Genomic DNA, 57671 nt, shown 5'->3' with positions numbered 1-57671 from the left:
GCTGATGACAGGAAATGGCACGCCGGTCTTTTGTCCCATGTAACCGGAGAGGTTCATGAAGCTGTACACCAACGCTGCGCCGATCCCCAGGGACAGCAGGATTTGCCAGCCGCCCAGTCCGAGGGCATACAGCCCGATTGCGAATGAATAATTGGCGATGTTGTGAACGTCGTTAGTCCACAGGGCGAAGATGCTGTAGCGGCCCCAGCGTCGACCTTCGGCTTTGGTCGGCGCCAGGTCCTTGTTGTGCAGGCGGGGGCTGAGTACGACGGCTTCTTGAAACGTTTGGTCGTGAGGGGTTGAAGTGGGTGGGAAGGAGGGCAGATCCAGCGCGATGTTGTTGTTGGAGAGGCTAGTACGCATTCCGGCAGGCTCCGAGCTTGGCGTCGCGATGACTGTGCATGAGCGTTGGCTCGACAAATCTTCGTCGCGGGCAGTCAGCATCATTGGTTACGGGGCATCTGCAGCCTGTACGGGATAGGGCGCTTCAGGCTTGCGGATCTAAAGTGTGTGTATGTTTTGATATGATTGTATACAAAACATGTATGCACTTAAGCCAGATCCATGCCAGTCAGCGATCTATGAAATTCGTCGCTAATTTCGTTTTGTTATCTGTTTTCGATAAGTATCTGAAATAAAGGCGATATAAATTGACTGTTTGAACAGGTATTTATTTTTAAGCGGGATGTGTGCGAAAGCTCGACTGGGGAAGTCTGGAGAGGGGCGTGTAACTTTTTGGGGCGCTGAAATGAAAAGTGCACACACAAATGGCACCTATGGTGACATTCGTGTGTACACATTTTGGAGGTCGGTCACAGAACTTGTGGGAGCGGGCTTGCTCGCGAAAGCGGTGTGTCAGTCGACATCGATGTTGGATGTCAGTCCGTCTTCGCGAGCAAGCCCGCTCCCACATTGGATAGCGCCAGGCTCAAGATTACGCCTTGGATTTGCTGATGATGTTGCCCGCATGCAGTCCGCATTCTTTCTGCGTCGCTTCTTCCCACCACCAGCGACCTTCGCGCTCGTGCTGGTTCGGCAACACTGGACGGGTGCAGGGCTCGCAGCCGATGCTGATGAACCCGCGTTCATGCAGGCTGTTGTACGGCAGCTCCAGCATGCGGATGTAACCCCAGATCTCTTCACTGGTCATTTGCGCGAGCGGGTTGAATTTGTACAGGGTGCGTTCCGGGGTGGAGAACGCGGTGTCGATTTCCAGCACCGCGACGGCGCTACGAGTGCCAGGGCTCTGATCTCGACGCTGACCGGTGGCCCAGGCCGTCACACCCGAGAGCTTGCGACGTAGCGGCTCGATCTTGCGGATGCCGCAGCATTCGCCATGGCCGTCCTTGTAGAAACTGAACAGGCCCTTTTCCTTCACGAAAGGTTCGAGCTTGGTGTAGTCCGGCGACACCAGTTCGATGTCGATCTTGTAGTGCTCGCGCACCTGATCGATGAAGCGGTAGGTCTCGGGGTGCAAGCGGCCGGTGTCGAGGCTGAACACTTTGACGTTCTTGTTCAGCTTCCAGGCCATGTCCACCAGCACCACGTCTTCGGCACCGCTGAAAGATATCCACAGGTCATCGCCAAACTCGGCGAACGCGAGTTTCAGGATGTCCTGGGCGGATTTGTTGGCATAGGTCGTGGCGAGTTCCACGACATCGAACGATGGGCTCATCAGGGCGGCTTCCTACAGGTCGGTGGCGCTGGGCGCTCTATATGGGTCTGATGGTAACAAAATCCTGCAGCGACTGGCGCGCCCTATGCGTTGCACCGGTCAGCCTGAGTCGCTAGAGTTCGGCAGTCTTTTGGCTCGCTCGACTCAATAATCAATACAAATGGGAGTGTCTTGTGGAAATTGCCTGTCTGGATCTTGAAGGTGTACTGGTTCCGGAAATCTGGATCGCCTTCGCCGAAAAAACCGGGATCGAATCCCTCAGGGCTACCACCCGGGACATCCCCGACTACGACGTGCTGATGAAGCAGCGCCTGCGGATTCTCGACGAGCACGGCTTGAAACTCACCGACATTCAAGAAGTGATCGCCACGCTCAAGCCGCTGGATGGCGCCATCGAGTTCGTCAACTGGCTGCGTGAGCGCTTTCAGGTGGTGATTCTGTCAGACACGTTCTATGAGTTCTCCCAGCCGTTGATGCGTCAACTGGGTTTCCCGACCTTGCTTTGCCATCGTCTGATTACTGACGATTCCGGTCGGGTGACGAGCTATCAGTTGCGTCAGAAAGATCCCAAGCGACAGTCGGTTTTGGCCTTCAAGAGCCTTTACTACCGGGTGATCGCGGCGGGGGATTCCTACAACGACACCACGATGCTGGGCGAGGCGGATGCGGGGATTCTGTTCCATGCGCCGGACAATGTGATTCGCGAGTTTCCGCAGTTCCCGGCGGTGCACAGCTTTGAAGAGCTGAAGCAGGAATTCATCAAGGCTTCGAATCGGGCGTTGAGCCTGTAATTGCGCTAACTGATCGTTCCCACGCTCCGCGTGGGAATGCCTCAATGGACGCTCTGCGTCCGCTTTGGGACGCGGAGCGTCCCGGGCTGCATTCCCACGCAGAGCGTGGGAACGATCAGTGTGTCGGTTACAGGTTTTGAAGGGTATCGAGCAGTACTTTTACCTTGGTAATCGATTCCTGATACTCAGACTGCCACTCTGAATCCGCGACGATCCCACCACCGCCCCAGCAACACACCTGCCCATCCTTGACCAGCAAACTGCGAATGGCGATGGAGCTGTCCATCTCGCCGCGCACATCCAGATACAACAAAGACCCGCAGTACAACCCGCGACGCGTCGGCTCCAGCTCATCGATGATCTGCATCGCGCGAATTTTCGGCGCACCGGTAATCGAGCCGCCAGGGAAGCTGCCAGCGATCAGGTCCAGTGCGTCCCGATCATCCGCCAGTTCTCCGGTCACGCTGCTCACCAGGTGATGCACGTTCGGGTAGCTTTCCAGGCTGAACAACTCCGGCACCCGCACCGAACCGATACGGCAAGTGCGGCCGAGGTCATTGCGCAACAAGTCGACGATCATCAGGTTTTCTGCGCGATCCTTGGGGCTAGCCAGCAGTTCGGCGGCGTTTGCCGCATCTTCGGCAGCGGTCAGTCCGCGAGGGCGGGTGCCTTTGATCGGGCGGGTTTCCACATGGCGTTCGCTGACTTTGACGAAACGTTCCGGCGACAGGCTCAGCACCGCGCCGCCGTCGGGCAGGCTCTGGAAACCGGAAAACGGCGTCGGGCACGCCGCCCGCAAGGCGCAATACGCGGCCCATGGATCGCCCTGGCACTGAGCGCGGAAGCGTTGGGCGAAGTTGACCTGGTAACAGTCGCCGGCCTGGATGTACTGCTGAATGCGTTCGAGAGCGTGGCGATATTCGTCAGCGCTCAGGTCGGCCTTCATCGGGGCTTTCAACGTGAAAGACTCGACTGCTTCAGCCGTAGGCTTACTGAATAGCGTGATCAGACGCTGACGTTCGCTGTCGATCAGCGACGGGTGGAAGACCAGCTGACTTGTACTCAGTTGGTGATCGCTGATCAGCGCCCAGTCATACAGTCCGAAACGTGCGTCGGGCAATTGCAGATCGTCCTGCGCCTGACTCGGCAGGTTTTCCAGATGCCGACCGAAGTCGTAGCTCAGGTAACCGATGAGGCCGCCAGCGAAGGGCAAGTCGTAAGGAACAGCTGCTTCACCGAGTCGTGTCAGATTGTCGCGAAGACGTTGCAGGAAATCGCTGCCACTTTCGTCAGGCAATACCGCTATTTGCTCCAGCGGCCAGGCACTGAACAGGTCATAACGTCCACGCTCGGCACTCGGCCGGCCACTGTCGAGCAGCACGGCACCGGGGGCATGACGAATCGCCGCGAAGTACTCGGCGGGGTTGGCGCAATAGGGGAGCGGGTGTACGGAACAGGTCAACATGGGCGGGGCAGATCAGCCAACGAGGCGGGGGTGGCGATTGTAGTCTCCTCGGGGAATTGCTCCTAGAGGGGATGTCGGGGATTGGTAGATTGGAGACAGGGTTGAGGGTTGTGGTGATTGGGAGTCAGTCTTCGCGAGCAAGCCCGCTCCCACATTGGATTATGTAGCGTCGAAGATCCAATGTGGGAGCGGGCTTGCTCGCGAAGGGGGCGACTCGGTTTTGGATCAGCCCTCGACGGCAGGAATATGCCCAAACATTTCCTGAACAAACTCAACCCGTTCCTGCACCGTCTCAACAACCCCGCGAGCCTTCAACTCTTCAATTCGCGCTTCAACCGCATGGGTGCGCAACGTCAGTCCGCAATCATTGGCAATCTGAATGTTCAACCCAGGCCGGGCATTGAGCTCAAGAATCAGCGGCCCTTTCTCCTGGTCCAGCACCATGTCGACACCGATATAACCCAGCCCGCACAGCTCATAGCAGCCCGAGGCAAGTTTCATGAAACCGTCCCAGTAGGGCAGTTGCACGCCATCCACTGCGTTGGTGGTGTCCGGGTGTTTGGTGATGATGTTGTTCAGCCAGGTGCCGCGCAGGGTCAGGCCGGTGGCCAAGTCCACGCCGACGCCGATGGCGCCCTGGTGCAGGTTGGCCTTGCCGCCGGACTGGCGCGTTGGCAGTCGCAGCATGGCCATCACCGGATAGCCCATCAGCACGATGATCCGAATGTCCGGCACGCCTTCATAGCTGATGCTCTTGAAGATCTGGTCCGGGGTCACGCGGTACTCGATCAGCGCCCGATCCCGGTGACCGCCCAGGGAGTAGAGGCCGGTCAGGATGCTGGAGATATGGTGCTCGATTTCCTCATGGCTGATGATCTTGCCGGACACCGTGCGATAGCGGCCCTCAAAACGGTCGGCCACTACAATGATGCCGTCACCGCCCGCGCCCTGGGCCGGTTTGATCACGAAATCGTTGCGCCCACCGATGATGTCGTGGAGGTTGTCGATTTCTTTCTCGGTGGAAATCACGCCATACAGTTCCGGCACATGAATGCCGGCGGCGATGGCGCGTTCCTTGGTGATGATCTTGTCATCGACAATCGGGTACAGACTGCGCTTGTTGTACTTGAGCACGTAGTCCGCGTTACGCCGATTGATCCCCATGATGCCCCGGGCTTCCAGGGCCTTCCAGGTCTTCCAGAAGCCGAACATCAGGCGTCAGCCTTCTTCAGGAAGGCCTTGAAACGCACCAGTTCGGTCAGGCGGTAGCCGCGATAACGACCCATCGCCAGCATGAAACCCACCAGGATCAGCAGGATCGCCGGGAAGGTGAACACGAAGTAAACCAGTTCCGGAACGCTCATGATCAGGTGCGCCAGCGACGCGGCGAACAGCGTACCGATCGCCACTTTCATAGCGTGGCCGGAGCCGCGTTCTTCCCAGGTAATCGACAGGCGTTCGATGGTCATGGTCAGAATCACCATCGGGAACAGCGCCACCGACAACCCGCGTTCCAGGCCGAGTTTATGGCTGAGCAGGCTGATCGCCGCGATCAGCACCACCACGAAGGTCAGCACCACCGACAGCCTCGGCAGCATTTGCAGCTTCAAGTGTTCAAGGTAGGAGCGCAGCGACAGGCCCAGCGCCGTGATGATCGTAAACAGCACGATACCAAAGCCGAGCTGGGTTTCCCGGAACGCCAGCGCGATCAGTACCGGAGTAAACGTGCCGAGGGTCTGAATGCCGATCAGGTTGCGCAGGATCAGGATCACCAGCACACCGATCGGAATCATCACCATGATCATGAAGGTCTGCTGGGTTTGCAGCGGCAGGCCGTACAGCGAGTATTCGAGGAAGTTGGCGTCGGTGTTTTCGTCGGTCAGCTTGGCCAGGCGAATCGCGTTCATTTCGCTGTTGTTCAGGCTGAAGGTCACGTTGGCTTTCTTGCCGCCATCGACGGTGATCAGGTTTTCGTCGCCGGTCCACCACAGCAGGCGGTCGGTCGGCAGGCCCTGTTCACCGGTTTCCGGGTTGAAGTACAGCCAATCGGTGCCATTGAAGCTGCGCAGCCACAGTTCCGGCATTTGCGGCTGGTCGGCTACCAGACGAATGGTGTGGACCTTTTCTACTGGCACGTGCGCGATGGACAGCACCAATTCGACGATTTTCGCCTTGTGCCCGGGGGACGGATCGCCGCCCAGCAACAGCTTCACATTGTCGTCGTTGAGATTGTTGACACGCTTGATGGCTTCGCCGATGAAGGTTTCAACGTCGGCCGAGTGCTGGCGGATCGGTGCGAGCAGGGCTTCGGCGGCGACTTTTTCCGCGCCTTCGACGGCGATGCTGTCGCGGAAGGTCGGGCCTTTGATCTTGGATTTTTCACCGGTGTAGCGCTTGGTCAGCACCAGGCGGTAATAAAGGGTCTGATTGCCCTTGGCCCGACGTGCCGACCAGGTGACTTTGCGGTTGCCGTCGGCACGGTTCACGGCCACGCCGTAGTTATTGGAAATGAAACTCTCATTGAGGCTGACGTAATCGCGGCTCAGCGGCGGCACGAACATCTGGATCTTGACCGGGTCCTTGGTACTGGCGACGAACTCGACTTTGGCGTCGATGTTCCATAAGTCGTCGGTGGCGTCTTCGGTCACGGGGATGCCGAGCACGAAGATCTGATAGGCCGTGACTGAAATACCCAGCACCACCAGGATGGCGATCAGGAATTTCAGGTGAAGGGTAAGAGAGCGCATTGGAATTACTCTGCGGTATGAGCGTCGGTGGCGCAGGCGGGTTTGCCAGCAGCGTATTTAAGACTGGGGTCGACCAGCGCATCGAAACGTTTCAGCGCTTCGGAGCCGATCAGGAGCGGGTATTGGAAGGCGCTACGGTCGGTCAAGTTCACTTCGATACTGCGTAAAGCCGAACCCATGCAGATATTCAGCTCGATCACCGGACGGGCGGTGTACTTCTTGCCCTCTTCCGGGTCGTAGTCGCCGGCCCGGCGCTTGATCTTGCTGACGCGGGCCAGTGGTCGTTCGATTGGATGCGAGTGCGCAGCGTCGATCGCCAGATAGAAACGTACCCAGGATTCGCCATTGCGTTTGAAGCGTTTGATGTCACGGGCACTCAGTGACGCGGTTTTCGCCCCGGTGTCGAGTTTTGCGGCGACTTCCAGGTCGATGCCGTCCAGGGCGGCGTACTCGTTGAGGCCGTAAACAGTCTTTTCCCCCGCCGCGGCGAAACCGGGCAGGCAAAGAAGATAAAGGAAGGTGGGGAAGGGCTTGAGTCTCATAAATCCTGGTGCGCAGCGGTCCGTACTTCGATTCAAGGCCCTGGCATCGCTGCGCAAGCTCCCTCGTATGCCTATCAACTGTTTATGACAAGCAGTGCAGATGTCACAAACAAATGCGGCCGGCATTCTAGCACGGTGGTTTTATGGCGCCAGCGCCGGGAGGCGGCTATAAACAGAAGGGCTGCGTCGTTCTGGTGCAGTCGGTTATTAGACGATTGTCGACAATACCTATTTATCCTTTGACTAAAAGGTCTGTATTCGCTAGTTTTTGCGGCATCAGCTTTCAAGGTGTCGACAATATGCTGGATCAACTCGATCCCCCGGTAATAGCCCAAGACGATTCAGAGACACTTTCCGAGAACGTCTTCCGGCGCATTCAGGCGGCCATCGTCAAGGGCGAGATCGCCCCGGGCAGCAAGATCTCCGAGCCGGAACTGGCGCGTACCTATGGCATCAGCCGCGGGCCGCTGCGTGAGGCGATCCACCGTCTGGAAGGCCAGCGCCTGCTGGTTCGCGTGCCGCACGTCGGGGCGCGGGTGGTTTCGTTGAGCCATGCCGAGTTGCTGGAACTCTACGAAATCCGCGAATCCCTCGAAGGCATGGCCTGCCGTCTGGCGGCCGAGCGCATGACCCTCGAAGAAATCGACGAACTGCGCCGGGTCCTTGAAACCCACGAGCGCGATGCGGCGTTTCAGGCCGGTGTCGGCTACTACCAGCAGGAAGGCGATTTCGACTTCCATTACCGAATCATCCAGGGCAGCGGCAACCGCACCCTGACGCAGATGCTCTGCGGCGAGCTCTATCAACTGGTGCGCATGTACCGCATCCAGTTTTCCACCACGCCCAATCGCCCGCGTCAGGCCTTTGCCGAGCACCACCGAATTCTCGACGCCATCGCCGACCGTGACGGTGAGCTAGCCGAGTTGTTGATGCGCCGCCATATCGGCGCCTCCAAACGCAATATCGCCCGTCACTACCAGGACGGCACACACCAGACAGCCACTGAACGAGGTGAGTCATGAGTTCCAACAAGAGCACTCCAGGCCAGCGTTTCCGCGATGCGGTCGCCAGCGAACATCCGCTGCAAGTGGTCGGCGCGATCAACGCCAATCACGCGCTGCTGGCCAAGCGCGCCGGTTTCAAAGCTATTTATCTGTCGGGTGGCGGGGTGGCTGCCGGCTCCCTCGGCGTGCCGGACCTGGGCATCACTGGCCTGGACGACGTGCTGACCGACGTACGTCGCATCACTGACGTCTGCGACCTGCCGCTGCTGGTGGACGTGGACACCGGTTTCGGTTCCTCGGCGTTCAACGTTGCGCGTACCGTCAAGTCGATGATCAAGTTCGGCGCGGCGGCGATTCACATCGAAGACCAGGTCGGCGCCAAGCGCTGCGGTCACCGTCCTAATAAAGAGATCGTGTCCCTGCAGGAAATGGTCGATCGCATCAAGGCAGCCGTCGATGCGCGCACCGATGACAGCTTCGTGATCATGGCCCGCACCGACGCCCTGGCGGTGGAAGGTCTGGAGTCCGCGCTGGATCGCGCCGCGGCGTGCATCGAGGCCGGCGCCGACATGATCTTCCCGGAAGCCATCACCGAACTGGACATGTACAAGCTGTTCGCCAACCGCGTGAAAGCGCCGATCCTGGCCAACATCACCGAATTCGGCGCGACGCCGCTGTACACCACCGAGCAGCTCGCCGCCGCCGATGTGTCGCTGGTGCTGTACCCGCTGTCGGCGTTCCGCGCGATGAACAAAGCTGCAGAAAACGTCTACACCGCGATCCGCCGCGACGGCACGCAACAGAACGTCATCGACACCATGCAGACCCGCATGGAGCTTTACGATCGCATCGATTACCACACCTTCGAGCAGAAGCTCGATGCGTTGTTCGCGGCGAAGAAGTAAAGGTTTATGTAGCAGCTGCCGAGCAGCGCGAGGCTGCGTTCGAGGCCGAAGGACTCGCCAAGCCAGGCGATCGCGTAAGCAGGTTTTACGACTGCTGCGCAGCCGGACGCAGCCTCGCAGGCTCGACAGCTGCTACGAAAAGAATATAACCGTGTAGAAATTGCAGATTCCCTAACAAATTCAAGATTGGAGACAGCAATGGCCGAAGCAAAAGTACTCAGTGGCGCCGGGCTCCGTGGCCAGGTAGCCGGGCAAACCGCACTGTCCACCGTGGGCCAGTCGGGCGCAGGCCTGACCTATCGTGGCTACGACGTTCGCGAACTGGCGGCTGACGCACAATTCGAAGAAGTGGCCTACCTGCTGCTTTACGGTGAACTGCCGACCAAAACACAACTCGCCGCTTACATCAGCAAACTGAGCAAGCTGCGCGACCTGCCGCAAGCGCTGAAAGAAGTGCTGGAACGCATCCCCGCCGACGCCCACCCGATGGACGTGATGCGCACCGGTTGCTCGTTCCTGGGCAATATCGAACCGGAGAAAGACTTCTCCGAACAACACGACGTGACCGACCGCCTGCTGGCCGCGTTCCCGGCGATCATGTGCTACTGGTATCGCTTCAGCCACGACGGCAAACGCATCAGCTGCGTGAGCGACGAACAATCCATTGGCGGCCACTTCCTGCACCTGCTGCACGACAAGAAACCGAGCGAGTTGCACGTCAAAGTGATGAACGTTTCGCTGATCCTCTACGCGGAGCACGAGTTCAACGCCTCGACGTTCACCGCACGGGTTTGTGCCTCGACCTTGTCGGACATGTACTCCTGCGTCACGGCGGCCATTGGCTCGCTGCGCGGTCCGCTGCATGGCGGCGCCAACGAGGCGGCGATGGAAATGATCGAGCGCTTCAGCTCGCCGGAAGAGGCGATCAAAGGCACCCTCGGCATGCTCGAGCGCAAGGACAAGATCATGGGCTTCGGCCACGCGATCTATAAGGACAACGATCCGCGTAACGAGGTGATCAAGGGCTGGTCGAAAAAACTCGCTGACGAAGTGGGCGACACCGTGTTGTTCCCGGTTTCCGAAGCCATCGACAAGACCATGTGGGAACAGAAAAAACTGTTCCCGAACGCCGACTTCTACCATGCGTCGACGTACCACTTCATGGGCATCCCGACCAAGTTGTTCACACCGATCTTCGTCTGCTCGCGCCTGACCGGCTGGGCGGCGCATGTGTTCGAACAACGTGCCAACAACCGCATCATCCGCCCGAGCGCCGAGTACGTCGGCGTCGAACAGCGCAAGTTCGTGCCAATCGAACAACGCTGAATGGTGTGGGCTCCCGCGCTGGTTGCTGAATGAACCGGGACCATTGTGGGAGCGGGCTTGCTCGCGAAGACGGACTGACATTCAACATTGATGTCGGTTGATACACCGCTTTCGCGAGCAAGTCGAATCGTCGCACCGCCGCTCCCACATTTGACCGAGTTAACTTCAGGAGCTGTGCCAGGCCCCACCTTTTGAAACTACCGTGACCGAGTCCTGACGATGAACACTGAATTCCGTAAACCGCTGCCCGGCAGCCATCTGGATTACTTCGACGTCCGCGCGGCTGTCGACGCCATCCAGCCCGGCGCCTACGACACTCTGCCGTACACCTCCCGCGTGCTGGCGGAAAACCTGGTGCGTCGCTGCGATCCGGCCACGCTCACCGAATCCCTGAAGCAATTCATCGAGCGCAAACGCGACCTCGACTTCCCATGGTTCCCGGCCCGCGTGGTGTGCCACGACATTCTCGGCCAGACCGCGCTGGTCGACCTCGCCGGCCTGCGTGACGCCATCGCCCTGCAAGGTGGCGATCCGGCGCAAGTGAACCCGGTGGTGCCGACGCAATTGATCGTCGACCACTCCCTGGCCGTCGAGCGCGGTGGCTTCGATCCGGAGGCGTTCGAGAAGAACCGCGCCATCGAAGACCGTCGTAACGAAGACCGTTTCCACTTCATCAACTGGACCAAAAAGGCCTTCAAGAACGTTGATGTGATTCCGCCGGGCAACGGGATCATGCACCAGATCAACCTGGAGAAAATGTCTCCGGTGATCCAGGTGCGCGACGGCGTGGCGTTCCCCGACACTTGCGTCGGCACCGACAGCCACACTCCTCATGTCGATGCACTGGGCGTGATCGCCATCGGTGTCGGCGGTTTGGAAGCGGAAAGCGTAATGCTCGGCCGCGCGTCGTGGATGCGTCTGCCAGAAAGTGTCGGCGTCGAATTGACTGGCAAGCTGCAGCCGGGTATCACCGCCACCGACATGGTGCTGGCGCTGACCGAGTTCCTGCGTCAGCAAAAAGTCGTTGGCGCATGGCTGGAGTTCTTCGGCGAAGGCGCCTCGGCGCTGACCCTCGGCGACCGCGCGACCATTTCCAACATGGCCCCGGAATACGGCGCCACTGCTGCGATGTTCTACATCGACCAGCAGACCATCGACTACCTGAAACTCACCGGCCGCGAAGACGAGCAGGTGCAGTTGGTCGAGAGCTACGCCAAGACCACGGGCCTGTGGGCTGATAGCCTGAAAGGCGCGCAATACGAGCGCGGGTTGACCTTTGACCTGTCTTCGGTAGTGCGCAACATGGCCGGCCCAAGCAATCCGCACGCTCGTGTTGCGACCTCGGACCTCGCCGCCCAAGGCATCTCCGGTCAGTGGACCGAAGTGCCCGGTCAGATGCCGGACGGCGCGGTGATCATCGCCGCCATCACCAGCTGCACCAACACCAGCAACCCGCGCAACGTCATCGCCGCCGGCCTGCTGGCGCGCAATGCCAACAAGCTCGGGTTGACCCGCAAACCGTGGGTCAAGTCGTCCCTGGCGCCGGGTTCGAAAACCGTGGCGCTGTACCTGGACGAAGCCGGCCTGACCACCGAACTGGAACAACTCGGTTTCGGCATCGTCGCCTTCGCCTGCACCACCTGCAACGGCATGTCCGGCGCGCTGGACCCGGTGATCCAGCAAGAAATCATCGACCGCGATCTGTACGCCACTGCCGTGTTGTCCGGCAACCGCAACTTCGACGGCCGGATCCACCCGTACGCCAAGAACGCCTTCCTTGCTTCGCCGCCGTTGGTCGTGGCTTACGCCATCGCCGGGACCATCCGTTTCGACATTGAAAAAGATGTGTTGGGCGTGGTCGACGGCAAGGAAGTCCGCCTGAAAGACATCTGGCCGAGCGACGAAGAAATCGACGCAGTGGTCAAGGCGTCGGTCAAGCCGGAGCAGTTCCGTCAGGTCTACATTCCGATGTTCGCCATCCACGAAGACACCGGTCCTAAAGTGACGCCGCTGTACGACTGGCGCGAGATGAGCACCTACATCCGCCGTCCGCCGTACTGGGAAGGCGCGCTGGCCGGGGCTCGTCCGCTGAAGGGCATGCGCCCGCTGGCGGTGCTACCGGACAACATCACCACCGATCACCTGTCGCCGTCGAACGCGATCATGCTCGACAGCGCCGCCGGTGAATACCTGGCGAAAATGGGCTTGCCGGAAGAGGACTTCAACTCTTACGCAACTCACAGGGGCGACCATTTGACTGCGCAGCGCGCCACCTTCGCCAACCCGAAACTGTTCAATGAAATGGTTCAGGAAAACGGCAAGGTCAAGCAGGGTTCGCTGGCTCGCGTCGAGCCGGAAGGCCAAGTGATGCGCATGTGGGAAGCCATCGAAACCTACATGGAACGCAAGCAGCCGCTGATCATCATCGCCGGCGCCGACTACGGTCAGGGTTCGTCCCGCGACTGGGCAGCCAAAGGCGTACGTCTGGCCGGTGTGGAAGCGATTGCAGCCGAAGGCTTCGAGCGCATTCACCGCACCAACCTGGTGGGCATGGGCGTGTTGCCGCTAGAGTTCAAACCGGGCACCGACCGCAAAACCTTAGGCATCGATGGCAGCGAAACCTACGACGTGATCGGTGAGCGTACCCCGCGTGCCGAGCTGACGCTGGTGATCAACCGCAAGAACGGCGAACGCGTCGAAGTGCCGGTGACCTGCCGCCTCGACACCGCCGAAGAAGTGTCGATCTACGAGGCCGGTGGCGTGCTGCAACGCTTCGCTCAGGACTTCCTCGAAGAATCGGCGGTTGCCGTTTAACACGATGAGTTCGGGCGGGGCCATGCGGTCCCGCTCGATCCTAAAAGGAACATCATGGCTCACGCACCTCAAATCGCACCTCAAATTAAAATCGCCGCCACCTACATGCGCGGCGGCACCAGTAAAGGCGTGTTCTTCAGCCTGAAAGACCTGCCCGAAGCGGCACAGATTCCAGGCCCGGCGCGCGATGCCTTGTTGCTGCGCGTGATCGGCAGCCCCGACCCGTACGACAAGCAAATCGATGGCATGGGCGGCGCGACCTCCAGCACCAGCAAAACCGTGATCCTGTCGAAAAGCATCAAGGCCGATCACGATGTCGATTACCTGTTCGGCCAAGTGTCCATCGACAAGCCTTTCGTCGACTGGAGCGGCAACTGCGGCAACCTGTCGGCAGCGGTCGGTTCGTTCGCCATCAGCAATGGTTTGGTGGACGCCAGCCGCATCCCGCACAACGGCGTTGCCGTGGTTCGCGTGTGGCAGGCCAACATCGGCAAGACCATCATCGCTCACGTGCCGATCACCAATGGTGAAGTGCAGGAAACCGGTGATTTCGAACTCGATGGCGTGACCTTTCCGGCCGCTGAAGTGCAGGTCGAATTCATGGATCCGGCAGCGGAAGAAGAGGGTGGCGGTGGTTCGATGTTTCCTACCGGCAACCTGGTCGATGACCTCGAAGTGCCCGGTGTCGGGACCTTCAAGGCGACCATGATCAATGCCGGTATTCCGACGATTTTCGTCAACGCCGAAGACATCGGTTACACCGGCACCGAGCTGCAAGGTGCGATCAACAGCGATCCGAAAGCGCTGCTGATGTTTGAAACCATTCGGGCTTACGGCGCATTGCGCATGGGCCTGATCAAGAATCTGGACGAAGCGGCCAAGCGTCAGCACACGCCTAAGGTTGCCTTCGTGGCCAAGCCTGCGGACTACGTTGCTTCGAGTGGCAAAGCGATTGCGGCGGGTGATGTCGATCTGCTGGTGCGGGCGCTGTCCATGGGCAAGTTGCACCACGCGATGATGGGCACGGCGGCTGTGGCGATTGGTACGGCAGCGGCGATTTCCGGCACGCTGGTGAACCTCGCAGCGGGCGGTATCGAACGCAATGCTGTGCGCTTTGGGCATCCGTCCGGCACCTTGCGCGTGGGTGCTGAGGCGAGCCAGGTGAACGGCGAGTGGACCGTGAAAAAAGCCATCATGAGCCGCAGTGCGCGGGTGTTGATGGAAGGATTTGTCCGCATTCCCGGCGATTCTTTCTAACCCTGACACCGAACCCATGTGGGAGCGGGCTTGCTCGCGAAAGCGGTGTGTCAGCTTGCATTGATGTCGGATGTGCCGCCGTCTTCGCGAGCAAGCCCGCTCCCACAGTTTGATTGCATTCCACAATAAGAAAGTAGTGACTGACTGGAATTACCCTGAACCGAGGTCCCATCAACGAACCACTTCAAGAGTGAATCGAACATGAGCACCAACGTCGACCAGAACAACCGCCCCGACTACGACACGGTCCTGCAGGACATTGCCGACTACGTCCTCAACTTCAAGATCCAATCCGCCGAAGCCCTCGACACTGCCCGCAACTGCCTGATGGACACGTTGGGCTGTGGCCTGCTGGCCCTGCGCTTCCCCGAATGCACCAAACACCTCGGCCCCATGGTGGAAGGCACCGTCGTCCCGTTCGGCGCGCGCGTCCCCGGCACCAGTTATCGCCTCGACCCGGTCAAGGCGGCGTGGGATATCGGTTGCATCGTCCGCTGGCTCGACTACAACGACACCTGGCTCGCGGCCGAATGGGGCCATCCGTCCGATAACCTCGGCGGCATACTCGCGGTGGCGGACCACTTGTCGCAAAAACGCCTCGCCAATGGCGATGCGCCGCTGACTGTTCGCGCAGTACTCGAAGCGATGATCATGGCCCACGAGATTCAGGGCGTGATCGCGCTGGAAAACTCCTTCAATCGCGTAGGCCTGGATCACGTCATCCTGGTGAAAGTCGCCTCGACCGCTGTGACCGCCAGGCTGATGGGCGCCAATCGTGAGCAGTTGTTGTCCGCGTTGTCCCATGCGTTCGCCGACGGTCAGGCACTGCGCACTTACCGTCATGCGCCGAATGCCGGATCGCGTAAATCCTGGGCTGCCGGCGATGCGACCAGTCGGGGCGTGCGGCTTGCGGACATCGCAATGCGTGGCGAAATGGGCATCCCCGGCGTACTGACCGCCAAACAATGGGGCTTCTACGACGTACTGTTCAGCCACACCAACAACGACCTGGCGCTCAAGCCCGAAGACAAACGCGCGTTCAGCTTCTCCCGGCCGTACGGCAGCTACGTGATGGAAAACGTGCTGTTCAAAATCAGCTTCCCCGCCGAATTTCACGCGCAAACGGCCTGCGAAGCGGCCGTGACGTTGCATCCGCAAGTCAGAAATCGCCTGCACGAAATCGACAAAATCGTCATCACCACCCATGAATCGGCGATCCGCATCATCTCCAAGGTCGGCCCGTTGGCCAACGCTGCGGACCGTGACCATTGCATTCAGTACATGACCGCCGTGCCGCTGGCGTTCGGCAATCTGGTGGCCGAGCAGTACGAGGACGATTTCCACGCGGCGCATCCGATCATCGACGTGCTGCGCGAAAAAATGGTCATCGTCGAAGATCCACGCTACACCCGCGAATACCTGGAGGCCGACAAACTCTCCATCGCCAATGCAATACAGGTGTTCTTCAAGGACGGCTCCAGCACCGAAAACGTGTTGGTGGAATACCCGATCGGCCATCGCCGTCGCCGCACCGACGGCATTCCGCTGCTGGAAGACAAGTTCAAGGCCAACCTGGCGACGCGCTTCACCGCCCAGCGATGTGCCGAGATCTTTGCGTTGTGCAAGGACCAGGCTGCGCTTGAGGCGACACCGGTGAATCGGTTCGTGGATTTGTTTGTGATCTGACCGTCGCCTAGGGGTTTGCTTTTTTGCCGATGAGCCACTTTTCCACAGGCAATTTGGTGATCGCAAACCCCGTCAGCAGAATCGCCGAGTACATCATCAGTTCCCGGGACAAGGCTTGCCCCTCGTACCAGGCACCGATGATCACCGCGAACACCGGAAAAATGATGAACACAAACGACAGAATGATCGGGCTCAGCCGCTTGAGCAGCAAAAAGTAAACGATAAACCCGCCCACCGACGCCACCAGTCCCAGATAGAGCAGGGCGCTCCACGACCGCGCGGTGATGGCATTGAACACCGGCGCTTCGACACTCAGTCCGGCGACAAACAGCATCAGCCCGGCGATGCCGATTGGCAGCGTGTTGTAGGTAATGACGCTAATCACCGTGCCGTGTTTTTTCGTCACCACGTAACACAGCGCGTGCATCACCGCCGCACAGAGGATCGCCAATACCCCGAACAATTCGGCATGGTCCAGATGCAACCCCTGGCTGCGGATGATCATGAACAGGCTGCCGAAACCGATAGCGATGCCGAGCACTTGCGAGGGGTAGATTTTCTCCCGCAGAAACAGCGCGGAAAACAGCAGGATGAACACTGGCATGCAGCTGAACAGCAGCGCCGTCAGGCCGGACGAAACATGCATCTCGCCGTAGTTGAGCAAGTAATACGGCAGGCTGAAATACGTCAACGTGACAAACACAAAGAACCAACGGCTCTCCCTGGGAAACAGCAGCGGCTCACGACGTATCAGGGCGAAGCCGAGAAACAACGGAAAAGCGATCAGGAATCGCAGGCCGGCAGCAGTCAGCGGCGGCACGCTTTCAACGGCAATCTTGATCCCGAGCCACGTCGTGCCCCAGCTCAGGCACACGATCAGGAACAATACGCTGGTGATCAGGGCGGCCAGCCAGGGTTTGGCAGTACGTGAAGGTGCACTGACGGCAATGGACATGAGCGAGCTCCTTTTATGTTCGGAATTGACCTTCATCTGCAAAAGGTCTATCCCTGATTGAACCTGTTTCAAGCACGCTATTCGGGGCTGCAATGACTGTCAAAACAAGTATTGCCATGGTGTCAATCCTGCGCGACGGCCTCGCCAATGGTCTGGGCGTGAAATACAAACGACTCGCCGACGCGATCGAAAAAGGCATCGCTGAAGGGCTGATCGAGCCCGGCTGCAAATTGCCGCCTCATCGGTTGTTGGCGGATAGCCTCGGCGTGACCATCGGCACTATCAGCCGCGCTTACGGCGAACTCGAGCGTGTGGGATTGGTGGTCGCTCGCGTAGGAGACGGCACCTATGTGCGTCAGCGCGGGATGGAGCGATCGCGGGACGGTGGCTTTCGCAATGTCAGTGATGAACCGCGGGCGTTTTTTGACATGAGCCGCAATCAACCGATTCCGGGGCAGGAAGCGCTTTTTTTGAGTCAGAGCCTGCAAGCGTTGTCCCTTGATCCTGAGGCGTTGCAACACATCAGCGGCTACACCGTCGATGTCGGTTTGCCACGCTATCGTGCGGCGGGCGCGCACTGGCTCAGGCATAAAGAGTTTGTACCGAGTGCCGAGCAGGTCGTTTGCGTGAACGGCGGCCAGCACGGTCTGTTGTGTGCCTTGATGGGGTTGCTCAAGGCGGGCGATACGTTGGTGACGGAGCACCTGACTTACCCGGGGTTGATCAGCGTCGCACGCCAGCTAGGGATAAAACTCATCGGTGTCGGGATGGATGATGAAGGACTGATGCCCGATACCCTGGAGGAGGTTTGCCGCAACCATCGTGTGTCGGCGCTGTATTGCACACCGACGATCCAGAATCCTACGGCTGCAGTGATGTCCGTCGCACGGCGGGAAGCGATTGCAGAGGTTTGTCGGCAGCACAATCTGTTGATCTTTGAAGACGAAGCCCACGCGGTATTGGCTCAACAGCGACCGTTACCCTTGAGCCATTTCGCCCCGGAGCGCTCGGTGCTGATCGGCAGCCTGAGCAAGGCGGTTTCGGCGGGTTTGCGAGTCGGTTACCTGCATGCGCCGCAACCGTTGATCGGACGCTTGAGCGCAGCAGTGCGCGGGACGTGCTGGATGGCCAGCCCGTTGTCGCTGGAGGTGGCGAGTCTGTGGATAGAAAACGGCATTGCCGAGCAGTTGCTGGGCCAGCAGATTGCCGAGATCGGTCGGCGCAAGGCGTTGGTGAGTGGTGTGCTGGAGGGCCTGGCGTACAAAACCCATTCCCATAGCCCGCACTTCTGGATCGAAGTGCCCGAGCCGTGGCGGGCCTCGCAGATTGCTGAGGAGCTTAAGGAAAATAATTATCTGGTGGCTACTGCCGAGATGTTTGCGGTCGGGCATGGGGCAGTGCCGCAGTTCATCAGGGCGAGTGTTTGTAATTCGGTGGGGGATGATCGGTTGTTGCTGCAAGGATTTGATGCGCTGGTGGGGGCATTAACAGAGTCCGTGTAATCGTTCTTCGCGAGCAAGCCCGCTCCCACATTTTTACCGCGTCATTCCTGAAGAAACACGGTCGAATGTGGGAGCGGGCTTGCTCGCGAAGGCGGCCTGACAGGCGCCGCAGAATTATTTGAACCGCCGCTCCACACCTTTCTCCACCAGAATCTTCGCCGAAATCTCTTCCACCGAAAAATGCGTGGAATTGATGTGCGGAATGTTCTCGCGGCGGAACAGATTCTCCACCTCGCGCACTTCGAATTCGCACTGGGCGTAGCTCGAATAGCGGCTGTTGGGCTTGCGCTCGTTGCGAATCGCGGTGAGGCGGTCCGGGTCAATGGTCAGGCCGAACAGTTTGTGCTGGTGGGCACGCAGGGTGCCTGGCAATTGCAGGCGTTCCATGTCGTCTTCGGTCAGCGGATAGTTGGCCGCGCGGATGCCGAATTGCATGGCCATATACAGACACGTCGGCGTCTTACCACAACGCGACACGCCCACTAGGATCAGGTCCGCCTTGTCGTAATAATGCGTGCGCGCACCGTCGTCGTTGTCGAGGGCGAAGTTCACCGCCTCGATCCGTTCCATGTAATTGGAGTTGCTGCCAATCGAGTGGGATTTGCCGACGGTGTAGGAAGAATGCTCGGTCAATTCCTGTTCAAGAGGCGCCAGAAAGGTCGAGAAAATGTCGATCATGAAACCATTGGACGTTGCGAGGATCTCACGGATGTCCTGATTGACAATGGTGTCGAAGATGATCGGCCGAAAACCATCGTTTTCAGCGGCTTTGTTGATTTGTTGTACCATGACCCGCGCTTTATCCGCGTTGTCGATATACGGCTTCGTGAATTTGCTGAAGGTAATGTTTTCGAACTGCGCCAGGAGGCTTTGACCCAGGGTTTCGGCTGTGATGCCGGTACCATCGGAGATAAAGAAAGCAGATCGTTTCATTTGCACCTTGGGCCTTAAGCTAGTGACGAATCTTGGATATGATAGGCGCGATTTGCTGGCCGCCAGTGGCCCGCATTCTCACTTATTTTCCAGGTCCAGGCCATACAGCTGGCAAACGCTCCATAGAGCAGCCGGCTTCTGAGCTTTTCCAACACAGTTAGTGGAGAGATCACCTTGGTAGAGTACGTAGTTTCCCTCGATAAGCTCGGCGTCCATGATGTAGAGCACGTAGGGGGCAAGAACGCATCCCTGGGCGAGATGATCAGTAACCTTGCAGGTGCCGGTGTATCGGTGCCCGGTGGCTTCGCCACGACAGCTCAGGCTTATCGTGATTTTCTCGAGCTGAGCGGCCTGAACGATCAGATCCACGCCGCCCTCGACGCCCTGGACGTCGACGATGTCAATGCCCTGGCCAAGACCGGCGCCCAGATCCGTCAATGGATCATGGAAGCCGAATTCCCCGAGAAACTTAACGCCGAGATCCGCACCGCGTTCGCCACGCTGTCGGCCGGCAACCCTGACATGGCCGTGGCCGTGCGCTCTTCCGCTACCGCCGAAGACCTGCCGGACGCTTCCTTTGCCGGTCAGCAGGAAACCTTCCTGAACATCCGTGGTGTCGAAAACGTTATTCGCGCCGCCAAAGAGGTGTTCGCTTCGCTGTTCAACGACCGCGCGATTTCCTACCGCGTCCACCAGGGCTTCGACCACAAGCTGGTTGCCCTGTCGGCCGGCGTGCAGCGCATGGTCCGCTCTGAAACCGGCACCGCCGGCGTGATGTTCACCCTCGATACCGAATCGGGCTTCCGTGACGTGGTGTTCATCACCGGCGCCTACGGCCTGGGTGAAACCGTCGTACAAGGCGCGGTGAACCCGGATGAGTTCTACGTCCACAAAGGCACGCTGGCAGCCGGTCGTCCGGCCATCCTGCGTCGCAACCTGGGCAGCAAAGCCATCAAGATGATCTATGGCGAAGTGGCCACGGCCGGTAAATCGGTCAAGACCATCGACGTGGACAAGGCTGATCGCGCACGTTTCTGTCTGAGCGACGCCGAAGTCAGCGAGCTGGCCAAGCAAGCGATGATCATCGAGAAGCACTACAAGTGCCCGATGGACATCGAATGGGCCAAAGACGGCGACGACGGCAAGCTCTACATCGTTCAGGCCCGTCCTGAAACCGTGAAGAGCCGTACCTCGGCCAACGTCATGGAACGCTACCTGTTGAAAGAAACCGGCACCGTGCTGGTTGAAGGTCGCGCTATCGGCCAGCGCATCGGCGCCGGCAAGGTGCGGATCATCAAGGACGTGTCCGAGATGGACAAAGTCCAGCCAGGCGACGTTCTGGTCTCCGACATGACCGACCCGGACTGGGAACCGGTCATGAAGCGCGCCAGCGCCATCGTCACCAACCGTGGCGGCCGTACTTGCCACGCGGCGATCATCGCTCGCGAGCTGGGCATCCCGGCCGTGGTCGGTTGCGGCAACGCCACCCAGTTGTTGAAAGACGGCCAGGGCGTGACTGTGTCCTGCGCTGAAGGCGACACCGGTTACATCTTCGAAGGTGAACTGGGCTTCGACATCAAGAAAAACTCCGTTGATGCCATGCCTGATCTGCCGTTCAAGATCATGATGAACGTCGGCAACCCGGACCGCGCCTTCGATTTCGCTCAGCTGCCGAACGCCGGTGTGGGCCTGGCCCGTCTGGAATTCATCATCAACCGCATGATCGGTGTTCACCCGAAAGCGCTGTTGAACTACGACGGTCTGCCGCAGGACATCAAGGACAGCGTCGACAAGCGCATCGCCGGTTACGACGATCCGGTTGGCTTCTATGTCGACAAGCTGGTTGAAGGCATCAGCACCCTGGCCGCTGCGTTCACCCCGAAAAAGGTCATCGTGCGTCTGTCGGACTTCAAGTCCAACGAATACGCCAACCTGATCGGCGGCAAGCTCTACGAGCCGGAAGAAGAAAATCCGATGCTGGGCTTCCGCGGTGCTTCGCGTTACATCAGCGAAGCGTTCCGTGACTGCTTCGAGCTCGAATGCCGCGCCCTCAAGCGCGTGCGCAACGAGATGGGCCTGACCAACGTTGAAATCATGGTGCCGTTCGTCCGTACGTTGGGCGAAGCTAGCCAAGTGATCGATCTGTTGGCCGAAAATGGCCTGGCCCGCGGCGAGAATGGTCTGCGCATCATCATGATGTGCGAACTGCCGTCCAACGCGATCCTCGCTGAAGAGTTCCTCGAGTTCTTCGACGGTTTCTCCATCGGCTCCAACGACCTGACTCAGCTGACACTGGGCCTGGACCGTGACTCCGGGATCATCGCGCACCTGTTCGACGAGCGTAATCCGGCGGTCAAGAAGCTGCTGGCGAACGCGATTCAGGCCTGCAACAAGGCTGGCAAGTACATCGGCATTTGCGGTCAGGGCCCTTCGGACCACCCTGATCTGGCCAAATGGCTGATGGAGCAGGGCATCGAAAGCGTTTCGTTGAACCCCGATTCCGTACTGGAAACCTGGTTCTTCCTGGCTGAAGGTCAAGCTTCGGCTTGATGTGAATGAAGCCTCGGTCAAGTGGCCGAGGCTTTAAGAATCAAGTAGGGCGGGCTCCTCTGGAAGCCGCCCTTTTTTGTGCAAGAGCATTATGCAAAGCAGCAGCAACCTATTTCCTGTCGCCCTGATCAGCGCCGAGCGGCGCGGCGATCTGAGCGAAGACGTCTATCGTCTGAAACCCGGCAACAGCCCTGACGGCACCGTCGAACTGGCTGTGACGCGCCTGGGCATGGCGGATGGCTCAGACGCGCGTGGCGTTCCGGTTATTTTGCTTCACGGCAGCTTTTCCAATCGCCGGTTCTGGTTTTCCCCGAAGGGGCTTGGGCTGGGCGCCTATCTGACGCGTCTGGGATTCGATGTATGGATTCCCGAAATGCGCGGCCACGGCTTGTCCCAGCGCAACCAGAATTACCGCAAGAACCGCGTTGCCGACTACGCCCGTTACGATTTGCCGGCCATTGGCGCGTTCGTGCGCGAGCAGAGCGGCCAGATCCCGCACTGGATCGGTCACTCGCTGGGCGGGATTACCCTGGCGGCAGCGCTGGGTGGTGAGTACATCGGCGAGCCGGTGGTGGCTTCCGCGGCGTTTTTTGGTACTCAAATCAGTCGCACCTACTGGCCGTTGAAAATTCCGCCGGTGGAGTGGAGCGGGCGCTTCATTCTCAAACGCTTTGCCCAGTTGTCGGGATCACGGCTCAAGCGCGGCCCGGAGGACGAGCCCATTGGCCTGGCCCTGGAAAGCATGCGCTGGTATGGCCTGTTCGGGCGCTTTGGCGATGCCGACAAGGATTGGTGGGTCGGGTTGACCGACGTTCAGTTACCGGTATTGGCCGTGAGTGCCGCCGGTGACCATCAGGACCCGACCTGGGCTTGTCGCAAGCTGTTCGATCAGGTGGGTTCCGAGCATAAGCAATTCATCAACCTGGGTCGCGAGCAGGGCTTTGGCGATAATTTCGGTCATGTGGAGATGCTCGTCAGCAAAGCCGCCCAGACTGAAGTCTGGCCGCTGGTGGCGCGCTGGTTGGCAGATCAGCAAACGCCATTGCTGGGTGGAAAACCGGATCTGGCTGCGGCGGTCTGAGCCTGATGCTCTAACAAGGGCATTTCGCTCTGTTCGGCTTGCGGCTAAGATATGACGCATTGAGCTGTTCTGGTCACGTTTCGACACCCTCGATTGTCTTCCTCTTTACAGGAGTTTCTCGATGAATCATTACCTCACGCCTGACCTGTGCGACGCCTATCCGGAGCTGGTGCAGGTGCTGGAACCGATGTTCAGCAATTTCGGTGGCCGTGATTCTTTCGGCGGCGAAATCGTGACCATCAAATGCTTCGAAGACAACTCGCTGGTCAAGGAACAAGCCGAGCTCAAGGGCAATGGCAAGGTGATGGTGGTCGACGGTGGCGGTTCCCTGCGTCGTGCGCTGCTGGGCGACCTGATCGCCGAAAAAGCCGCGAAAAACGGTTGGGAAGGGCTGGTGATCTACGGTTGCATCCGTGACGTCGACGTCATTGCGCAAACCGACCTGGGTGTTCAGGCCCTGGCCAGCCACCCGATGAAAACCGACAAACGTGGCATCGGCGATCTCAACGTAGTCGTGACCTTTGCTGGCGTGACGTTCCATCCAGGTCACTACATCTATGCGGACAACAACGGCGTGATCATCTCGCCAAGCCCGCTTGCGATGCCTGAATAAGCGCTGCACCAACATAGGGGTGAGGATGTTCGAGGAAGAAAACGCGCAGTGGGGGCTGGTGCATGCCCTGGTGCTGGACGGTAAAGGCGGTGCGCGTTCGATAGCCCGGACTGAACTCGATGCCTTGCAGCTGCAGGCCCATGAAAGCCTGTGGCTGCACTGGGATCGCAGTCATCCGCAAACCCGGACCTGGTTGCGAAAATCCAGTGGTCTGAGCGAATTCAGCTGTGATCTTTTGCTTGAAGAAAACACCCGACCGCGTCTTTTACAGCTTTCGGACAGCGAACTGCTGCTATTTTTGCGTGGGGTCAACCTGAATCCGGGCGCCGAGCCGGAAGACATGGTCTCGGTGCGGATTTTTGGGTCAGCCCAGCGGGTTATTTCTCTGCGTTTGCGTCCGTTGCGCGCCACCGATGAGTTGCTGGTGCAGCTCGCCGAAGGCAAAGGACCGAAAACGGCGTCAGAACTCATCCTTTATATGGCGCAATACCTCACCAACAAGGTGCAGGATCTGGTCAGTTGCCTCTCGGAAGTGGTCGATGAGGAAGAAGAAAAGCTGGATACCGACGAACGGTATACGCCCGAGCACGGCGCCGTTTTGCAGATCCGTCGAAGGGCCGCAGCGCTGAAACGTTTTCTTGCGCCGCAGCGGGAAATATTCGGGCAGCTGACACGGATAAAACTGCCTTGGTTCGTCGAAGACGACGGTGATTACTGGAACGAATTGAACAACAGCCTGACCCGGTATCTCGAGGAGCTGGAATTGACCCGGGAGCGGGTGGGGTTGGTCCTTGAGGCCGAAGATAGACGTTTGAGCGTGCGAATGAACCGCACGATGTACCGCTTCGGGATCATCACCGGGATCTTTTTGCCGATGAGTTTTCTGGCGGGTCTTTTAGGTATCAATGTCGGCGGGATTCCGTTCTCTGCAAGCCCTTATGGCTTCCTGATCGCGTGCCTGCTGATGGTCTCGGTGGCGCTGGGGCAGTGGTGGTTATTCCGACGTTTGCGCTGGTTCTGAGGGTGAGCCATGTGACCCGAGCAAATTTGACCGCGTCTTTCACAGACATCACGAGAGGTGCGTATGCACGATCCGTTTGAACAGTCTTTGCGTGACATGCTCAAGGCATCACCGTCCACCCGGGACGACGATGCGTGCCTTGGGCGTGTACTGAAAACCGCCAACCGCCAGGTCGGCGCCGGTGATCTGTTCAGCCTGCTGGGCCGCTGGTTGCCCGCGCTGATGATTGCCTTGAATAACGGATCGGCCCATGTCGCTCCGGTTTCCCGTCACCGTAAACCTACCGTTCGCACTGCTGATAAGGCTGATTGAATATGGAACTTGATCTCTGGACTCAGAGCCTCGTCACTGCAATGACTGCGTTATGGACCAAGGTGGCAAATTTCATCCCGAACCTGTTTGGCGCACTGGTTGTGCTGCTGTTGGGTTTCGTCGTTGCGAAACTTTTGGACACTTTGCTGTCCAAGTTGCTCGCCAAGCTGGGGCTCGATCGCCTGATGGGCGGCACCGGACTGACCAAATTGCTGTCCCGGGCCGGCCTTCAAGTGCCGATCTCTACCTTGATTGGCAAGATTGTCTATTGGTTCGTTCTGCTGATTTTTCTGGTTTCTGCCGCAGAATCCCTTGGACTTGAGCGAGTTTCGGCTACGCTTGACATGCTTGCGCTGTATTTGCCGAAAGTATTTGGCGCCGCGCTGGTGCTGCTGGTGGGTGTTTTGCTCGCGCAATTGGCCAATGGGCTGGTGCGGGGGGCGGCAGAGGGCGTAGGGCTGGACTACGCTGCGGGTCTGGGGCGAATTGCCCAGGGCCTGGTGATTATCATCAGTATTTCGGTCGCAATCAGCCAGTTGGAGGTCAAGACTGACCTGCTCAACCACGTGATTGTGATTGTATTGATTACCGTTGGTCTGGCGGTTGCGCTGGCCATGGGGTTGGGAAGCCGGGAAATTGCCGGTCAGATTCTTGCGGGAATCTATGTGCGTGAGTTGTATCAGGTTGGGCAACAAGTGCGTGTTGGCGAGGTCGAAGGTCAGATCGAAGAGATCGGCACGGTTAAAACCACATTGCTGACCGATGAGGGTGAGCTAGTCTCTCTCTCCAATCGGATTCTCCTGGAACAGCATGTGAGTAGCCGCTAACCCGGCAAACCCTGCTAATGTATGCCGCCGCAAAAATGCCCTGAAAAGGGCTGCGGCGGACATTGACCTGACTGTCGGCCCGACTTGTTTTGAATAAAGCTCAATCGCTGTCCACGCGCTACGACCCCCGCGAGCTCTCTGATGAGGAGTTGGTCGCGCGCTCGCATACCGAGCTGTTTCACGTAACTCGCGCCTATGAAGAACTGATGCGGCGTTACCAGCGAACATTATTTAACGTCTGTGCACGGTATCTTGGGAACGATCGCGACGCAGACGATGTCTGTCAGGAAGTGATGTTGAAGGTGCTGTATGGCCTGAAGAACTTCGAGGGCAAATCGAAGTTCAAGACATGGCTATATAGCATCACGTACAACGAGTGCATCACGCAGTATCGGAAAGAACGGCGAAAGCGTCGCTTGATGGATGCTTTGAGTCTTGACCCCCTCGAGGAAGCGTCTGAAGAAAAGGCGCCGAAACCTGAGGACAAGGGTGGACTCGATCGCTGGTTAGTGTATGTGAACCCGATTGACCGTGAAATTCTGGTGCTGCGATTTGTCGCAGAGCTGGAATTTCAAGAGATCGCGGATATCATGCATATGGGATTGAGTGCGACAAAAATGCGTTACAAACGTGCTCTAGATAAATTGCGTGAGAAATTTGCAGGCATTGCTGAAACTTAGTTCGGCGCAAATATCTCTTACGTGTAGGCAAGTTCTGATAGACTTGCCGCCGAGTTGTCCCCCGGTTTGCGGGACTGCTTCACAATCACCAGATGGGGATTTAACGGATGAAACTGAAAAACACCTTGGGCTTGGCCATTGGTTCTTTGATTGCCGCCACTTCGTTCGGCGCTCTGGCACAAGGCCAAGGCGCAGTTGAAATCGAAGGCTTCGCCAAGAAAGAACAATTCGACAGCACTCGTAACTTCAAGAACAACGGCAACCTCTTCGGTGGTTCGGTTGGTTACTTCCTGACCGACGACGTTGAACTGCGTCTGGCCTACGACGAAGTGCACAACGTGCGTTCCGACGACGGTCGTAACATCAAGGGCGCCAACACCGCTCTGGACGCTCTGTACCACTTCAACAACCCGGGCGACATGCTGCGTCCGTACGTATCGGCTGGCTTCTCCGATCAAAGCATCGGTCAGAATGGCTCCGGCGGTCGTGACCGTTCCACTTTCGCCAACGTTGGCGGCGGTGCCAAGCTGTACTTCACCGAGAACTTCTACGCCCGTGCTGGCGTTGAAGCTCAATACAACATCGACCAGGGCAACACCGAGTGGGCTCCAAGCGTCGGTATCGGTGTGAACTTCGGTGGCGGCTCCAAGCCTGCTGCTCCAGTTCCAGCACCAGCTGAAGTCTGCGCCGACAGCGACAACGATGGCGTTTGCGACAACGTTGACAAGTGCCCGGACACCCCAGCCAACGTAACTGTTGACGCTGATGGCTGCCCAGCAGTTGCTGAAGTTGTTCGTGTTGAGCTGGACGTGAAATTCGACTTCGACAAGTCGGTAGTCAAGCCTAACAGCTACGGCGACATCAAAAACCTCGCTGACTTCATGAAGCAGTACCCATCCACCAGCACTACTGTTGAAGGTCACACTGACTCCGTCGGTCCTGACGCTTACAACCAGAAACTGTCCGAGCGTCGTGCAAACGCCGTTAAGCAAGTTCTGACCAACCAGTACGGTGTTGAATCGTCCCGCGTTCAGTCTGTTGGCTACGGCGAATCCCGCCCAGTTGCTGACAACAAAACTGACGCTGGTCGCGCTGTAAACCGTCGCGTAGAAGCGCAGGTTGAAGCTAGCGCTAAGTAATTAGCTCGCAGCTCTGAAAAGCCCGGCTTAGGCCGGGCTTTTCTTTGTCTGCGATTTGATGAGGTCAGGGTTGAAGCGGGGAGAGTCAGGCTGACTGATTAGCTGCATTCGAAGGGAAATCAGCCACCGACAGAGATACTTCTGCACCGGCCGCGACCGCTCCGATCACGAGGATGGCCGGACTCTTCAACTCAAAGGCGTAGGCATCTTCTTCCATCGCTGTCAGATCGCTCCGACATTCCCGTTGGTGTGGCAGGGACGCGTTTTCAATCATTGCCACCGGTGTATCTGCCGCCATTCCTCCGGCGAGCAACTGCTCACGAATCTCGCTCAGTTTTGCGACACCCATGTACACCACCAGCGTCGTGCCACCTTGGGCCAAGGCTTGCCAGTTCAGACTGCTGCCATCCTGAGTGTGGGCGGTGACCAGCGTCACGCCACGAGCAACGCCCCGCAGGGTCAACGGAATATCGCATTGTGTTGCACCGGCAAGCCCGGCGGTGATGCCATTGACCAGTTCGACTTCGACCCCATGTTCGCGCAGCCACTGCGCCTCTTCACCACCCCGGCCAAAAATGCACGGGTCGCCGCCCTTGAGCCGCACCACGCATTTACCCTGGCGGGCGTAACGCAGCATCAGGCGATGAATGAACGCCTGAGGTGTGGAGCGACAGCCACCGCGCTTGCCCACGGGAATGATCCGCGCCTGCGGGCAATGCTCCAGCACCGCGTCGTTGACCAGGTCATCGATCAGCACCACATCCGCTTCGCTCAACGCCCGCACGGCCTTGAGGGTCAACAATTCCGGATCGCCAGGACCCGCACCCACCAGCCAGACTTTTGCGCTCATAGTGTTTTTCCTCACGAGGTGACGGCGACCGGCTGCGCAGTGGCGGCCAGCAAACGCTTGATTTCCGGGACGCAGGAGCCGCATTGCGTGCCGCAGCCTAATTCTTGTTTCAAGCCCTGCAGGTCCAGGCCGCGACTAATGCCGGCGCAGACCGCGCTTTGGCTGACGTTTTTGCAGTTGCACAGGGTTTTGTTACCGACGGTCGGCGTATTGGCGTTGCCCGGTGGGGCGCTCAGCGGTGCCAGCAGCCAGCGCCGCAGTTGCTCATCGGCGCGACCTTCCAGCCACAGGTTTTGCAGCCAGTGTTGGGCAAGGGTTTCACCGGCCAGGCGAATGGCAGTGATCCGGCCGTTCTCAATCCGCACGCGTTTACCGATGGAGCGCCGTGGGTCGTCGTAGGCCAAAACCGGGCCATCGTTGAGTCCCAGGCATTGATCGATATCGCGCAGCAATTGCGGATCGGGCGCGACGGCGCTGGCAGCGCGTATCAGCAGTGCGGGGCGTTCGCGGCCAGCCAAGCTGAGGCTGACGTAGGAAAACGCCTCACAGAGCGGTCGTAGCGTCTCAAAATGCTGTTGAACATCGCCCTCGATCAGGGCGAACAGGTTCCATGGCAGTTGCACCGGTTCCAGGCGCACGCCGCTGTGTTTGAGTTCGGGCTGTTTCGATAGCGGGTCGAAGGCGGGAAGAGTGAGGGTATTTACGCCGCCCTTGAGAAAGCGGTCACCCCAATGCATCGGCAGAAAGGCCTGACCGGGTCGTACGCTGTCGTCGCCTCCAACGGCGACAATCACCGCGCCACGGCGACTTTTCAGGCTGACCAGGTCGCCCGATTGCAGCCGATGCCGGCGCAGTTCATCCGGGTGCAAACTCAACACGGCTTCGCTGACGTGTCCGAATAGCTGTGCGGCAGTGCCGGTGCGGCTCATGCCATGCCATTGATCCCGCAGGCGGCCGGTGATCAGGGTCAGTGGGAAACGCGCGTCGCGCTGTTCCTTGGCGGCGCGGTACGGGTCGGCGACGAATTGTGCACGTCCACTGGCCGTCGGGAATATTCCGTCCAGGTACAGCCGGGCCGTGCCTTCGCTGGCGCCAGTGGGGAAGGGCCATTGCTGCGGGCCGAGGCGGTCGATCAGTGCATGACTGATGCCGGACAAGTCCAGATCACGCCCGCGGGTCAATTGCTTGTATTCGTCGAAGACCTGCGCCGGGTTTTCAAAGGCGAACAGGCTGGTTTGATCGGGACGCAGATATTTTTCCAGGCGCTGTGCGAAATCCACCGTGATCGCCCAGTCCGAGCGGGTTTCACCGGGTGCGACGATCGCTCGGCGAACGTGGGAAATGCGCCGTTCGGAGTTGGTCACCGTGCCGTCCTTTTCGCCCCAACTGGCGGCAGGCAGCAGCAGGTCAGCGAAGGCTGCGGTTTCGGTGGTGCGGAACGCTTCCTGCAACACCACGAACGGGCAGGCTTGCAGTGCCGCGCGCACGGCGGTTTGATCCGGCATTGATTGAGCAGGGTTGGTGCAGGCGATCCACAGTGCCTTGATTTTTCCGCTGCGCACTTGCTCAAACAACTCGATAGCGGTGAGCCCGGTGTTTGCAGGCAGTTGATCCACGCCCCAATATGCCGCCACTTCCGCGCGATGTTCGGCATTGGCGGCCTCGCGATGGCCTGGCAGCAGGTTCGACAAGCTACCGGTTTCGCGGCCACCCATGGCATTTGGCTGACCGGTCAGCGAGAAAGGTCCTGCACCGGGGCGACCGATTTGTCCGGTGGCCAGGTGCAGGTTGATCAACGCGCTATTCTTCGCGCTGCCGGCGGTGGACTGGTTCAAGCCCATGCACCACAGCGACAGGAAGCTCGGTGAAGTGCCAACCCATTCGGCGCATTGCTGCAGTTGCTCGACGCTGATCCCGCAGAGCTGCGAAACCATCTGCGGCGTGTAATCGCGCACCAGGTTTTTCAGTTCGGCCAAGCCTTCGGTGTGGGCCTTGATGAAGTCGCGGTCGACCCAGTCTTCCCACAGCAGCAGGTGCAAAATCCCATGGAACAAGGCGACATCGGTGCCCGGCAGAATCGCCAGGTGCAGGTCAGCCAGATCGCAGGTGTCGGTACGACGCGGGTCGATGACGATGACTTTCATCTGCGGCCGGCGGGATTTCGCTTCCTCCAGGCGACGGAAAAGTATCGGGTGGGCGTAGGCCATGTTGCTGCCGACGATCATCACGCAGTCGCTCAATTCCAGGTCTTCGTAGCTGCACGGCGGTGCGTCGGCGCCCAGGCTGCGTTTGTAACCGACCACTGCCGAAGACATGCACAGACGTGAATTGCTGTCGATGTTGTTGGTGCCCACCAGCGCTCGCGCCAGTTTGTTGAAGGCGTAGTAATCCTCGGTCAGTAATTGCCCGGAAATGTAGAACGCCACGCTGTCCGGGCCGTGTTCGGCGATAGTCTCGGCAAAAACGCTGGCGGCGTGATCGAGGGCGGTGTCCCAGTCGGTGCGGCTACGGGCCAGGCCTTTGCCCAGGCGCAGTTCGGGATACAACGCCCGGGCCGCGAGGTCGCCGGTCAGGTGCAAGGTAGAGCCTTTACTGCACAGTTTGCCGAAGTTGGCCGGGTGGGCCGGATCGCCGCTGACGCCGAGAATGCGCTCGCCGTCATGCTCGATCAGCACGCCGCAGCCGACCCCGCAATAGCAGCAGGTGGAAGCGGTGATCTGGTTCATCAGCTTGCTTCCCGCAGGGCCAGCAACACCCGGCCATTCTCGACCCGTGCTGAGTGGTGGTGAGCGCAACCGATGTCCGGGGCCTGGGCTTCGCCGGTTTCCAGGTCGATCTGCCAGTTATGCAGCGGGCAGGCGACCCGTTTGCCGTAGATCAAACCTTGGGACAGTGGCCCGCCCTTGTGCGGGCAGCGGTCATCGAGTGCGAAAACCTCATCGTCGCTGGTACGAAAAATCGCGATGTCGCCTTTCGGGCCGGCGATGATCCGCGAGCCCAGGGCATTGATTTCTTCCAGTGCGCAGATATCCAGCCAGTTCATGCCGACACCTCCAGGTTCTTCACTGCTATGACGTCGAATTCTTTCTTCAGCAGCGGTCGTTCCAGGCGTTCCTTCCACGGGTCCTGTTCGAACGATAAGGAGAATTGCAGGCGATCGTTGAGCGCCTTGCGCCGCTCCGGGTCTTCCAGCACGGCTTTCTTGATGTGTTCCATGCCGACCCGTTGCAGGTAGTGCACGGTGCGTTCGAGGTAGAAAGCTTCTTCGCGATAGAGCTGCAGGAACGCGCCGTTGTATTCGCGCACTTCCTCGGCGGTTTTCAGCTTGACGAAGAATTCCGCGACTTCGGTTTTGATCCCGCCGTTGCCGCCGATGTACATTTCCCAGCCCGAATCCACGCCGATAATTCCGACGTCCTTGATGCCCGCTTCCGAACAGTTGCGTGGGCAACCGGAGACGGCCAGTTTCACTTTGTGCGGCGACCACATGTTGAACAGATCGTGCTCAAGCTCGATACCCAGTTGCGTGGAGTTCTGGGTGCCGAAGCGGCAGAACTCACTGCCGACGCAAGTCTTCACGGTACGGATGGATTTGCCGTAGGCGTGGCCGGACGGCATGTCGAGGTCCTTCCAGACGCCTGGCAGGTCCTGCTTCTTGATCCCCAGCAAATCGATACGCTGGCCGCCGGTGACCTTGACCATTGGCACGTTGTATTTGTCGGCCACGTCGGCAATGCGCCGCAGTTCCGAAGGATTGGTCACTCCGCCCCACATCCGCGGGACTACAGAGTAAGTGCCGTCCTTCTGAATGTTGGCGTGGGCGCGTTCGTTGATCAGGCGCGATTGCGGATCGTCCTTGGCTTCGCCCGGCCAAGTGGAAATCAGGTAGTAGTTGAGCGCCGGGCGGCACGTGGCGCAGCCGTTCGGCGTGCGCCAGTTCAAATAGCTCAGGGTGCCGGCGATGGTCAGCAGATGCTGCTCGCGGATGGCCTGGCGGATTTGCCCGTGATTCAAGTCGCTGCAACCGCAAATGGCTTTTTCGCTTTTCGGTTTGACGTCCGCCGCGCCACCCACGGTATTGATCAGGATCTGTTCCACCAGGCCAGCGCAGGAGCCGCAGGAGCTGGCAGCCTTGGTGTGTTTCTTGACGTCGTCGACGCTGAACAACCCGTGCTCCTGAATCGCCTTGACGATGGTGCCTTTGCACACGCCGTTGCAGCCGCAGACTTCGGCGGTGTCGGCCATGCTCATGGCTTTGTCCTGACCCTGATGTCCTACGTCGCCCAAGGCGTTCTCACCGAACATCAGGTGATCGCGGATCTCGTCGATGGCGTGGTTCTCACGGATCTGCCGGAAATACCAGCCACCGTCTGCCGTATCGCCGTACAGACAGGCCCCGACCAGCACGTCATCCTTGATCACCAGTTTTTTGTAGACCCCGCCGATAGGGTCGGAGAGGGTGATGGTTTCGGTGCCTTCGCCGCCCATGAAGTCGCCGGCGGAGAACAGGTCGATGCCGGTCACTTTCAACTTGGTCGACGTCACCGAGCCCTTGTAGGTGGCGAAGCCCAATTGAGCGAGGTGGTTGGCGCAGACCTTGGCCTGTTCGAACAGTGGCGCCACCAGGCCGTAAGCGATGCCGCGGTGGCTGGCGCATTCGCCGATGGCGTAGATGCGTGGGTCGTAGGTTTGCAGGGTGTCGTTGACCAGAATCCCGCGGTTGCAGGGAATGCCGGATTTTTCCGCGAGTTCGGTGTTGGGGCGAATGCCGGCGGCCATCACCACCAGGTCGGCGGGGATGATGTCGCCATTCTTGAACTCAACCGAGCCGACCCGGCCATTGCCGGCATCGTGCAGGGCCTGGGTTTGCTCGCAAAGACGAAAGTGCAGCCCGCGGGCTTCGAGGGCGGTTTGCAGCAACTGGCCGCTGGTTTTATCCAGTTGCCGTTCCAGCAGCCATTCACCGATGTGCACCACGGTGACGTGCATGCCGCGCAGCATCAGGCCGTTGGCGGCTTCCAGGCCGAGCAGGCCGCCACCGATCACCACGGCGTGCTTGTGGGTTTTCGCGGTGTCGATCATTGCCTGGGTGTCGGCGATGTCGCGGTAGCCGATCACGCCGTCCAAGGTGTTGCCGGGGATCGGCAGGATGAACGGAGTCGAGCCGGTGGCGATCAGCAGACGATCGTATTCGGCCTCGCTGCCATCTTCGGCGATAACCCGGCGTTTGACCCGGTCGATTTCCACCACTTTGCGGTTGAGCAGCAGCTTGATGTTGTTGTCCAGGTACCAGTCCAGATCGTTCAGCACGATCTCTTCGAAGGTTTGTTCGCCGGCCAGCACCGGTGACAGCAAGATGCGGTTGTAGTTGGTATGAGGTTCGGCGCCGAAGACCGTGATGTCGTACAGCTCATTGCTCAGCTTGAGCAGTTCTTCCAGGGTGCGAACCCCGGCCATGCCGTTGCCGATCATCACCAGTTTTAATTTTTTCATCAGGTTCTCCGGGGAGCTCGGACCCGCCTCATCAGGGCTTTCAGGTCTTGCTCGACAAAATTTTGCGCAAACAAAAAAGGCGTCCCGCTAGTTGCCTAGCGAGGACGCCTTTGTCCTGGTCCCGTTCTCTCGGGAAGCGCATCCTTCGTCGTTGAAGGCTGGGCTTTATGTAAGTTGAAAGATGTAATGCAGTGGTTGTGCCAAGTCGCAAAAATGCGGAATTTATGGGCTCTTGGCATGGGAGGAGGGTATTTCCGTGCACCGGTTCAATGCGCGATGCCCGGTTTTGAAGCAGAAAAGTCAAAAGATCGCAGCCTGCGGCAGTTCCTACAGGAGATCGTGGGCACCCGTAGGAGTTGCCGCAGGCTGCGATCTTTTGATCTTTTGGGGGCAGTGAAAACCTCAGCCATGAAACAGTAAAAACAGCAGCACCAGATTCACCAGCAACGACACCAGCGCCAAGGTCCGCCAGACCTTCAGCGGTTCGCGCTCCAGCAGCGGTCTGGGTCGCACGCTCAAACTGCGTCGCTCGCCCTGTTCCAACAGCAGCAACCATTCTTCCGCCGTTTCAAAGCGCTGACCCGGATCCGCCGCCACGGCGCGCTCCAGACTTTGCGCAATCCATTCCGGCAGGTCAGGTCGATAGCGACTGGCGCTGACAGAAACCCCGAACCGTGGGCGCTGGAAGGCTTCGATTTCGCCGTAGGGATAATGCCCGGTGAGCAGGAAGTACAAGGTCACGCCGACTGCATACAAATCCTGTTGCGGTGTCGGTGCGTCCCCGCGAAAGGCTTCCGGCGCGATATAGCTGGGCGTTCCAGGCAGGGCAGAAGGCTGGTCTTCGGACAGACCGGGGCAATAGGCGAGACCGAAGTCCAGCAGGCGTAATTCGCCGTCGTCCCCCAGCAGCAGGTTCTCCGGTTTGATGTCGCGATGGAGAATCTGCCGTCGATGCAGTATGCCAACGGCGCGTAGCAGGCGTTCGGCCAGATCCAGCCATTGGGGCAGAGGCAGCGGTCCGACATCTGCTTGCAGTTCCGCCAAGGTAGATCCGGAATATTCCCGCATCACGTAGTACAAATGCTGACGCTGACTGGCGGCATGGACTTCAGGGAAATGCCGCCCGGCCACGCGCTTGAGAAACCATTCTTCCGACAGCAACGCCTGACCTGCGAGGTGATCATCACGCAACGCGCCCGGCAAGGTTTTCAGCAGCCAGGGTTGTTGTTGCCCATCGCGTACCCGATAGAGCAATGACTGCTGGCTCTGACCGAGTATTCCTTCGACCTGCCAACCCTCGAAAGTCTGGCCTGGTTTCAAGGCTGGCGGCAGTGGCCATTGCTGCAAATGAATCAACGCATCGCCGATGCTCGTTTCACCGAGGGCATCAACCCGCACCAGCAAGGCGCTGGCGTTGTCCTGGCTGCCGGCCAGATGCGCCGCATTGACCAAGGTCTGCGCAGCGCTGTTGAGATCCGGTTGATCGCGCAGAATTGCCGCAATCGCGGTGTCGCCCAGAACAGCCCAAATGCCGTCGCTGAGCAGTACGAAACTTTCGTTCAGCCGCAGTTCGCCATCGAGAAAATCCAGTACCAAGTGCTGATCGAGCCCCAGCGCTCGCTTGAGCACATGCTGCATGCCCGGTTGGTCCCAGACGTGATCCTCGCTGACTCGCTGCAAAGTGTCGGCGTGCCAGCGATAAACCCGGCAATCGCCGACATGGGCCAAGGTAAACCGCCTACCGCGCATGACTAAAGCACTGACAGTGGTGAGCAACGGTTGCCCACCACCATTGGCCTGCAACCAGCGATTTTGTGCCAGCAGCAGGCGATCCAATGCCTGCGCGACGCCCCAGGTTTCCGGCGTGGCGTAATAATCCAGCGCCAGAGCCTGCAACGTCGAGCGGGCGGCGAGACCACCGTCGGCGCACTGGCTGACGCCATCGGCGATGGCGAACAGGTAACCCTTGCTCGCCGCCAGCGCCGGGGCCGGAGTCACCAGGCGCAGGGCGTCCTGATTCTCCTCGCGAGGGCCGATGGCGCTCGCTTCGGCAAAACTCAGTTGCAGGCTCATTGAGGCTTCAGACCCGAGCAGCGGTCACGGCTGCCGAACCCCAAGTGGTTCTCCAGCGACGTTTCACGCCGTGCAGACCGAACCAGGCCAGAACGCCAAGGCTGGCGAACAACCACAAGGCCAGTTGATAGCTGCCGGTGCTTTGCTTGATCGCGCCCATGCCCGCAGCCAGTGCAAATCCACCAATACCGCCGGCCATGCCGATCAAACCGGTCATAACACCGATCTCGCGACGAAAACGCTGCGGCACCAATTGGAAAACGGCGCCGTTACCGGCACCCAAACCGAGCATGGTGCAGACGAAAAGTGCCAGTGCCGCGTAGGAGCTCGGCAGATTGAAACCCACCGCTGCGATGCAGAGCGCCGCCACCGTGTACATCCCCAAAAGGGTGCGAATGCCACCGAAGCGGTCAGCCAGAGCGCCGCCCAACGGACGCATCAAACTGCCACCGAACACGCAGGCGGCGGTGTAGTAACCGGCGGTCACCGGGCTGAGGCCATATTGGTCGTTGAAATAGCCGGGCAGGGCGCTGGCGAGGCCGATGAAGCCGCCGAAGGTCACGCTGTAGAAAAACATGAACCACCAGCTGTCGCGGTCGCCCAAGGCCTTGAAGTAGTCGGACATCGACTTGGCTTTTGGCCGCTCAGGCGCGTTTTTGGCCAGCCAGGCGAAGACGATGATGGTCAGGATCAGCGGGATCAGGGCGAAGCCGAACACGTTGCTCCAGCCAAATGCAGCGGCCAGTACCGGGGCGATCAGTGCGGCGAGCACGGTGCCCGAGTTACCGGCACCGGCGATACCCATGGCTTTGCCTTGGTGTTGTGGCGGATACCATTGCGAGGCCAGCGGCAGGGCGACGGCGAAGGACGCGCCGGCCATGCCGAGGAACAGGCCCAGCAGCAGTGCTTGCTCGTAGCTGTGGATGCCGTGTTTCCAGGCGACGAACAGGGCGCAGATGACGATCACCTGGCCGATTATCCCGGCGGTTTTTGGCGACAGGCGATCAGCCAGCAGGCCCATCGCAAAGCGCAATACGGCCCCGGCCAGAATCGGCGTGGCCACCATCAGTCCGCGCTGTTGGGTGGTCAGCTGCAGATCAGCGGCGATCTGCACCGCCATTGGGCCGAGCAGGTACCAGACCATGAAACTCAGGTCGAAATAGAGGAAGGCCGCGAACAATGTCGGGGTATGGCCAGATTTCCAGAAGCTTGAATTCATCGCGCACCTCAGCTGTTAGGAGTCTCGAGAAGGAGTCATGAGCTTGCAGGTGGGGCGCCGCATCGGCCGCACCACCGGCCCCGGTCTGTGGGGCCAAAACAAAAAAACGCCGCCACCGGATTCGCCAAAGGGCAAATGAGGTGAGCGACGTCTTTGTCGTAGGTGGGGCAACCGCCGTTGGTTACCTGTAGTGATTACCTAGCGAGATCTGTGCCACATTCATGCTGATCGTTCCCACGCTCTGCGTGGGAATGCCGCCATGGACGCTCTGCGTCCGCTTCGAGCTGTGACGCAGAGCGTCACGGGATGCATTCCCACGCGGAGCGTGGGAACGATCGTTGGGGGGGAGTTAGCCGAGTAGTTCGCTCATGGCAATGATCTGCTCCGCCACCTGAATCAGCTTCTGCTGCCGGCTCATGGCCTGGCGGCGCATCAGGGTGTAGGCCTCTTCCTCGTTGCAGTCCTTCATTTTCATCAGCAGCCCTTTGGCCAGCTCGATACGCTTGCGCTCGGCCAATTGCTGGTCACGGGCGTTGAGTTGGGCGCGCAGGGCCTGGTCGCTTTCAAAACGCGCCATGGCCACGTCGAGAATCGGCTGCAAGCGCTGTGCGTGGATGCCTTCGACGATGTAGGCACTGACCCCGGACTTGATCGCCCGACGCATCACATCGGGGTCATGTTCATCGGTAAACATCACGATCGGCCGCGGTTGATCGCGGCTCACCAGCACCACTTGCTCCATCACATCGCGGCTCGGTGACTCGGTATCGATCAAAATCACGTCCGGACGCACCGTTTCGACGCGCGCGGGCAGGTCGATGGTCAGACCCGACTCGTCGATCACCTCGAACCCGGCTTCGGTCAGGGCCGCCTTCAGGCGACCGACTTTCTTCGCGGTGTCGTTGATCAGCAGGATACGCAACATATTCGTAGTCTCCTGTCAGCGGCTGGCGAGAAGGGGTGAGCTGTCGCTCATGGCGTGCAGTTTGAAACTTCGGGCATAGCCGGCGGGGTCCAGGCCATCCCAGACCTTGCCGTCGATCAACTGGCTGCTGCGCATTGGCTGATCACTCGCGGCCACACCTACAGCGGTGGCGGCCTCTCGATACAAGTCTAGTTGCTGGACCTGTCGGGCCACGCCGAGGTAGTCCGGGTCGTCGCGCAACAAACCCCAACGACGAAACTGAGTCATGAACCACATGCCATCGGACAGATACGGCAAGTTGACCTCGCCACCACCATGGAAACGCAGCGCGTGCGGGTCCTGCCAGCGATGACCCAGGCCATCGGCGTAGTCACCGAGCAACCTCGGTTCGATGCAGTCGAGTGGCGCGTCGAGGTATTGCGGGGCGCTCAACAGCTTCGCGGTGCTGCGGCGATTCTCGGTACTTTCTTCGATGAAGCGGCTGGCTTCGAGGATCGCCATCACCAGCGCCCTTGCGGTGTTGGGGTATTGCTCGACAAAGGCGCGGGTGCAGCCGAGGACTTTTTCCGGATGATCGGGCCAGATGGTCTGGGTGGTTGCCATCGTGAACCCCAGATTTTGCTGCACCGCACTGGCGGACCACGGCTCGCCGACACAGAAACCGTCGATGCGCCCGGCTTGCAGGTGCGCGACCATTTGCGGCGGCGGCACGACCACGCTGTCGACGTCCTGCAACGGGTGGATGCCCTGACTCGCGAGCCAGTAATACAGCCACATGGCGTGGGTACCCGTAGGAAATGTCTGGGCGAAGGTGAGTTTTGGGCGACTTTGGTGCACGTGCCGTTCCAGTGCTTCAGGACTGGTCACGCCTAAAGTCTGTAAGCCATGGGAAAGGTTGATGCTCTGGCCATTCTGATTCAGGCCCATGAGCACCGCCATGTCGGTCGACGCGACACCGCCGATGCCCAAATGCACGGCGTAGATCAAACCGTACAGGCTGTGGGCGGCGTCGAGTTCGCCACTGACCAGTTTGTCCCGCAGGTTGGCCCAGGACGACTGGCGCTTGAGGTTCAGGGTCAGGCCATAAGGTTGGGCGAAGCCCTGCGTGGCCGCGACCACTACCGAGGCGCAGTCGCTCAGGGCCATGAAGCCGAGGTTGATTTCGGTCTTTTCCGGGGCATCGCTGCCGTTGACCCAGGCCAGAGGGTTGGCTGGAACTTCAATCATCAGTAAACACCTTCCATAAAAAAGCGCCGGACCGGGCTGCTTGCCAGAGCAAGGCCAAGTGACGACGCCTTTGTCTTTCGACTCATCCCGCCGTTGGCATGAGTGCTGATGTCAGTGACGGTGCAAGGCATATGCCATCGCACGCTGATTTTGTCGCGCGCCTCGCCTGCAACCCCGATGCCCGGCTATAATCGCCGCCACTTTTCGTAGCCCAGAGTCAAACCCGCCCATGTACACCCTGGCCCGTCAGCTATTGTTCAAACTTTCCCCGGAAACCTCCCACGATCTGTCCCTGGACCTGATCGGCGCGGGCGGGCGTTTGGGCCTCAACGGCTTGCTGTGCAAGGCACCGGCGAAAATGCCGGTGACCGTCATGGGCCTCGACTTCCCGAACCCGGTGGGTCTGGCGGCGGGTCTGGACAAGAACGGCGCGGCCATCGACGGTTTTGCGCAATTGGGTTTTGGCTTTGTCGAGATCGGCACCATCACTCCGCGTCCGCAGCCGGGCAACCCGAAGCCACGCATTTTCCGTCTGCCGGATGCCGAGGCGATCATCAACCGCATGGGGTTCAACAACCTCGGCGTCGATCACCTGCTGGCCCGAGTGGCGGCGGCCAAGTTCAAGGGCGTGCTGGGCATCAATATCGGCAAAAACTTCGATACCCCGGTTGAGCGGGCGGTAGATGACTACCTGATCTGCCTGGACAAGGTCTATGCCCACGCCAGCTACGTGACGGTCAACGTCAGCTCGCCGAACACCCCGGGCCTGCGCAGCCTGCAATTCGGCGATTCGCTGAAGCAGTTGTTGGCCGACCTGGCCACGCGCCGCGCAGAACTGGCGCTGCGCTACGGCAAACATGTACCACTGGCGATCAAGATTGCGCCGGACATGACCGACGAAGAAACCGCTCAGGTCGCGCAAGCGCTGATCGAAACCGGGATGGACGCGGTGATCGCCACCAACACCACCCTGAGCCGCGTCGGTGTAGAAGGCATGGAGCATGGTGACGAGGCGGGCGGTTTGTCCGGCGCACCGGTTCGCGACAAGAGCACCCACACTGTGAAAGTGTTGGCGGCCGAGTTGGCCGGTCGCTTGCCGATCATCGCCGTGGGCGGTATCACCGAAGGCAAGCACGCGGCTGAGAAAATCGCTGCGGGTGCCAGCCTGGTGCAGCTCTATTCCGGCTTCATCTATAAAGGCCCGGCGCTGATTCGTGAATCTGTAGACGCCATCGCCGCTTTGCGCTGATCCCCCGTAGGAGCACGGCTTGCCGGCGATGGCGTCCTTGAGATCGCCATCGCCGGCAAGCCGTGCTCCTACAAGGGATTGTGTTTGGCCAGAGAGCGGGCATAAAAAAGGGCTCCTCGAAGGAGCCCCTGGGCCGAAGCCCGCCGCCCGGATGGGGCGTGCGTGGTAAGTCGTTACGTAATCAGATTGTCGTGTCGGAGTGTGTGCCCTGTGTTAGCCGACGGCGTGAAGTTCGTTGAGTCTATGGATTCCCGCAGTGCCGGTCATACCGTCCCAGTTGTCGCCGCGTCCTTCTCGCCAGCCGTTAATCCAGGCTTGGCGTACCGACGGTAGAGTAAATGGGCAAAGCTCACGGGATTTGCCACCAACGCCATATTGATATCCGCGCAAAAATGCTCTTTCCAACGGATCACGCTTAAGTCTTCTCATAGGGTGTTGCCCTCACTTGTTGACTGTATTTATCGCGTCGACCTCAATCGAGGTCTGGCAGAAAAACTCCTGCCGTTGGGGCTCGCTGCCGGCGTCGCGAGCCAAGGTGTTGACGTCATTGCGGCGTCAACCTGTATTGAGTTCTAACCAATGCGTCACATCGAGGGAATGATCGTTTTGTCATAAGGATGTAACGATAAAGATGGTATGGCGATAAGTAACACGATGTTGTCCCGTGTTTATTGGCAAAACCCCGGTATGATCAGCCCCGCGCTGCATGATGGGTTTAATCCTTTAGTGAGAATGCCTCCTGTTGAGCAGGGGGACTATTCGACGAAGGGTCGACTTATGACATTTTGTTGCATCAACTTTTTTATCTGTCTTTGCATCTAAGCTCTTTTAACCCGAGCTTGCAGGGGTGGGACGGCACACCTTCGTGCCACGCGGGCGCTCTTTTAGAAAAGCGCCTGATTGAAAACCGGGCCGGCAATGCGTTGCCGGTTCACTTAGCTAAAGGCTCTGGAATTACCATGTCCGATCGTTTCGAACTCTTCCTCACTTGCCCCAAAGGCCTTGAAGGCCTGCTCATCGAGGAAGCCATCGGGCTCGGCCTTGAGGAAGCGCGTGAGCACACCTCTGCCGTGCGCGGCATGGCCACCATGGAAACCGCTTATCGCCTGTGCCTGTGGTCGCGTCTGGCGAACCGGGTGCTGCTGGTGCTCAAGCGTTTCCCGATGAAAGACGCCGAAGACCTTTATCACGGCGTGCTGGATATCGAGTGGCAAGACCACATGCTCAACGATGGCACCCTGGCCGTCGAGTTCAGCGGTCACGGCTCGGGCATCGACAACACCCACTTCGGCGCCTTGAAGGTCAAGGACGCCATCGTCGACAAGCTGCGCACGCCGCAGGGCGACCGTCCGTCCATCGACAAGCTCAACCCGGACCTGCGCATTCACCTGCGCCTGGACCGTGGCGAAGCGATTCTGTCCCTCGACCTCTCCGGCCACAGCCTGCACCAGCGCGGCTATCGCTTGCAGCAGGGTGCGGCGCCGCTGAAGGAAAACCTCGCGGCCGCCATCCTGATCCGTTCCGGCTGGCCACGCATTGCGGCCGATGGCGGCGCGCTGGCTGACCCGATGTGCGGTGTCGGTACGTTCCTCGTCGAAGCCGCGATGATCGCCGCCGACATGGCGCCGAACCTGCGTCGCGAGCAGTGGGGCTTCACGGCCTGGCTCGGGCACGTCCCGGCGCTGTGGAAAAAGCTTCACGAAGAAGCCACTGAGCGTTGCGCGGCTGGTCTGGCCAAGCCACCGCTGTGGATTCGCGGTTACGAAGCCGATCCACGCCTGATTCAACCGGGCCGCAACAACGTTGAACGTGCCGGCCTGAGCGAGTGGATCAAGATCTACCAGGGCGAAGTCGGGACGTTCGAGCCACGTCCGGACCAGAACCAGAAAGGCCTGGTGATCTGCAACCCACCGTACGGCGAACGTCTGGGTGACGAGGCGAGCTTGCTCTATCTCTACCAGAACCTCGGCGAACGTCTGCGTCAGGCCTGCTTGAACTGGGAAGCCGCGGTATTCACCGGCGCCCCGGACCTGGGTAAGCGCATGGGCATCCGCAGCCACAAACAGTATTCGTTCTGGAACGGCGCGTTGCCGTGTAAGTTGCTGCTGATCAAAGTCACGCCGGACCAGTTTGTCACCGGCGAACGCCGCACCCCGGAACAGCGTCAGGTCGAGCGCGAACAAGTTCGAGCCGAAGTCGAAGTCGCAGACAACGACGTAGCACCCGGCAAGTACGAGAAGTACAACAAGAACGGCAACCCGATCAAACCGGCACCGGTAGTGATCGAGCAGCCGCGCTTGAGCGAAGGCGGGCAGATGTTTGCCAACCGTCTGCAAAAGAACCTCAAGGCCCTCGGCAAGTGGGTCAAGCGTGAAGGCATCGACTGCTACCGCGTCTACGATGCCGACATGCCGGAATACTCCATGGCCATCGACCTGTATCAGGATTGGGTCCACGTCCAGGAATACGCCGCGCCGAAATCCATCGATCCGGAAAAAGCCTCGGCGCGCATGTTCGATGCCCTGGCCGCCATTCCGCAGGCTCTGAACATCGACAAGAGCCGCGTGGTGGTCAAGCGTCGCGAGCGTCAGAGCGGCACCAAGCAGTACGAACGCCAAGCGGCACAGGGCAAGTTCGTCGAGGTCAACGAAGGTGGCGTGAAGCTGCTGGTGAACCTCACGGATTACCTCGACACCGGGCTGTTCCTCGATCACCGGCCGATGCGCATGCGGATCCAGAAAGAGGCGGCCGGCAAGCGCTTCCTCAACCTGTATAGCTACACCGCAACCGCCAGTGTTCACGCAGCCAAGGGCGGCGCGCGCAGCACCACCAGCGTCGACCTGTCGAAAACCTATCTGGACTGGGCGCGTCGCAACCTGTCGCTGAACGGTTTCTCCGAGAAGAACCGTCTGGAGCAGGGCGACGTGATGGCCTGGCTCGACGCCTGCCGTGACGAGTACGACCTGATCTTCATCGATCCGCCGACGTTCTCCAACTCCAAGCGCATGGAAGGGATCTTCGACGTGCAGCGTGACCAGGTGCAATTGATCGACCTGGCCATGGCGCGTCTGGCCCCGGGCGGCGTGTTGTACTTCTCTAACAACTTCCGCAAATTCCAGCTCGAGGAAAACCTCACCGAGCGTTATGCCGTAGAAGAAATCACCGCCCAGACCATCGATCCGGATTTCGCCCGTAATGGCAAGATCCACCGTGCCTGGAAAATCACGGCTCGTTGACACTTGAAGGGATTGGATCCACAGAGCCTTGATTTTTAAAGGCTCTTGGCTTCTTTCTGTGCTGGTCAAATTGATGGCTAATAGCTATAACTCAACGCATGGCCAATGGGCTTTCCCGCACCTGGCGTTTTGAGTTGCGTCTATGTCGTTGCACGCCGTGCGCCCGAAGATCCTGGGTTTTATCAGTGAAGATGTCTCGGCCTGGCTGGTCGCATTGCTGGTATTGGTTGTCGGCGGGATTCTCACGGGATTGCTGGCGTGGTCGACGCTGAATCTGTTTCACCATCAATTGCGGCAACGTTTCCAACTGCTGGCCAGTGAACGTTACAGCCGTATCGAAGAACGCTTCGAAGATCAGGAGCAGCGCCTCGATGGCCTGCGCCGGTTCTTTGCCAATTCCGATTCGGTCTCCCGCGCGGAGTTCGACGGTTACACCCAACCGCTGCTGCACCGGACTCAGGCCTATTCCTTCGCCAAGCGGGTAACCGGTGTCGAACGAGCAGAATTTGAACGCCAGGTGCGTACAGAGGGTTTACCCGAGTTCACCCTGCGCGAACTCAATGCCGACGGCCAACTGCAACTGGCGGCCGAACGGGATGAGTATGTGGCGGTGCTGTATAGCCAGACCCAAAGCAAACTGGGTTCGCCGCTGGGCTACGACTTGTGGGCTCAACCCTTGCGCCGTGCCACCCTTGAACGGGCCGATCAGCACGGCGGCATGGCGGTATCGCAGCCGATGCATCTGGTCAGTATCGAACCGGCCTATGCCCGTGGCGTGCTGCTGGTCGCACCGGTGTTGCTGCGCAATAGTCCGGCTACGGCGGGGGTGAAACCGTACGGTTATGTCATGGCTGTGATCAGCATGCATCAGTTGCTGGCGGACGGGCTGCCGGAGGCGGGCCGTGACTATCTTTCGGTGCGCATCCTCGACTTATCCACAGACGATCAGCACGAAGTGCTTTATGAGTCCCCCAACACCTCAGCCCCCAGTGAGTTGGCCGCGACCCGGCTGCTACGGCTTGCCGACCATAACTATCAAGTCGACATTCAGCCCAGCGATGCCTTCCTGCGAGCCAATCACTCTTCGGTGACCACCCTGGTGGTGCTGGGCAGTTTGCTCAGTCTGTTGCTCAGTGCCTTGCTCTATGTGCTGGTCAGTCAGCGTCAACGGGCGCTGAAAATGGTCGAGCAACGAACCCAGGAACTGCGCGCCCGCGAGCAGGAGTTGCGCGGCACCCATGGCCAGTTGCGCGGCGTGCTGAATGCCGCGACCCAAGTGGCAATCATCGCCACTGACCTGCGCGGGGTTATCCAAACCTTTAATGCCGGTGCCGAGCAAATGCTTGGCTACACCAGCACCGAGGTGGTGGGCCACATGACCCTGGAAAACCTGCACCTGCCCCGGGAACTCCTCGCACGTTCGGCGGAGTTGAGCGCGCGTTATGGCAAACCGATTCCGACCTGCCAGGCGATGTTGGTCGAGGGCGGCGAGGAGGGCGGTCACGAAGCGCGGGAATGGACGCTGTTGCGTAGCGACGGCAGCCATTTGACGGTGAACATGCTGGCGACCCCGGTCCTCGACGAGCAAGGCTTGTGGGTCGGGCACCTGGCGATCTGTATCGACATCACTGAACGCAAGCGGGTCCACGAGGCCCTGGCGGCACGGGACCTGTTGTTGAAGAAACTCAGCGCCCATGTGCCCGGCGGGATCTACCAATTCAAGATGGAGTTCGATGGGCGCTTCAGCGTGATCTACGCCAGCGACGGTATTCGCGAGATCTACGAACTTGAACCGGATGTGCTGTTGTTCAACGCCGAAGCGATTTTCACGCGGATTCATCCGCAGGACACCACCCGGGTCCGCGCTTCGATCCGGGCGTCGGCGGACACCCTCAGCCCTTGGCGCGAGGAATACCGCGTGCAGTTGCCCCTGCGCGGCCTGCGCTGGGTTCGTGGCGAGGCGACGCCGGAGGAATTGCCCGGTGGCGGCGTGCTCTGGCACGGCTATGTCTCGGACATCTCCGACTTGAAACGGGTGGAAGAAGAACTGCGGGCGCTATCGATCACCGATTCTTTGACCGGGATCCACAACCGCCGCTATTTCCAGGAACGCCTGACCACCGAAATGGTCCGGGTCGAACGCGGTGGCGGCGAACTGTCGGTGATCATGCTCGATATCGACCACTTCAAACGCATCAATGACCAGCATGGCCACGCTGTCGGCGATCGGGTGTTGCAGATCGTGTGCGAACGCATCGGCCATCGGCTGCGACGCACCGACGTGTTCTGTCGCCTGGGTGGCGAGGAGTTCATGGTGCTTTGCCCGGACATCAACGGCGAGCATGCCCATGTCCTGGCCTTGCAGCTTTGGCAAGGGTTGCGCAGTTCGCCGATCGAAGGCGTCGGGACAGTGACCGCCAGTTTCGGGATTGCCAGTTGGCGAGTCGGGGAGGGCGCGGATGCGCTGCTGCTGCGGGCGGATTCGGGGGTGTATGCGGCGAAACAGGCCGGTCGGGATCGGGTAGAAGGAGAGATGAACTAGAGCTGGCAGCCTGATCGTTCCCACGCTCTGCGTGGGAATGCCTCTAGGGACGCTCTGCGTCCAGTGACGCGGAGCGTCACGGGCTGCATTCCCACGCGGAGCGTGGGAACGATCAGGTTGGGGGTTAGAGCACCGAAGCCGTTTCCGGCAGTTTTGGCTGGCGATACAGGTCCAGCAGCACCTGATCCAGCACCGACGAAGCACCAAACGGTGCCTTGTCGTTGAGGATCGCCACCACCGCCCAAGTGTTGCCGTTGATGTCGCGGCTGAAACCGGCAATCGCCCGAACCGTATTCAGGGTGCCGGTCTTGACGTGGGCTTCACCGCGCATTGCAGTGGTCTTCAGGCGTTTGCGCATGGTGCCGTCGGTGCCGGCAATCGGCATCGAGCTGATGAACTCGGCCGAATACGGGCTTTTCCAGGCCGCTTGCAGCATGCCGGCCATTTCACGCGCACTCACCCGTTCCGCACGGGACAGACCGGAGCCGTTTTCCATCACCAGATGCGGCGCGGTGATGCCTTTCTTCGCCAGCCACTGACGCACGACACGCTGTGCAGCCTTGGCATCGTCACCGTCGGCCTCGGTGCGGAACTGCGCGCCCAGGCTCAGGAACAGCTGCTGGGCCATGGTGTTGTTACTGTATTTATTGATGTCGCGGATGATTTCCGCCAGGTCCGGCGAGAAGGCCCGAGCCAGGACCTTGGCATTTTTAGGTGTTGGCGCCAAACGGTCCACGCCCTGAATGCTGCCGCCCAGTTCCTTCCAGATTGCCCGCACAGCGCCCGCGGTGTAGGTCGCGTGGTCGAGCAGCGACAGGTAAGTCTGGGAGCTGCAACCCTCGCCCAACTGGCCGCCGACCGTCACGGTCACGCTGCCATCGGCCTGGGTCACCGGGTTGTACCGCACGCCACCGGTGCATTGCTTGGAGTTGACGGCTTTGACCTGGTTTTCGATGCGAATGGTGGCAATCGGCGGTTCCACCGACACCAGCACTCGGCCGTTGTCGTTACGCGCCACAAAACGCAGGGCCTTGAGGTTGACCATCAGCGCGTCAGGTTTGACCAGGAACGGCTTGTTATCGTCATTGCCGTCGTCGTTGAACTGCGGCAATTGCGGCTGTACGAAGAAATTGCGGTCCAGCACCAGGTCGCCAGTGATTTGCGTCACACCGTTGGCGCGCAGGTCACGCATCAGCAACCAGAGTTTTTCCATGTTCAGCTTCGGATCGCCGCCACCTTTGAGGTAGAGGTTACCGTTGAGGATGCCGCCGCTGAGCGTGCCGTCGGTGTAAAACTCGGTTTTCCACTGGTGGTTCGGGCCGAGCATTTCCAGCGCAGCGTACGTGGTGACCAGTTTCATGGTCGAGGCCGGGTTGACGGAGACGTCAGCGTTGAAAATGGTCGGGGTGCCAGGGCCGTTGAGCGGGATCATCACCAGCGACAGGGCGTTGTCCTGCATCTTGCTGGCCTTGAGGGCTTTTTCAACATTGGGCGACAGCGCGGTGTTGATCGGGGCGGCGGAAACAGAGAAGGCCAGCGGGAGCAGAAAACCGGCCAGTAACAATGGACGCAAAGATTTGATCATGTGAAATAAAACCCTACAGCCGAGGGGGAAAAAAACGAGGGCATGAAGATAAATTCCCTCAGTGGTCATGAAAGTGTCGGCATTATGCCCCAAGGTGTAGCAGCTTGTGCCGTGCCCTGGCCTTCTAATCCGCTATTTTTTACCGACGGTAGGGCTTGCAACCCAGAGAGACGGGCAATCGGCGCCTTAAACTGCTAAAGTGCCGCCCGTTATTACTTATGAGGATTGTTCCAATGGCGACTAACCGTTCCCAGCGTCTGCGCAAAAAACTGTGCGTCGATGAATTTCAAGAGCTGGGTTTCGAACTGAACCTGGATTTCAAAGAAGATTTGGCTGATGAAGCCATTGATGCTTTCCTCGACGCGTTCCTGAAAGAAGCCATGGAAGCCAACGGTCTGGGCTATGTTGGCGGCGACGACTTCGGTCTGGTTTGCCTGCAGAAGCGTGGCTCGGTGTCCGAAGAGCAGCGTGCCGCTGTTGAAGCCTGGCTCAAAGGCCGCAGCGAACTGACTGAAGCAACCGTCAGCCCGCTGATCGACGTCTGGTACCCGGAAAAGCCGATCAATCCGGTAGCTTGATGTTGTAAAAAACGGCGACCCAAGGGTCGCCGTTTTTTTTTGCCTGCTTTTGTAGGAGCATGGCTTGCCCGTGATGGCGCGCCTGAGATCGCCATCGCGGGCAAGCCTTGCTCCTACAGGGCCTTGCGCCAGTTCAGAATCACCATCGTTAGAACCCCCGCCACAATCCCCCAGAACGCCGAACCGATGGAAAACAGCGTCAGCCCCGACGCCGTGACCATAAAGGTAATCAGTGCTGCCTCACGTTCCTTCACCTGGCTCATCGCAATGCTCAAGCCATTGATGATCGAGCCGAACAGCGCCAGTGCCGCAATCGACAGCACCAGCTCTTTCGGCAGCGCGGCAAACAGCGCCGCCAGCGTCGCGCCGAACACCCCGGCGATCCCGTAGAAAATCCCGCACCAGACGGCCGCCGTGTAGCGCTTGTTGCGATCCTCATGGGCATGCGGCCCGGTGCAAATCGCCGCGCTGATGGCCGCCAGGTTGATCCCGTGGGAACCGAACGGCGCCAGCAGCAACGAAGCGATGCCGGTGGTGGTGATCAGTGGCGAGGCCGGCACGGTGTAACCGTCGGCGCGCAGCACGGCAATGCCGGGCATGTTCTGCGAGGTCATGGCCACCACGAACAGCGGGATGCCGATGCTGATGGTCGCGGCGAGGGAGAAGTGCGGTGTGGTCCAGACCGGCGTCGCTACTTCCAGGTGGAAACCGCTGAAATCCAACAGGCCCATGAATCCCGACAGTGCCGTGCCGATCAACAGCGCGGCGAGTACCGCATAACGCGGCGACAGGCGTTTGACCACCAGATAAGTGAAGAACATGCCCAATACCAGCGCGGTGCGATGCTGCGCGGCGACGAAGATTTCGCTGCCGATCTTGAACAGAATCCCCGCCAGCAGGGCGGCGGCCAATGACGCCGGAATCTTTTTCACCAGCCGTTCGAAGCTGCCGGTCAAACCACAAATGGTTACCAGGATCGCGCAAGTAATGTAGGCGCCGATGGCTTCTCCGTAGGTCACGCCGCCCAGGCTGGTAATCAGCAACGCCGCGCCGGGGGTCGACCAGGCAATGGTGATCGGTGTGCGATAACGCAAAGACAGGCCGATCGAGCACACCGCCATGCCAATCGAGATCGCCCAGATCCACGACGAAATCTGCCCGCTGGTCAGGCCCGCCGCTTGCCCGGCCTGGAACATCAGGACCAGCGAGCTGGTGTAACCGGTCATCATCGCGATGAAGCCGGCGACGATCGCAGAAGGCGACGTATCGGCCAAAGGGCGGAGCTGCGTGTGCGTGATGTCGTTCATGACAGCGGTGTTCCTTGTTCTGGTGGTCCCTTGTAGGAGCCGAGCTTGCTCGCGATGGCGATTTAACATTCAACATTAATGTTGACTGACCCTCCGCCATCGCGAGCAAGCTCGGCTCCTACAGGGATCGTGTTCGGGCTGCGGATTCTGCGTTCAAGCCTAAACTCAAAAGTAACCAGTCGTTGCAATACAGCGGAAGTGACAAACAGCCGTACAGTCGTGTTGCCACCCTCCATTGTGTACAATCGCGGTGTTTTTTACGCGATACTTGCCAGCGACCCACTGTGCCGTATTACAGTCACGGTCAATTCGCCGCAGTTCTTCCGACTCGAGTGCTCATGAACGAACAGTTGCAACCCCTAAAGAAACAACCGCGAGCAGGCAAAGCCGGCCGCAGCGGTACCCAGGACGATATTGTCTACGCGCATATCTTCGAGGCCATCCTCGAACAGCGTCTGGCGCCCGGCACCAAGTTGAGCGAAGAAGCGCTGGGGGAAATTTTCGGGGTCAGTCGCACCATCATTCGCCGCGCGCTCTCGCGCCTGGCCCATGAAGGCGTCGTGCTGCTGCGTCCGAATCGTGGCGCTGTCGTCGCCAGTCCAAGTGTCGAAGAGGCTCGCCAGGTGTTCATGGCCCGGCGTCTGGTGGAGCGAGCGATCACTGAATTGGCGGTGCAGCACGCCACAGCCGAGGAGATTGCCGACTTGCGCCAGATGGTCAACGACGAGCGCGACAGCTTCTCCCGTGGCGATCGTGGCGCCGGTATTCGTCTGTCGGGCGAATTCCACTTGAAGTTGGCCGAAGCGGCGAAAAATGCTCCGCTGATCAGCTTCCAGCGCAGCCTGGTGTCCCAGACGTCGTTGATCATTGCCCAGTATGAAAGCGGCAATCGCTCCCACTGTTCCTACGACGAGCACACCCAGCTGATCGACGCCATCGAAGCGCGCAACGCTGAGCTGGCGGTGGACCTGATGATGCATCACATGGATCACATCGACAGCAAACTCAACCTCGACGAAGAAAGTGCGTCGGATGATTTGCATGCGGTGTTCTCGCATTTGTTGCAGACCAAGAAGCCAGGGCGGCCAGTCGCGAAGCTCTGAAGTACCGATGATAAAAAATCCCCCGCAGCCTTCCGGTTGCGGGGGATTTTTTTTGAGTATCAGATCGTTCCCACGCTCTGCGTGGGAATGCAGCCCGTGACGCTCCGCGTCACTGGACGCGGAGCGTCCCTAGAGGCATTCCCACGCAGAGCATGGGAACGATCAGCGCGCAAAGATCTTAACGCTGATGCACCTGATTCCCCGCCGCATACGTCTGCAACACCGTCCGGTCATCCCCAAGCGTCATCAACACAAACAACGTTTCGGCAATGTTATTGGCCTGCTTCAAGCGATAGCTGAGCAGCGGCGTGGCGTTGTAGTCCAGCACCAGGAAGTCCGCATCAGTGCCCGGTTGCAGGGTGCCGATCTTGTCTTCCAGACGCAGCGCACGCGCACCACCGAGGGTGGCCAGGTACAGCGATTTGAACGGGCTCAACCGTGCGCCTTGCATCTGCATGACCTTGTAGGCTTCGTTCAAGGTTTGCAGCAGCGAGAAACTGGTGCCGCCACCGACGTCCGTACCGAGGCCGACATTCAATTTGTGCTTCTCGGCCATCGGCAGGTTGAACAGGCCGCTGCCGAGGAAGAAGTTCGACGTCGGGCAGAAGGCGATCGCCGAGCCGGTTTCCGCCAGTCGCGCGCACTCGTCATCGCACAGGTGCACGCCGTGGGCGAATACCGAGCGCTCGCCGAGCAGTTTGTAGTGGTCGTAGACGTCCAGGTAGCCCTTGCGCTCCGGGAACAGCTCCTTGACCCACTCGACTTCCTTGAGGTTTTCGCTGATGTGAGTCTGCATGTACAGGTCAGGGAATTCGCTGAGCAACTGACCCGCGAGGGTCAGCTGTTCCGGGGTGCTGGTCGGGGCGAAGCGCGGGGTGACCGCGTAGTGCAAACGGCCCTTGCCGTGCCAGCGTTCGATCAGTGCCTTGCTTTCGACATAGCTGGATTCGGCGGTGTCGGTCAGGTAGTCCGGCGCGTTGCGGTCCATCATCACCTTGCCGGCGATCATCCGCAGGTCCAGCTGTTCGGCGGCCTCGAAGAACGAGTTCACCGATTGCGGGTGCACGCTACCGAAGACCAGCGCGGTGGTGGTGCCGTTGCGCAGCAGTTCCTTGATGAAAATTCCCGCGACTTCGTCAGCGTGAGCCTTGTCGGCGAACTGGCTTTCGCATGGGAAGGTGTAGGTGTTGAGCCAGTCCAGCAGTTGTTCGCCGTAGGCGCCGACCATGCCGGTTTGCGGCAAGTGAATGTGGGTGTCGATGAAGCCCGGGGTGATCAGCGCGTCCTGATAATGGGTGATCTCGATGTCAGCCGGCAGGGTCGGCAGCAAGTCGCTGGCGTGACCAAGGGCGCTGATCTGGCCGTTATCAACCACCAGCAGGCCATCTTCGAAATATTCATAAGAGGCTTCAATACCGACTTCGGCAGGATCAGCGATGCTGTGCAGAATGGCGGCGCGGTAGGCTTTGCGAGTCAGAGGCATAAAAATTCTCAATTCGTGGCTTGGCTGCGGCGTGAAGCAGGCAGCAGTTTGGCGATCGATGATCCGGCGCTGGCGGTGTGCTGGCCGAAATTGGCGTTATAGGTGGCGATGATTTCGCCGGCGATGGAGATGGCGATTTCCACAGGCAACTTGCCTTTGACTTCGCCGATGCCCATCGGGCAGCGCATGCGTTGCAGCACGGCGCTGTCGAAACCACGGTCCCGCAGGCGGTGTTCGAACTTCACCCGTTTGGTCTTCGAACCGATCAGGCCGAAGTAGGCGAAGTCGTTGCGCTTGAGGATCGCGGCGGTGAGTTCGAGGTCGAGCTGGTGGTTGTGCGTCATGACGATGCAGTAGCTGCCGGCGGGCAGGTCGTCGATTTCGTCCACCGGTTCTTCGGCGACAATTTTGCGTACGCCGTGGGGGATCAGTTCAGGGAACTCCGCATCCCGCGAGTCGATCCAGCGCACCCGGCAGGGCAGGCTGGCGAGCAGCGGCACCAGCGCCCGGCCAACGTGGCCGGCACCGAACACAGCAATCTGCGCCTGGACCTGGCCCATCGGTTCGAACAGCAACACGGTCACGCCGCCGCAGCACTGACCCAGGCTGGCGCCGAGGCTGAAGCGCTCCAGGTGCGTGTCCTGCTTACCGCTGGCCAGCATCTCGCGGCCGATCTGCATGGCCTTGTATTCCAGATGCCCGCCACCGATGGTGTCGAAGGTCTGGGTGGCGCTGATGACCATCTTCGAGCCGGCGTTACGCGGCGTCGAGCCGAGCTCTTCGATGATGGTCACCAACACGCAGGGTTCACCCTGGGATTGCAGGTCGGCGAGGGCGTCGATCCAGTTGTACATGTTTCACCTCAACATCTCTGTTGTCTGTTCGGGCCTCATCGCTAGCAAGCTTTGCTCCTACAGGTTTGCGTCGATCGTGCGATCACTATCAATCCTGTAGGAGCAAGGCTTGCCCGCGATGGCCGCGCCTCGGTATCAGAGCGAAGCCAACTCAACTTCGGTTTCAACAGCCTTCGCCACCTTCAACTGGCGCATCTGCTCGCAGCCCCACAACACCCGCTCCGGGGTCGCCGGCGCATCGATTTTCGGTTGATGCTTGTAGTCGCCCAGGCTGGCAACGGCGTCCTTGATCGCACACCACGCAGCGATACCCAGCATGAACGGCGGCTCGCCCACGGCCTTGGAATGGAACACCGTGTCTTCCGGGTTCTTGCGGTTTTCCACCAGCTTCACCCGCAGGTCCAACGGCATGTCTGCCACGGCTGGGATCTTGTAGCTGGCCGGGCCGTTGGTCATCAGTTTGCCTTTGTTGTTCCACACCAGTTCTTCCATGGTCAGCCAGCCCATGCCCTGAATGAAACCACCCTCGACCTGACCGATGTCGATCGCCGGGTTCAATGAGTCGCCGACATCGTGGAGGATGTCGGTACGCAGCATTTTGTACTCGCCGGTCAGGGTGTCGATGATCACCTCGCAGCACGCTGCGCCGAAGGCGTAGTAGTAGAACGGCCGACCACGCGCCTGGCTACGGTCGTAGAAGATTTTCGGGGTCTTGTAGAACCCGGTGCTCGACAGCGACACCTGAGCGAAATACGCCTGCTGGATCAACGCTTCGAAGGTCAGGATGTGATCGCGAACCCGCACGTGACCGTTGTGGAACTCCACGTCTTCTTCGCTGACCTTGTACTGCCGCGCGGCAAATTCCACCAAACGTTTCTTGATGATTTCCGCCGCGTTCTGCGCGGCTTTACCGTTCAGGTCGGCACCACTGGAAGCCGCGGTCGGTGAGGTGTTCGGGACCTTGTCGGTATTGGTTGCGGTGATCTGCACGCGGTCCATTTCCACCTGGAACACTTCGGCCACGACCTGCGCGACTTTGGTGTTCAGGCCCTGGCCCATTTCGGTGCCGCCATGGTTCAGGTGGATGCTGCCGTCGGTGTAAACGTGGATCAGCGCACCGGCCTGGTTGAGGAAGCTGGCGGTGAAGGAAATACCGAATTTCACCGGGGTCAGCGCCAGGCCTTTTTTCAGGATCGGGCTGTTGGCGTTGTAGCGACGGATCGCTTCGCGGCGCTCGGCGTACTGGCTGCTTTCTTCGAGTTCGGCGGTCATTTCCTCGAGCATGTTGTGCTCGACGGTCTGGTAGTAATGGGTGACGTTGCGCTCGGTCTTGCCGTAGTAGTTGGCCTTGCGCACCGCCAGCGGATCGAGGGCCAGATGCCGGGCGATGGCGTCCATCACTTCTTCGATGGCAACCATCCCTTGCGGGCCGCCGAAGCCACGGTAAGCGGTGTTCGACGCGGTGTTGGTCTTGCAGCGATGACCGTTGATGGTCGCGTCACCCAGGTAGTACGAGTTGTCGGCGTGGAACATCGCACGGTCGACAATCGACGCCGACAGGTCCGGCGAGCAACCGCAGTTGCCGGCCAGTTCCAGGGCAATACCGTGCAGCCGGCCGGTGCTGTCGAAGCCGACGTCGTACTCGACATAGAACGGGTGACGCTTGCCGGTCATCAGCATGTCTTCGACGCGCGGCAGGCGCATTTTGGTCGGCTGGCCGGTGAGGTGCGCGATCACTGCGCACAGGCACGCCGGGCTTGCCGCTTGGGTTTCCTTGCCGCCGAAACCACCGCCCATGCGGCGCATGTCGACGACGATCTTGTTCATCGATACGTCCAGCACTTCGGCTACAAGCTTCTGTACTTCGGTGGGGTTCTGCGTCGAGCAGTAGACGATCATGCCGCCGTCTTCGGTTGGCATCACCGAAGAGATCTGGGTTTCGAGGTAGAAGTGTTCCTGACCACCAATGTGCAGCGTGCCCTGGATACGATGCTCGGCAGTCGCCAAAGCACCAGCCGAATCACCGCGCTGATGCGTGTGGCTGTCGAGCACAAAGTGGCGTTTGCGCAGGGCTTCAACCACGTCCAGCACCGGCTCCAGATCTTCGTATTCGATGATCGCGGCCATGGCGGCTTTGCGCGCGGTTTCCAAATCTTTTGCGGCGACGGCAAGCACCGGTTGACCGACGAATTGCACGTCATCGATGGCCAGCAGCGGATCGCCCGGCAGCAGCGGCCCGATGTCTTTCAGGCCCGGCACGTCTTTGTGGGTGATGGCGATGCGCACGCCTTCGAAGGCGTAACAAGGTTTGGTGTCGATGCTGATGATTTTCGCGTGAGCGCGGTCCGACAGGCGTGCGTAAACATGCAACTGGTTCGGAAATTCCAGCCGGTCGTCGATGTACTGCGCTTCACCGGACACGTGCTTGGTGGCGCTGTCGTGCTTGACGCTGCGGCCGACACCGGTGGTCAGGTCCTTGGCGAACAGTTCAGCCAGTTCGGCTTGGGTCTTCTCTACAGCGTGATGATTAGACATAAGCGGTCACCCGAGTCTCGATGTGCGGTGTTTGCAGTTCGATGAAGTATTTACGCAGCAGGTTTTGCGCGCTGAGCAGGCGGTATTCCTTGCTGGCACGGAAGTCCGAGAGCGGCGTGAAATCTTCGGCCAGTGCGGCGCAGGCGCGTTCGACGGTGTCGTTGTTCCAGGTGGCGCCGAGCAATACGGCTTCGCAAGCCTTGGCACGTTTTGGTGTAGCAGCCATGCCGCCGAAGGCGACGCGGGCGTCGGCGATCACGCCGTTGTCGATGCGCAGGTTGAACGCGGCGCAGACGGCGGAAATGTCATCGTCCAGACGTTTCGATACTTTGTAGGCGCGGAACAGTTGTTCGGCGCTGGCACGCGGCACGATGATCTTTTCGATGAACTCGCTTTCCTGGCGCGCGGTGACCCGGTAATCGATGAAGTAGTCTTCCAGCGCCATCGTGCGGCGGACTTCGCCTTTGCACAGGACAATCTGCGCGCCGAGTGCAATCAACAGGGGCGGGGAGTCACCGATCGGCGATGCGTTGCCGATGTTGCCGCCGAGGGTGCCCTGGTTGCGGATCTGCAACGAAGCGAAGCGCTGCAGCAATTCGCCGAAGTCCGGGTACTCGGCTTTCAAGGCCTCATAGCAATCGGAGAGGGCGGTGGCGGCGCCGATTTCCAGGCGATCGTCAAAACGCTCGATGCGCTTCATCTCGGCGACATTGCCGACGTAAATCATCACCGGCAGGGTGCGGTGGAACTGCGTGACTTCCAGCGCCAGATCCGTGCCGCCAGCCAGCAGCCGAGCCTGTGGATAAGCGTCATAGAGGTCAGCCAGATCGGCGACGGTCAGCGGCACCAGGCAGCGCTTGTCGCCACTGTTGAGTTCGCCAATATCGGTAGGGGCGATGGCTTTGAGGCGAGAGATGGTGTCGGCCTCACGCGCATCGAACTGGTCCGTTTGCTTGCCGCAGCAGGATTGTTCGGCGGCAGCCAGAATCGGCCGATAGCCAGTGCAGCGGCAAAGGTTGCCGGCCAGCGCTTCGTGGGCTTTATGAGCATCCGGTTGATCGCTGTTCTTTTGCAGCGCGAACAGCGACATCACGAAGCCCGGTGTGCAGAAGCCGCATTGCGAGCCGTGGCACTCGACCATGGCTTTCTGCACGCTGTGCAGCTCGCCTTGGTGCTTGAGGTCTTCAACGCTGATCAATTGTTTGCCGTGCAGAGACGAGACGAACGTCAGGCACGAGTTGAGGCTGCGATAGCGAATGTGTTCGCGGCCATCGTCATCCGTTTGCAGCTCGCCGACGACCACGGTGCACGCGCCGCAGTCACCGCTGGCGCAGCCTTCTTTGGTGCCGGGTTTGCCCACATGGTCGCGCAGATAATTGAGCACGGTCAGGTTTGGGTCCAGGGCGTGCTCGCTACGGAGTTCCTGGTTAAGTAAAAACTGGATCACGGAAGGCCTCGCAGACTCATTATTGTTGTTAACCGACTTGAACCGAATTTATCAGGTCTGACTTTGTGGTCAATGATTTTCTGACTTAAAGGTCAGGAAATAGCATTTTGTCGATCAACGACTCGTTCCTTTATTATTGA

44 protein-coding genes (1 of these 44 running past the window's edge) are annotated in these 57671 nt (G+C 59.6%); 21 read left to right on the top strand and 23 right to left on the bottom strand.

Going from position 1 to position 57671, the window contains the following annotated elements; all coding sequences use genetic code 11:
* On the bottom strand, window positions 1-363 hold the 5' end (the start) of the coding sequence (locus tag CKW16_RS13395; protein WP_095128813.1) for an NCS1 family nucleobase:cation symporter-1. 1179 nt of this gene lie to the left of the window's left edge; 363 of the gene's 1542 nt are visible here — the first part of the coding sequence; the start codon lies at window positions 361-363; the stop codon falls past the left edge of the window.
* A gap of 571 nt (window positions 364-934) precedes the next feature.
* Window positions 935-1675 carry a phosphoadenylyl-sulfate reductase gene (locus tag CKW16_RS13385; RefSeq protein ID WP_008042297.1) on the bottom strand — a complete coding sequence of 247 codons (741 nt, stop codon included), beginning with the start codon at window positions 1673-1675 and terminating at the stop codon, window positions 935-937.
* A 173-nt stretch (window positions 1676-1848) separates the two neighbouring features.
* Here CKW16_RS13385 and thrH point away from each other — a divergent pair, with 173 nt between their 5' ends.
* Entirely contained in the window at window positions 1849-2466 is a 618-nt protein-coding gene (gene thrH, locus CKW16_RS13380) for a bifunctional phosphoserine phosphatase/homoserine phosphotransferase ThrH (protein WP_056744191.1), read from the top strand.
* Window positions 2467-2593: 127 nt separating this feature from the next.
* Here thrH and pabB read toward each other — a convergent pair whose 3' ends face one another.
* The 4 genes from pabB to CKW16_RS13360 all read right to left on the bottom strand — a co-directional run bounded on the left by pabB (window position 2594) and on the right by CKW16_RS13360 (window position 7220).
* Complete coding sequence (pabB, locus tag CKW16_RS13375) at window positions 2594-3931, bottom strand: aminodeoxychorismate synthase component I (RefSeq protein ID WP_095128811.1); 1338 nt, start codon at window positions 3929-3931, stop codon at window positions 2594-2596.
* A 225-nt stretch (window positions 3932-4156) separates the two neighbouring features.
* Window positions 4157-5143, bottom strand: a complete 987-nt coding sequence (locus CKW16_RS13370) for an alpha-L-glutamate ligase-like protein (RefSeq protein ID WP_095128810.1) — start codon at window positions 5141-5143, stop codon at window positions 4157-4159.
* Window positions 5143-6678, bottom strand: a complete 1536-nt coding sequence (locus CKW16_RS13365) for an inactive transglutaminase family protein (protein ID WP_095128809.1) — start codon at window positions 6676-6678, stop codon at window positions 5143-5145. The genes CKW16_RS13370 and CKW16_RS13365 overlap by 1 nt, the downstream gene beginning before the upstream one ends.
* A 5-nt stretch (window positions 6679-6683) precedes the next feature.
* Window positions 6684-7220: an ATP-dependent zinc protease gene (locus CKW16_RS13360; protein WP_095128808.1), complete on the bottom strand. Its 537-nt coding sequence runs from the start codon at window positions 7218-7220 to the stop codon at window positions 6684-6686.
* Between the two features lie 302 nt (window positions 7221-7522).
* On the opposite strand from CKW16_RS13360, the gene CKW16_RS13355 reads away from it, so the two are divergent.
* From CKW16_RS13355 to prpD, 6 genes are all read left to right on the top strand, one after another.
* Window positions 7523-8242: a GntR family transcriptional regulator gene (locus tag CKW16_RS13355; RefSeq protein ID WP_176471555.1), complete on the top strand. Its 720-nt coding sequence runs from the start codon at window positions 7523-7525 to the stop codon at window positions 8240-8242.
* Window positions 8239-9129, top strand: coding sequence for a methylisocitrate lyase (gene prpB, locus CKW16_RS13350; RefSeq protein WP_010456549.1), 891 nt, complete (start codon window positions 8239-8241; stop codon window positions 9127-9129). Before CKW16_RS13355 ends, prpB begins: the two co-directional genes overlap by 4 nt.
* Before the next feature lie 198 nt (window positions 9130-9327).
* On the top strand, window positions 9328-10455 hold the full coding sequence (prpC, locus tag CKW16_RS13345; protein WP_095128807.1) for a 2-methylcitrate synthase: 1128 nt from the start codon (window positions 9328-9330) through the stop codon (window positions 10453-10455).
* 219 nt (window positions 10456-10674) lie between these two features.
* Window positions 10675-13269, top strand: coding sequence for a Fe/S-dependent 2-methylisocitrate dehydratase AcnD (acnD, locus tag CKW16_RS13340; RefSeq protein ID WP_095128806.1), 2595 nt, complete (start codon window positions 10675-10677; stop codon window positions 13267-13269).
* Between the two features lie 54 nt (window positions 13270-13323).
* Complete coding sequence (prpF, locus tag CKW16_RS13335; protein WP_095128805.1) at window positions 13324-14526, top strand: 2-methylaconitate cis-trans isomerase PrpF; 1203 nt, start codon at window positions 13324-13326, stop codon at window positions 14524-14526.
* Window positions 14527-14727: 201 nt separating this feature from the next.
* A complete protein-coding gene (gene prpD, locus CKW16_RS13330) occupies window positions 14728-16212 on the top strand; it encodes a 2-methylcitrate dehydratase (RefSeq protein ID WP_095128804.1) in 1485 nt (494 codons plus the stop codon).
* A 7-nt stretch (window positions 16213-16219) separates the two neighbouring features.
* Here the strand turns inward: prpD and CKW16_RS13325 are convergent, their stop codons facing one another.
* Window positions 16220-17122 (bottom strand): DMT family transporter, encoded by a 903-nt coding sequence (locus CKW16_RS13325; RefSeq protein WP_176471554.1) that lies wholly within the window; start codon window positions 17120-17122, stop codon window positions 16220-16222.
* Window positions 17123-17259: 137 nt separating this feature from the next.
* Here CKW16_RS13325 and CKW16_RS13320 point away from each other — a divergent pair, with 137 nt between their 5' ends.
* Window positions 17260-18669, top strand: coding sequence for a PLP-dependent aminotransferase family protein (locus tag CKW16_RS13320; RefSeq protein WP_095128802.1), 1410 nt, complete (start codon window positions 17260-17262; stop codon window positions 18667-18669).
* A 114-nt stretch (window positions 18670-18783) separates the two neighbouring features.
* Here the strand turns inward: CKW16_RS13320 and CKW16_RS13315 are convergent, their stop codons facing one another.
* A complete protein-coding gene (locus CKW16_RS13315; protein ID WP_046047904.1) occupies window positions 18784-19602 on the bottom strand; it encodes a pyruvate, water dikinase regulatory protein in 819 nt (272 codons plus the stop codon).
* 174 nt (window positions 19603-19776) lie between these two features.
* On the opposite strand from CKW16_RS13315, the gene ppsA reads away from it, so the two are divergent.
* The 8 genes from ppsA (at window position 19777) to CKW16_RS13275 (ending at window position 27825) form a co-directional block, all read left to right on the top strand.
* A complete protein-coding gene (gene ppsA, locus CKW16_RS13310) occupies window positions 19777-22152 on the top strand; it encodes a phosphoenolpyruvate synthase (protein ID WP_095128801.1) in 2376 nt (791 codons plus the stop codon).
* 91 nt (window positions 22153-22243) lie between these two features.
* On the top strand, window positions 22244-23233 hold the full coding sequence (locus CKW16_RS13305) for an alpha/beta fold hydrolase (protein WP_095128800.1): 990 nt from the start codon (window positions 22244-22246) through the stop codon (window positions 23231-23233).
* A gap of 121 nt (window positions 23234-23354) precedes the next feature.
* A complete protein-coding gene (rraA, locus tag CKW16_RS13300; protein ID WP_095128799.1) occupies window positions 23355-23846 on the top strand; it encodes a ribonuclease E activity regulator RraA in 492 nt (163 codons plus the stop codon).
* 25 nt (window positions 23847-23871) lie between these two features.
* A complete protein-coding gene (locus CKW16_RS13295) occupies window positions 23872-24867 on the top strand; it encodes a zinc transporter ZntB (RefSeq protein WP_095128798.1) in 996 nt (331 codons plus the stop codon).
* Window positions 24868-24930: 63 nt separating this feature from the next.
* Window positions 24931-25179 carry a hypothetical protein gene (locus CKW16_RS13290; protein ID WP_008146303.1) on the top strand — a complete coding sequence of 83 codons (249 nt, stop codon included), beginning with the start codon at window positions 24931-24933 and terminating at the stop codon, window positions 25177-25179.
* A gap of 2 nt (window positions 25180-25181) precedes the next feature.
* Window positions 25182-26006, top strand: coding sequence for a mechanosensitive ion channel domain-containing protein (locus CKW16_RS13285; RefSeq protein ID WP_008027407.1), 825 nt, complete (start codon window positions 25182-25184; stop codon window positions 26004-26006).
* An 89-nt stretch (window positions 26007-26095) separates the two neighbouring features.
* A complete protein-coding gene (gene sigX, locus CKW16_RS13280) occupies window positions 26096-26686 on the top strand; it encodes an RNA polymerase sigma factor SigX (protein WP_008146300.1) in 591 nt (196 codons plus the stop codon).
* 107 nt (window positions 26687-26793) lie between these two features.
* Window positions 26794-27825 carry an OmpA family protein gene (locus tag CKW16_RS13275; RefSeq protein WP_095128797.1) on the top strand — a complete coding sequence of 344 codons (1032 nt, stop codon included), beginning with the start codon at window positions 26794-26796 and terminating at the stop codon, window positions 27823-27825.
* 85 nt (window positions 27826-27910) lie between these two features.
* Here CKW16_RS13275 and cobA read toward each other — a convergent pair whose 3' ends face one another.
* From cobA to CKW16_RS13235, 8 genes are all read right to left on the bottom strand, one after another.
* The gene (gene cobA, locus CKW16_RS13270) at window positions 27911-28675 is read right to left on the bottom strand and encodes a uroporphyrinogen-III C-methyltransferase (protein WP_095128796.1); all 765 of its coding nucleotides are present in this window, start codon (window positions 28673-28675) and stop codon (window positions 27911-27913) included.
* An 11-nt stretch (window positions 28676-28686) separates the two neighbouring features.
* Entirely contained in the window at window positions 28687-31401 is a 2715-nt protein-coding gene (locus CKW16_RS13265; protein WP_176471552.1) for a nitrate reductase, read from the bottom strand.
* Window positions 31401-31718 (bottom strand): nitrite reductase small subunit NirD, encoded by a 318-nt coding sequence (nirD, locus tag CKW16_RS13260; RefSeq protein ID WP_008146292.1) that lies wholly within the window; start codon window positions 31716-31718, stop codon window positions 31401-31403. Before nirD ends, CKW16_RS13265 begins: the two co-directional genes overlap by 1 nt.
* Window positions 31715-34168 (bottom strand): nitrite reductase large subunit NirB, encoded by a 2454-nt coding sequence (gene nirB, locus CKW16_RS13255; RefSeq protein ID WP_095128795.1) that lies wholly within the window; start codon window positions 34166-34168, stop codon window positions 31715-31717. The genes nirD and nirB overlap by 4 nt, the downstream gene beginning before the upstream one ends.
* Before the next feature lie 402 nt (window positions 34169-34570).
* On the bottom strand, window positions 34571-36241 hold the full coding sequence (locus tag CKW16_RS13250) for a bifunctional protein-serine/threonine kinase/phosphatase (RefSeq protein WP_095128794.1): 1671 nt from the start codon (window positions 36239-36241) through the stop codon (window positions 34571-34573).
* Between the two features lie 7 nt (window positions 36242-36248).
* Window positions 36249-37460, bottom strand: a complete 1212-nt coding sequence (locus CKW16_RS13245) for a NarK/NasA family nitrate transporter (RefSeq protein WP_095128793.1) — start codon at window positions 37458-37460, stop codon at window positions 36249-36251.
* A 349-nt stretch (window positions 37461-37809) separates the two neighbouring features.
* On the bottom strand, window positions 37810-38385 hold the full coding sequence (locus tag CKW16_RS13240) for an ANTAR domain-containing response regulator (protein ID WP_095128792.1): 576 nt from the start codon (window positions 38383-38385) through the stop codon (window positions 37810-37812).
* A 15-nt stretch (window positions 38386-38400) separates the two neighbouring features.
* Complete coding sequence (locus CKW16_RS13235; protein WP_095128791.1) at window positions 38401-39612, bottom strand: CmpA/NrtA family ABC transporter substrate-binding protein; 1212 nt, start codon at window positions 39610-39612, stop codon at window positions 38401-38403.
* 229 nt (window positions 39613-39841) lie between these two features.
* On the opposite strand from CKW16_RS13235, the gene CKW16_RS13230 reads away from it, so the two are divergent.
* Window positions 39842-40861, top strand: a complete 1020-nt coding sequence (locus CKW16_RS13230) for a quinone-dependent dihydroorotate dehydrogenase (RefSeq protein WP_095128790.1) — start codon at window positions 39842-39844, stop codon at window positions 40859-40861.
* Between the two features lie 213 nt (window positions 40862-41074).
* Here the strand turns inward: CKW16_RS13230 and rmf are convergent, their stop codons facing one another.
* The gene (gene rmf, locus CKW16_RS13225) at window positions 41075-41290 is read right to left on the bottom strand and encodes a ribosome modulation factor (RefSeq protein WP_003223300.1); all 216 of its coding nucleotides are present in this window, start codon (window positions 41288-41290) and stop codon (window positions 41075-41077) included.
* A gap of 530 nt (window positions 41291-41820) precedes the next feature.
* Between rmf and rlmKL the strand changes: the two genes are divergently transcribed.
* Both rlmKL and CKW16_RS13215 read left to right on the top strand, forming a co-directional pair.
* On the top strand, window positions 41821-44097 hold the full coding sequence (gene rlmKL / locus CKW16_RS13220; RefSeq protein WP_095128789.1) for a bifunctional 23S rRNA (guanine(2069)-N(7))-methyltransferase RlmK/23S rRNA (guanine(2445)-N(2))-methyltransferase RlmL: 2277 nt from the start codon (window positions 41821-41823) through the stop codon (window positions 44095-44097).
* Between the two features lie 142 nt (window positions 44098-44239).
* Window positions 44240-46639: a diguanylate cyclase gene (locus tag CKW16_RS13215; protein WP_095128788.1), complete on the top strand. Its 2400-nt coding sequence runs from the start codon at window positions 44240-44242 to the stop codon at window positions 46637-46639.
* A 124-nt stretch (window positions 46640-46763) separates the two neighbouring features.
* On the opposite strand, the gene dacB is transcribed toward CKW16_RS13215, so the two are convergent.
* Window positions 46764-48224: a D-alanyl-D-alanine carboxypeptidase/D-alanyl-D-alanine-endopeptidase gene (gene dacB / locus CKW16_RS13210; RefSeq protein WP_095128787.1), complete on the bottom strand. Its 1461-nt coding sequence runs from the start codon at window positions 48222-48224 to the stop codon at window positions 46764-46766.
* Window positions 48225-48457: 233 nt separating this feature from the next.
* Between dacB and CKW16_RS13205 the strand changes: the two genes are divergently transcribed.
* On the top strand, window positions 48458-48802 hold the full coding sequence (locus CKW16_RS13205; protein ID WP_007896965.1) for a YggL family protein: 345 nt from the start codon (window positions 48458-48460) through the stop codon (window positions 48800-48802).
* A gap of 113 nt (window positions 48803-48915) precedes the next feature.
* On the opposite strand, the gene CKW16_RS13200 is transcribed toward CKW16_RS13205, so the two are convergent.
* Window positions 48916-50109 carry a benzoate/H(+) symporter BenE family transporter gene (locus tag CKW16_RS13200; RefSeq protein WP_095128786.1) on the bottom strand — a complete coding sequence of 398 codons (1194 nt, stop codon included), beginning with the start codon at window positions 50107-50109 and terminating at the stop codon, window positions 48916-48918.
* 338 nt (window positions 50110-50447) lie between these two features.
* Here CKW16_RS13200 and CKW16_RS13195 point away from each other — a divergent pair, with 338 nt between their 5' ends.
* Window positions 50448-51212, top strand: a complete 765-nt coding sequence (locus CKW16_RS13195) for a GntR family transcriptional regulator (protein ID WP_095128785.1) — start codon at window positions 50448-50450, stop codon at window positions 51210-51212.
* 178 nt (window positions 51213-51390) lie between these two features.
* On the opposite strand, the gene guaD is transcribed toward CKW16_RS13195, so the two are convergent.
* The 4 genes from guaD to xdhA form a co-directional block, all read right to left on the bottom strand.
* Window positions 51391-52695, bottom strand: coding sequence for a guanine deaminase (guaD, locus tag CKW16_RS13190; RefSeq protein ID WP_095128784.1), 1305 nt, complete (start codon window positions 52693-52695; stop codon window positions 51391-51393).
* A gap of 8 nt (window positions 52696-52703) precedes the next feature.
* A complete protein-coding gene (gene xdhC, locus CKW16_RS13185) occupies window positions 52704-53549 on the bottom strand; it encodes a xanthine dehydrogenase accessory protein XdhC (protein WP_095128783.1) in 846 nt (281 codons plus the stop codon).
* 135 nt (window positions 53550-53684) lie between these two features.
* Entirely contained in the window at window positions 53685-56084 is a 2400-nt protein-coding gene (xdhB, locus tag CKW16_RS13180; RefSeq protein ID WP_095128782.1) for a xanthine dehydrogenase molybdopterin binding subunit, read from the bottom strand.
* Window positions 56077-57531 (bottom strand): xanthine dehydrogenase small subunit, encoded by a 1455-nt coding sequence (gene xdhA, locus CKW16_RS13175; RefSeq protein WP_095128781.1) that lies wholly within the window; start codon window positions 57529-57531, stop codon window positions 56077-56079. The genes xdhB and xdhA overlap by 8 nt, the downstream gene beginning before the upstream one ends.
* Window positions 57532-57671 lie beyond the last annotated feature (140 nt).

The organism is Pseudomonas sp. Irchel s3h14 (assembly GCF_900187425.1).
In the GTDB taxonomy this organism is placed as follows: domain Bacteria; phylum Pseudomonadota; class Gammaproteobacteria; order Pseudomonadales; family Pseudomonadaceae; genus Aquipseudomonas.
Note: the sequence above shows the minus strand (reverse complement) of the source record. Positions and strands in the feature narration are given on the sequence as shown.

Excerpts from the sequence above, each read along its gene's own strand:
- CKW16_RS13365 (WP_095128809.1), bottom strand. The coding sequence starts at position 6,678 with ATGCGCTCTCTTACCCTTCACCTGAAATTCCTGATCGCCATCCTGGTG.
- CKW16_RS13195 (WP_095128785.1), top strand. The coding sequence starts at position 50,448 with ATGAACGAACAGTTGCAACCCCTAAAGAAACAACCGCGAGCAGGCAAA.
- rmf (WP_003223300.1), bottom strand. The coding sequence starts at position 41,290 with ATGAGAAGACTTAAGCGTGATCCGTTGGAAAGAGCATTTTTGCGCGGA.
- guaD (WP_095128784.1), bottom strand. The coding sequence starts at position 52,695 with ATGCCTCTGACTCGCAAAGCCTACCGCGCCGCCATTCTGCACAGCATC.
- pabB (WP_095128811.1), bottom strand. The coding sequence starts at position 3,931 with ATGTTGACCTGTTCCGTACACCCGCTCCCCTATTGCGCCAACCCCGCC.
- acnD (WP_095128806.1), top strand. The coding sequence starts at position 10,675 with ATGAACACTGAATTCCGTAAACCGCTGCCCGGCAGCCATCTGGATTAC.
- CKW16_RS13290 (WP_008146303.1), top strand. The coding sequence starts at position 24,931 with ATGCACGATCCGTTTGAACAGTCTTTGCGTGACATGCTCAAGGCATCA.
- nirB (WP_095128795.1), bottom strand. The coding sequence starts at position 34,168 with ATGAAAAAATTAAAACTGGTGATGATCGGCAACGGCATGGCCGGGGTT.
- CKW16_RS13295 (WP_095128798.1), top strand. The coding sequence starts at position 23,872 with ATGTTCGAGGAAGAAAACGCGCAGTGGGGGCTGGTGCATGCCCTGGTG.
- CKW16_RS13245 (WP_095128793.1), bottom strand. The coding sequence starts at position 37,460 with ATGAATTCAAGCTTCTGGAAATCTGGCCATACCCCGACATTGTTCGCG.
- cobA (WP_095128796.1), bottom strand. The coding sequence starts at position 28,675 with ATGAGCGCAAAAGTCTGGCTGGTGGGTGCGGGTCCTGGCGATCCGGAA.
- CKW16_RS13370 (WP_095128810.1), bottom strand. The coding sequence starts at position 5,143 with ATGTTCGGCTTCTGGAAGACCTGGAAGGCCCTGGAAGCCCGGGGCATC.
- CKW16_RS13275 (WP_095128797.1), top strand. The coding sequence starts at position 26,794 with ATGAAACTGAAAAACACCTTGGGCTTGGCCATTGGTTCTTTGATTGCC.
- CKW16_RS13205 (WP_007896965.1), top strand. The coding sequence starts at position 48,458 with ATGGCGACTAACCGTTCCCAGCGTCTGCGCAAAAAACTGTGCGTCGAT.
- nirD (WP_008146292.1), bottom strand. The coding sequence starts at position 31,718 with ATGAACTGGCTGGATATCTGCGCACTGGAAGAAATCAATGCCCTGGGC.
- CKW16_RS13215 (WP_095128788.1), top strand. The coding sequence starts at position 44,240 with ATGTCGTTGCACGCCGTGCGCCCGAAGATCCTGGGTTTTATCAGTGAA.
- CKW16_RS13360 (WP_095128808.1), bottom strand. The coding sequence starts at position 7,220 with ATGAGACTCAAGCCCTTCCCCACCTTCCTTTATCTTCTTTGCCTGCCC.
- prpF (WP_095128805.1), top strand. The coding sequence starts at position 13,324 with ATGGCTCACGCACCTCAAATCGCACCTCAAATTAAAATCGCCGCCACC.
- CKW16_RS13240 (WP_095128792.1), bottom strand. The coding sequence starts at position 38,385 with ATGTTGCGTATCCTGCTGATCAACGACACCGCGAAGAAAGTCGGTCGC.
- CKW16_RS13250 (WP_095128794.1), bottom strand. The coding sequence starts at position 36,241 with ATGAGCCTGCAACTGAGTTTTGCCGAAGCGAGCGCCATCGGCCCTCGC.
- CKW16_RS13385 (WP_008042297.1), bottom strand. The coding sequence starts at position 1,675 with ATGAGCCCATCGTTCGATGTCGTGGAACTCGCCACGACCTATGCCAAC.
- dacB (WP_095128787.1), bottom strand. The coding sequence starts at position 48,224 with ATGATCAAATCTTTGCGTCCATTGTTACTGGCCGGTTTTCTGCTCCCG.
- CKW16_RS13285 (WP_008027407.1), top strand. The coding sequence starts at position 25,182 with ATGGAACTTGATCTCTGGACTCAGAGCCTCGTCACTGCAATGACTGCG.
- prpC (WP_095128807.1), top strand. The coding sequence starts at position 9,328 with ATGGCCGAAGCAAAAGTACTCAGTGGCGCCGGGCTCCGTGGCCAGGTA.
- prpB (WP_010456549.1), top strand. The coding sequence starts at position 8,239 with ATGAGTTCCAACAAGAGCACTCCAGGCCAGCGTTTCCGCGATGCGGTC.
- rraA (WP_095128799.1), top strand. The coding sequence starts at position 23,355 with ATGAATCATTACCTCACGCCTGACCTGTGCGACGCCTATCCGGAGCTG.
- CKW16_RS13315 (WP_046047904.1), bottom strand. The coding sequence starts at position 19,602 with ATGAAACGATCTGCTTTCTTTATCTCCGATGGTACCGGCATCACAGCC.
- prpD (WP_095128804.1), top strand. The coding sequence starts at position 14,728 with ATGAGCACCAACGTCGACCAGAACAACCGCCCCGACTACGACACGGTC.
- xdhB (WP_095128782.1), bottom strand. The coding sequence starts at position 56,084 with ATGTCTAATCATCACGCTGTAGAGAAGACCCAAGCCGAACTGGCTGAA.
- CKW16_RS13235 (WP_095128791.1), bottom strand. The coding sequence starts at position 39,612 with ATGATTGAAGTTCCAGCCAACCCTCTGGCCTGGGTCAACGGCAGCGAT.
- CKW16_RS13265 (WP_176471552.1), bottom strand. The coding sequence starts at position 31,401 with ATGAACCAGATCACCGCTTCCACCTGCTGCTATTGCGGGGTCGGCTGC.
- CKW16_RS13305 (WP_095128800.1), top strand. The coding sequence starts at position 22,244 with ATGCAAAGCAGCAGCAACCTATTTCCTGTCGCCCTGATCAGCGCCGAG.
- CKW16_RS13200 (WP_095128786.1), bottom strand. The coding sequence starts at position 50,109 with ATGAACGACATCACGCACACGCAGCTCCGCCCTTTGGCCGATACGTCG.
- CKW16_RS13320 (WP_095128802.1), top strand. The coding sequence starts at position 17,260 with ATGACTGTCAAAACAAGTATTGCCATGGTGTCAATCCTGCGCGACGGC.
- CKW16_RS13230 (WP_095128790.1), top strand. The coding sequence starts at position 39,842 with ATGTACACCCTGGCCCGTCAGCTATTGTTCAAACTTTCCCCGGAAACC.
- xdhC (WP_095128783.1), bottom strand. The coding sequence starts at position 53,549 with ATGTACAACTGGATCGACGCCCTCGCCGACCTGCAATCCCAGGGTGAA.
- rlmKL (WP_095128789.1), top strand. The coding sequence starts at position 41,821 with ATGTCCGATCGTTTCGAACTCTTCCTCACTTGCCCCAAAGGCCTTGAA.